Here is a 57,671-nt window from a genome sequence, read left to right on the forward strand (position 1 = left end):
ATGAAACTGCAAATGGTTCCTATTTATTAGGCCACCAGATGTGTAATTTAGCAATGTACCAAGGGATGCAGATTCCTCTGGGTATTGATCAGGTGCGCCTATTGGCCAGGACAAGCCCCACGGACTATAAACTTTACGAACCATGCTGTGCCCAAATCGGAAAACCGCGGCTGCAAACTCAAGCGGGACCAGAAATTCGGCCGCGTCGTCCGGGGCGACAACGCGGCGACCCTCTTTCAAGACGGAATTATAGATGTCGCTGGGAATTAGTCTGGGCAAGTAATCAGTCAGTACGACGGCCTGAATGTGGCGCTTGGTTTCCAACTTTGCGTCCTGCTCAGTCGCCTCTGAAATCTTTGCAAGTTTTTGATGAAAACGAACCAGCAGCACATGCATTTGGGCCAATGCGAGATTGCTGTCAGCACGGGGGTCCACACACCTAGGTTGACCGTTATGAATATCTCGGGGCAGGTCAAATGTGGGTTCGATTTGTGTCGGTATATTTTGGTTTTGCCCCAAACAAGCGCCAGCCTCATTTATCCATTCGGCTGAACTCTGACCTCCGGCATGAAGCGTTCCAAAAAGTGACTCGAAGGTCAGCGCGTGATTGCTTGCATTAACCCAAACAGTCTCGTTTTTGCCGTTTTCCTGCTTCTTCATATGTGTCAGATCGTGAGCCAGAAACTGGCCGAAGTAGGTGTAGGCGGCAGGTAATTCGGAGGCTGGGTCACTGTCATCCAGCATCGCCTCCGCCAGTGCCTTGAGCGTTTCCTCATCCGGCTGCTCTCTTTCACTGGTGTTGCCCGGTATGAGGCAGCTGTAATAGTTAATCTTTTCCGAGGCGGCCTGGCTGAATGTATCTGCGAGATTTTGCGCGCTGAGCAAGTCTGGGTGGTTGCATTTGCATTGTTCCAGGAACTTTTGAAGCTTGTTGAACGTCGTTAATCTGGGCGCCGGGTGTCCGTCTTTGTCAGGAACAAGCGCGAGCTTGTTGCCTCTATCCTCGAGACTTTCGAAGAAACGCCAGGACATGTTTTCTATTTTTTGCGGCGGTTGCTTTTGATCGGGCACATAATGAAACCCACCGCCGTGTGTTTCAACCATGGTACAATCCAATTAACCTACGGCATTATGCTTGCACATATAGCGGCTTTTACAAAGGAGATTCTAGATTCCCATTATTGGTCATTTGTTTGGGGTATCGCGTTCGGTTCGTTTCAACGCGCATTTTACCCAAGGAAAGGCGGTCTGAAGTTGTTGTGGTCCGATCTCCTCCATACCATCTTGGGCGTGCCCGTCCTCGAAGTGAACCGCTATGACCGCGTGTAAGATAAGTGCTCAAACAAGAAGCTTTCTGTCTTCCTGCACAAGAGCGCTGCCCAGAATGTCCGCTGAAATCGTCTGGAGCCGTCAATAGTTCGCCGACGGAAGCCCGGCCTCGTTCAGTTATTTACCAAGTTTTCGGCCAAGTCATATTCCACGTTTGTTGTTCCGACATCTCCCATATGCTTGGCAATTTGCTGTGTCAGCTTCTGTTTGGACATCTCAGCAAGCGCTTTTGGAAAACTCTGAAGCTCTTCTTTTCTGGCGACAACTGTCAGGGTGCGCGAGAGGCCGGAGACCGGAAGCTCTTTCAATCGCAAGCTCATGTTCTCCACCAATCCATCAATCAGCAAAGTTGGTGTCAAAAGGCTGAATCCCTGACCGGCAGAAACACAGGACGTAACCATGCTTGAACGGTCCGCCTGAATGACCTTGTCGGGTTCAAAACGCAAACGGCGCAGGTGTTGTGCAATTTGGCGGCCGGCGTTTGTTGTATCTCCGAACCGAACCAAGGGCAGCCGCGTCTGGATCGCCTCAAGGCTATCTGTCGGGCCATCATATGTTTCGGGCAGAACCAGAAGGTATCTTTCGGTCAGAACGTGGTGGCGCTCAAGGCCATCCATGTCCAGAAAAGGATTTGAGGTGATTGCCAGATCCGCTTGCTTGGTCCTCAGCAAATGCTCGTGGTTGCCGCTTTGCCCGGCATGCAAGGTGATATCTTCGACGTTGAACACACGTTGGGCCAGGTCAATCAATGAAGGCGTCAGGGTCGTGGCGATAGAGGCTTGAATACCGACCCGAAGCAGGGTCAGGGATTTCTGGCCGACGTGGCGCAATTCAGTTTCCATGTCGGAAAACGCATCCAGAATCTTCTGCGCTTTGCTGTGCAGGCGCACGCCCGCGTAGGTCAGCCGGGCCGGACGTGTGCTGCGATCCAGAAGCAAGGTGCCAAAGGCCTTTTCCAACGCGGTGATGTGCTGGGATGCCGCCGGCTGCGAGAGATTGAGCAGTTTCGCGCCCGCCCGCATTTGACCTGTTTCCGCAACGGCGACGAAGATTTCGAGTGAGCGCATCAGGCTTGGCGACAGTTTGCGACGATCCAGCATAGCTCATCCTTAGTATAAATGATGATTATACTGTTGGGATTTTCTTGGTTTCCGTCAAGCGCCGGGTCAACAGTTTTGCCATGACACCTTCGCGCCCATCCCGCCGTCGCAGGGCGACGGAAATTCGCACCTCTGCCGAGATGCGTGCGCCGTTTATTCTGCGAAAGCTCTCGACCTTCAATGTGCTCAGCGAAGCGGGGCTGGAGCAGATCGAGGCCAATGCGGACACCATCCTTGCCGAAACCGGAATGGAGTTTCAGGATGACCCAGAGATTCTGAAGATCTTTGCAGATGCAGGCTGTGACGTAAACGGAACGCGCGTGCGGTTCGCACCCGGCTTTTGTCGAAAAATGATCACTGCAACCGCGCCCGCGCAGTTCACGCAACATGCCCGCAATCCGGCCAACAGCGTTCAGCTTGGCGGAGAAGCCAGTGTGCTTTGTCCGGCTTGGGGGCCGCCTTTTGTGCACGATCTGGATCGCGGTCGTCGCTATGCATCGCATCAGGATTTCATCGATCTGATCAAGCTGCATCATAGCCTGCCGTGGCTTCACCACTCGGGTGGTGTGGTGTGCGAGCCGGTGGACCTGCCAGCCAACAAACGCCACCTCGATATGCTATATGGCCACATTCGCTATTCTGATCGGGCCTTCATGGGGGCCTTTATTGGGGCCGAGCGGGCAGGCCACGCGATCGACATGGCGCGGATCGTTTTCGGTGAGGATTTTGTGGCCGAAAACGCCGTCCTCTATTGCGTGTCAAACACCAACGCGCCCCTGGTGATGGACAGCCATATGTCGGGTGCATTGAAGACCTATGCTCGCGCCGGGCAGCCGGTTGCCTGCACGCCTTGGGTTCTGACCGGGGCCATGTCGCCGTCCACTGTGGCAGGGACGTTGGCTCAGGTGTTGGCTGAAACCATGGCTGCAATGACTTTGACCCAATTGGTAAACCCTGGGGCACCCTGCATGATGGGCAGTTTCGCCTCGACCATGTCGATGAAGTCCGGCGCACCCACCTTTGGCACACCCGAGGCCGGGTTGATGGTATTGGCGGCCGGACAGCTTGCCCGCAGGCTGAATGTACCCTTGCACACGGTTGGTACGCTCAGCGCCTCAAAAGTTCCGGACGCCCAGAGCCAGCAAGAGGCTACCTGGGGTCTGATGATGTCGATGTTCGCGGGCGCAAACCTGATCAACCACGCCACCGGTTGGCTGGAGGGCGGGTTGGTGACCTCGTTCGAAAAAACGATCCTGGATCACGATCTGTGCGGCAAGATCGGGCGTTTCTTCGAAGGCATCGACATGAGCGAGAATGCCCAGGCGATGGAGGCGATCGCGGCGACAGGTCCGGGTCGGCATTTCCTCGGGTCCGAACACACGCAGGCCAATTTCATGTCAGCTCTGTTCCGGCCCTGGACCCCGGATGACAATTCGTTCGAACAATGGCACGCGGCGGGAGCGAAGGATGCCGCAACCCGCGCCAATGCAATTTGGAAAGAGCAGCTTGACGCATATGAAGATCCTGGTCTGGACCCGGACATTGACACGGAATTGCAGGACTATATCGCACGGCGAAAGGCCGAGAAACCCGATCGGGACTATTTCTGATGAGCTTGGGTTTCAGCGATGTCACGCATCTGAGTGTAGTACGGCAGGTGATGCGCCACGTGGTCGGCATATGGCTCGCCAAGCGCATCCAGTTCCGCCCGCACGTCCGTGACCACGGGCGCCTGGATCGCGCCGCTTTGCAGTACTTCGGTATGCCAGCTTTGCACCGATTGCCAGCCGTCCGGTACACTGCTGTCCCAGGAAAACGCATGCGCGAGATAGGGCAGCCCGACATGCGCCCAATAACGGCGCAGCGTCGCTTGCGGATCGCGGCGCAGTTGATCAGCGGTGATGACCAAAGGGTCATGTCCCAGCTCTTTCAGTGCAGTGTACAGTCGGTACTGGGCTTCATGTCCCAGTTCCAATCGGGTGAATTCGGGATCCCGTTTAGCATAAGACAGCGCCGCTTCGGCCGGGTCGCGCAGCAAAAATGCGTGGCTCATCTGATGAGTAAATTCGGGATCCAGCGGCAGGGCTTCGGTGACATAGTAAGCCATATCCTTGAAAAACAAGGGGTTGATTGCAGCCTTTGCGCGGATCATGGCCCGAATATCGTCGTATGTCGCAGGGTGCCCGGGTTCGGGCGTGAAACCCGGAAACAGCCGGTCTTTGGTGGTCAGATAGTGATGGTACATGAACGGCTCGTGCAGCACGGTCAGATCACCGCGCTCGCGCATGACACGTTCAAAAGCGGTCGAAACCGAGCGGGGATGGCACCACAAAGCATGTATCGTCATGCGCCGACCCTAAGTTCGGTGCCTTTGTCGCGTCAATGGAGGGCAGCATGACCCGTATCCTGATCATCGGGGGCGGCGCGATTGGTCTCAGCCTGGCCTACCATCTGGCCAAGCGCGGTGCTGAAGATGTCACCGTCCTGGAGCGAAACCAGCTGACCTCGGGCACGTCGTGGCACGCGGCCGGGATCGTTGGTCCCTTGCGGGCAACTCCAAACATGACGCGGTTGGCGATGGCCGCACTCGAGGTATTTCCAGCCCTTGAGGCCGAAACCGGAATGTCGACCGGCTACCGCCAGACCTCAGGCTACTGGCTGGCACGCAATCCCGCTCGTCTGGACGAGTTGGACCGGATTGCGGATCTGGGTCAGACGCTGGGATTGAGCCCGCGCATGGTCTCGGCCTCGGACGTACCCCTGACGCAGCTTGATCTGAGCAGTCACGTCGGCGCCCTGTTTGTGCCTGAAGATGCCAATGTGAACCCGGTCGATTTGTGCATGGCTTATGCCAAAGGTGCGCGCGACAGTGGTGTAAAGATCCATGAGCACACCGGTGTTCAGGCCCTCCGCAAGTCAGGCACTCGCATCATTGGCGTAACCTTGACCGATGGAACCGAACTGGACGCAGATCAGGTAGTCATTGCCACCGGTGCCTGGTCACGCGAGTTGGCGGCCAGCGTGGGCGTGGCGCTGCCGTTACAGGCGGTCGAACACATGTATGTGGTCACTGAACCCATGAACGGACTGCCAAACCCATTTCCGGTGATCAGGGATCTGGACTGGGGCATCTACATCAAGGGCGACGCGAGCAAGCTGGTGATCGGCGGCTTTGAACCCAACGCCAAATGCTGGGACGCCTATGGCCCCGAAGGCGACCGCCCATTCCTTGAGATGACCGAAGATTGGGACCAGTTCACCCCCTTCATGGAGGCCGCGTTGGAGCTGTGCCCCAGCCTTGAAACCGTGGGCATCCAGCATTTCATGAATGGCCCCGAAAGCTTTACGGCGGACACCCGGCCACTTGTAGGTGAGACCTCGGTTGATGGCCTGTTTGTGGCCGCTGGCATGAATTCGGTCGGGGTGATGTCTTCGGCAGGAATTGGACGGGCACTGGCGGATTGGGTGATCGACGGCCACCCCTCCATGGATATGTGGGAGGTCGATGTGGCCCGGGTCGACCCCGCTACGGCGACTGCCGGGCACATGGCACAACGCATGGAAGAGGCTGTCGCGGATCTCTTTGCCTTGCACTGGCCGTATAAGCAGCCCCAAGCTGGGCGGGGTTTGCGGACCACCCCCTTGCACGACCGCTGGGCCGGGGCAGGAGCACATTTCGGGCTGACAGCAGGTTGGGAACGCGGGCTCTATTACGGCCCGGCACAGGATTATTCCATAGCCGATCAGGGGTGGTGGCCTCTGGCCGAGGCGGAAGCGGCTGTCATGAGTCATGGCACCGCCCTGATCGAGTTGAGCCCGTTTACCAAACTGGAAATCACCGGCCCGGAGGCTCTGGTGGCGCTGAATCGCCTGACCACCGCGCAGATGGACGTTCCTGTCGGTCGGGCTGTCTACACCCAGATACTCAACGCGCGCGGCGGCATCGAGATGGACGTGACCATCACGCGGCTGCGCGAGGATACGTTTCACCTGACCTCGGGCGCGGCCACACGCAGACGCGACCTGACGTTTCTGCGCCGCCACCTTAAGGGCGACGTCATGGTTCAGGACTTGACCGAGGCGCTCTGCACCATCGGTGTGATGGGGGCAGGCAGCCGGTCTGTTCTGCAAAGCCTGGGAGACCTTCCCGAGATACCCTTTGGCCACGCCGCCACCGCCGAATTGGCGGGCACTTCATGCCGTGCGACCCGCGTCAGTTTTGTCGGAGAGCTGGGCTGGGAACTGACAGTGTCCAATGCGCAGGCCCCCAAGCTGTTCGATGCGTTGCGAAACGCAGGCGCAACCCCATTGGGTCACTACGCCGTGGATGCATGCCGATTGGAAAAGGGTTTCAAACATTGGGGGCATGAGCTTGGCCCCGAGATCACTCCGCTTGAAGCCGGTCTGGGGTTCACCATCGATTGGTCCAAGGAGTTTGTGGGTAAAGCGGTGTTGGAACAGCAAAAACACCAGGGGCTGCATCGACGTCTTGTCCTGCTGCAGGTTCAGGGCGCGGCCCTGCTGCTGCATGACGAACCGGTGTTCGAGGACGGCACCTATGTCGGGTTGACAACTTCGGGTGGACGCGGGCTACGAACGGGGCTGAACCTGTGTTTTGCCATGGTATCGGTCCGGCCGGGCGAGACATTGGACGAGACATGCGGCCGAATTTTCACAATTCGGGTCGCAGGGCAGGACTATCCCGCGCAGCCCCTGCGCCGCCCGCCCTTTGATCCCTCAGGCGAAAGGATGCGCGCATGATCAAGGCGCAGGTAACGATCATCGGCGGTGGGGCCATGGGGGTCTCGCTGATGTATCATCTGGTCAAGGCGGGTTGGTCCGACGTTTTGCTGGTCGAGAAGAACGACCTGACCCATGGGTCGACCTGGCATGCGGCCGGGCTTTGCACCCATTTCGCGCACAATCCCACGATTCAGGAACTGCGTGCAACTTCTGTCCGGCTTTACCGGGATATTTTACCGCAGGAAACCGGGCGCGATTGTGGGTTTCATCGCTCGGGTGCGATGCGGATCACGCGCAACCCCGACCGGATGGACGAGTTTCGCCACGTGGCCGGCCTGTCCGAGTTCACCGGCTATCCGCTGGAGGTGCTGACACCGGAACGGGTCGCCGAATTGTTCCCACTGGCAAAACTGGATGGGTTGATCGGCGGGATTTATGAACCCGATGACGGCCACGTAGACCCAACGCTTGCAACCCACGCGATGGCCGAAGTCGCCCGGCGTGGCGGCGCCCGGATCCTGCGCAATTGCGCGGTCATCGCGGTTAAGCGCCAGCAGGATCATTGGTGGATCGAAACCGAGAAAGAGACGATCGAGACTGTCCACGTGGTCAACGCCGCAGGCACTTGGGGCTGGGAGGTTGGCCGCATGATGGGGCTCAACATCCCCTCGGTTCCTGTGCTGCACCAATATCTGGTGACAGACACGGTCGACGCCGTGTCGTCCCGGATAAAGGAGGGCTTGCCCGAGTTGCCGATCATTCGAGACCCCGAGGAAAGCTGGTACGTCAGACAGGAACGCGATGGGTTGATCCTTGGGCCGTATGAAAAGGACGCCAAGGTTTGGTCAGTCGACGGTATACCGCCGGATTTCGGCGCGGACCTGATGCCGCCGGATCTGGACAGTGTCGAACACATCATCATGGCCGCTATGGACCGTATTCCGGCGCTGGAAACGGGTGGCGTGAAATCGGTGATCAACGGCCCCATTACATTCACACCGGACGCCAACCCCCTGATCGGGCCTGCGCATGGCTTGGAGAATGCCTGGCTGCTTACCGGCTCGTCCATGGGCGTGATGGAGGGCGGCGGCGCAGGCTGGTTCCTCGCCCACTGGATGACCCATGGCGCGCCGCCAATGGATGCGCTGGCAGTGGACAGCCGACGCTTTGGCGTCTGGGCGGATCGTGACTATCGCGTGGCCAAGGCCATCGAATGTTTCGGTCTGCAATTCGGTGTGCACTACCCTCACGAGGAACGCCCCGCCGGGCGCGGCCTGCGCCTGTCTCCGCTGCACGACCTGATGGTTCAGCGCGGCGCGGTAATGGGGGCGGCCTATGGGTGGGAGCGTCCGAACTGGTTTTCGGACATGCCCGGGGCTGTGGCCGACGAAACCTTCCGCCGCGCCAATTGGTTCGAACATGTGGCGCGAGAGGTCGACGCCGCGCATAACCGCGTTGCGATGGCAGACTTGTCGGTTTTCTCGAAATTCGATGTCACCGGCCCGGATGTTGTCCCGTTTCTGGAGGCGCTGGGCGCAAACCGCGCACCCGCGCCGGGGCGCATTGGCCTGACCCACGCGGTGACGCCGACAGGTGGTGTATTGTCGGAGTTCACCATCACGCGCCTGACCGAAGACCATGCCTACCTTACCAGTGCCGCGGCGGCCGAGCAGATCGATTTTGATCTGCTGACACATGTCGCCGAAGGTTTTGACGTCATGGTTCGAAACGTCTCCGAGGATCTGGCGGTCATCGGTGTCATGGGACCCAAGTCTACTGACGCTCTACCCGAATTGGTCGATATGCCCTGGCTGACCGCGCGCGAGACCCACGTGGCGGGCATCCCCCTGCGCGCCCTGCGTGTGTCCTATCTGGGCGAATGCGGTTGGGAGTTGCATGTCGCCAATAAGCACGCGGCAAGGCTCTTCGTATTGCTTGAGGAAACTGCGAAACCTCTTGGCCTTGGCTTCTACGGGGCCTATGCCGCAAATTCCATGCGTCTCGAAAAGGGTTATCGTGGCTGGGGCAGTGACCTGACGACCGAGCGCAGCCCTCTTGAGGCTGGGCTGACCCCTTTTGTCCGCAACGACCTGCGCACCAAGCTGGCCCGCGACGACGCGTGGGACATGGTGCTGCTGGATGTCGAAGCCGGTCAGGTCGATCCGTTCTACGCGCACACGATATGGAAAGACGGGGTGCCGGTAGGGATCGCCACCTCGGGGGCCTATGGTCATCGCACCGGCAAGGTTCTTGCCTTGGCCTACCTGCGTGACCCGACCGCGCGCGAGGGGCTGACCATCTCGATCCTGGGTCAGCACCGTGCCGCGACCATCCTGCCGGAAGCCTCCTTTGACCCCAATAACCATCGACTGAAAACCGGAGGTTCCAAATGACTGACCACCCCCTTCACACCGACTGGGACTTCTCGAATACCGCCGCGCGACGGGACCGGTACTATGCCGCTTCGCTGACGCGGTTCACGCCCTTCCGCGAGCCCATTGTGTTCAAAAAAGGCCAGGGCCAATACCTGTGGGACACGGACGGGCGGAAATATACGGACTTGTTGGGGATGAATGTCTGTATCTCGGTCGGGCACTCGCACCCACGCGTGGTGGCAGCAGCAAGCGCGCAGGCGCAGGAACTGACCCACTGCACGACAATGTTCTACCACCCGACACCCGCACATCTGGCCGAGGAACTGGCCGCGACCATGCCCAAGGGCCATGACTGGGTGGTGCATCTGACCAACTCCGGGTCCGAGGCGATTGATCTGGCGATGACCATGGCGCGCACCTATACCGGCAATCTGGACCTGCTGGCGTTGCGCACCGCTTATCACGGCCCCACTGCCGCAGCGCAGTCGATCACAGGTATTGCCGGGTGGCGCCACCCGGGCATGCCCGGCAACGTGGCCTTCGTTCCCGAACCCAACCAGTATCGCGGCATCTTCGGGCCAGGTACCCAGCCGTATCTGGAAGAGATCGACCGCACCATCGCCACAGCGACATCCGGTCAGGTGGCGGGCATCTTTGTGGAAAGCGTGCAGGGCTATGGCGGCATCATCGAAATGCCGCCGGGCTATATGTCCGGCGCAGCAGATCGCGTGCGCGCGGCAGGGGGGCTTTACATTGCCGATGAAGTTCAGTCAGGCTTTGGCCGCACCGGCGAAAACTTCTGGGGGTTCGAGGCAGACGGCGTTGTCCCCGACATCATTGTCATGGCCAAGGGCCTTGGAAACGGCTTTCCGATCGGAGCGGTTGTGGCCAAAAAACAAGTTGCGGCGCCGATGGCCGAAAGGTTCATGTTCCACACTTACGGCGCCAACCCGACCTCGGCCGCCGCAGCCCGTGCCGTTCTGGCCGTTATGCGAGACGAAGGGCTTCAGGAAAACGCCCGTATTGTGGGCGCGGCGCTGTTGGAAAGGCTTAATGACCTGAAAGACAAGTACAAGGCCATCGGTGATGTTCGCGGCAAGGGACTTATGCTGGCGCTGGAATTCGTGAAAGACCGGGACAGCAAAACGCCTGACAAGGAGATGACAACAGAGGTCTTCGAAGCCTGCCGCGCGCAGGGGATCATTCTGTCAAAGTCCGGTCCTTTCCAGCAATGCCTACGGATGGTGCCGCCACTTTGTTTGTCCTTGGAAGATGTGGACCAGGTGGCAAACAGCCTCGACCAGGCGCTCGAAATGGCTGAGGGTACTGCCCATGGATAAAGGATAGCCCTGTGAAACCGCTGAAAGCGGTGGTTTGACGAAGGCCCCTTTTTGAGGGGCCCGACATTGTCGATTGGCTAGATGGAGTTCGAGCCTAGGATGTTGATTGGTTCAGACAAGCTCTGAACGACAAGGATACACATCAGTATCCGGGGTCGGAACCAGCGCAAGGCCACCATCAGATTTGGGAAGCGCCGCTATCAACACAGCAAACGAGTTGAGACGATCTCACGGACCGCTTGGCTCGTCGGCAATTTCCTTGATCAATCGCGTCTCCAACAATTGCCCATAGCGGTACAGGACCGGGTAGGCGACCGAGGCGATGTGACTGTTGAACTCTCGAAACGCACGCAATGTCTCCAGATGCATATCGCTGGTTTCGAAGCTTTCCGTAGTCCCATGTTGCAATCGGCGCAGGTGTCGCTTGCGGCTGTCACGTTCCACCCGTTTTATTTCGGTTTTTTCAAGGCTCAGCAGCCGCGCGCTTTCCAGATCGTCTGAAATAAGCACATTCGAAGCCAGTTTCATGTTCGACAGAATGCTCTCGTGCATGTGGACGAGTTCCGACCAGCCCTCTTGCGAGAAACTTGAACCCTTGGTGCGCATTTCGCCCGCCAAAACAGTCAGGCGCTTGGCAACAACATCCCCGGCCGTTTCAAGCCGAATGGCGAACTCCATCAGATCGCGCGCGGTTTTGGCATCCTGTTCTTCGTATAATTCGGTCGGTATCGCTGCAACAAAGGTTCGAATACCCGAGAGGCACCGGTTCACGTCCTCGTCAATCGCCTGAACAGACCGGATTTGTTCCTTATCACCGTGTCGGTACAGCTCCAGCACCGGGCGGAACATGGTTTCGAGAAGATCGCTCATCCGCAGAAGTTCCCGCTTCAGGCTCGGCAGCGCTTGGTTGGGGTTTGAAACGCATCTGATGTCCAACGCACTGACCGGTCTTGCGGGTTGCGGCTTCTGTTCTTTTTGGGGGTCTGGCAAAAGCGTTTCGAACAGTGTCTGCAAGCGCCCGCAAAATGGAAGCGCCAGAACCAGCAGTGACAGGTTGAATGCAAGATGCACATTGACGAGCATCTGTCCCCCCTGCGGTTCTCCCAAGAGCCCGGTTCGCAGGGCCAGGTTCGCCACAAACAGGGTCACCAAAGCCCAACTGCCCCGTAGCGCCAGGTTTGCGTAGGGGATGCGTCGTGCCGTCACAGGCATTCCCCGGGTCAGCCAGACCGGAATGAAGGCCGAGCCAAAATTCGCGCCAAGAACCAATGACATACCGGCGGCAAAAGGGATTGCGCCGATCTGTACAAGCGTCACGCACATAAGGATGGCCGCGACCGACGAGTGCATGACAAAAGCCAGGGCACCCCCGACAAGGAAGGCCGTGATGTAATCGCGCGCCAGATAATCGGCGACGGCGGGCAGAAATGCACTGTCCCGGATGGGGTCCATCGCCTCGCGTAGGAACCTCAGCGAGATCAGGATAAATGCCACGCCCATCAGAATGCGCCCAAGCTGCCGTGCTTTCTTGGCTTCGGTCTTGACGAACAGATAGCCGCCAATTGCCAGTAACAGCGGCACAAGCCAGTCCAACCGAAAGGACAGGATCTGAATGATCAACGCCGAGCCCAGATCGCCACCCAGTACAATCGCCAGACCGGCTGGAAAGCTCAGCATCCCACTGGCGGCAAACCCGGACGTCAGCAAAGCCACGGCGGCCGAGCTTTGCAACACGACCGCCATCATCAGCCCAACCACCGAGGCATGCAGGTAGCTGCGCTGTTGCGTCATCACCCGTTGGAACGACGCGCCGTAACTGCGTTCGATTCCAGTGCGCACCATGCGTACTGCGTAAAGCAGAAGCATGGTTGCCCCGGCCAAACTGATCAGGAAGGTGACAATTGCCATGCTTCACTCCGGCTTCAAAACAGGTATTTGCACCGCAGTTTGTGTGCGATCCGCTGCAGATGGCTTTTGAGTCGTAGGCGACGGCAAACAAGGACGGGAAATCCGGTCTATTTTGCAGCATCTTATTGGGTTGCGCCAAGTGTGCCCGTTACCGAGCCAATTGGGCGATCTTGCCCGCCGCCATGGCCCGTCGGCTCAGTTTGCCTCTGTGATTGCGGCAGCAACGATGTCGATGGCACGATCCAGTTCAGTTTGCGAAATCGTCAGCGGCGGCGACAGGGTCAGAACGCAACCCTGGCTGATCTTATAGCTCAACCCCGATTCTAGACAGGCATAGTAGATCTGTTCCGCGCGCGCATTTCCGGGCGTCTTGCTGGAACGGTCCTCGACAATCTCGATACCGAACATAAGGCCGCGGCCCCGGATGTCACCGACGATGGGAACATTCTGAAGGGCGTCGACCAGGCGCCCCATCGCGTAGTCGCCCAACTCAGCCGCGCGCTGGACCAAGCCCTCGTCTTCTATGATTTGAAGTGTCGTCAAAGCGGCCCGAGAGGTTACGGGGTTCTTTTCGTGCGTGTAATGCCCAATGGCAAAGTCCCCGCAAACATCCAGTTTTTTCCGGGCGATGCAGGCGGCGATTGGCAGGATACCCCCGCCCAGTGATTTGCCGATGGTGACAATGTCGGGGATGATTTCATCATGCTGGAACGAGAACATCTGCCCGGTCTTGCCCAGCCCGGTCGGAATTTCATCCAGGATCAGCAATGCGCCGTGCCGGTCGCAAATTTCGCGCACCCGCTTCCAGAAACCTGGCGGCGGCACGATGGGTACGGCACGCATCGCCTCGGCCACGACGGCGCAGATGTCGCCTTCGCGTTCCAGCACATAGTCGATCATGTTGGCGCAGGCTTCGGCGCTGGCTTCAAGCGTTGCGTGTCCATAGGGGCATCGGGTGGGGTGGAAGGGTGCTACATGCTCGGTTCCCGGCAAAAGCGGCCCGGCGATGTGGCTGCGGAAAGTGGCCTCGCCACCAACGCTTGCCGCGCCAAAGCCCGCTCCATGGAAGGCGTCCCAGAAGCTCAGAGTCTTGAAACGGCCCGTCGCGGCGCGGGCGATCTTGAGCGCGACTTCATTGGCGTCCGAACCGCCGGTGGTGAACAGTACCTTGCCCAGATCGCCCGGGGTGATGGCCACCAGCTTTTCGGCCAGTTCCACCGCCGGGTCATTGGTGAAACGGCGTGGGGCAAAGGGCAGGTCGTCCAGCTGATCCTTGATCGCCTGCACCAGAAGGGGATGGCCATAGCCAATGTGATGTACCGAATTGCCATGGAAATCCATGTAGCGGCGGCCGTCGAGATCCTCGATCCAGATACCTTCGGCTTTGGCAATCGTGCTGACGCAGGGGCTGGACAGGGACTGATGCAGGAACACATCCGAGTCGCGTTTCAGCAGCGGCGACGACTTGGGCCCGATGGACTTCTTCAGCCAGGCTTTGCGGGCTTCCGAGGTATTCGATTCCCCTTCTGTATGGACAATCTGTGGCATATCCGTTTCTCACTGTCGTTTTGGAAAAGGGGCGGGCCCCGAAGGGTCCGCCAGTTCCGGGGAGAAATTTCCTGGACCCCTCCTGTTTGCAGAAGGGGCAGGGACGTCAGCCAGGCCAGGGCAGCGAATAAGTCTTCACGTTGGTAAAGAACTTCATCGCTTCGATAACGCCTTCCTTCACGCCGTTTCCGCTGTCCTTGATACCGCCGAAGGGCGACATTTCGATCCGGTAACCCGGCTGTTCCCAGATGTTGCATGTGCCCACGTTCAGCCCGTTTATATAGGCTATGGCGCGGTTCAGATCGTTGGTGCATACGCCTGAGGACAGGCCGAACTCGGTCGAGTTCGAGATTGCCATCACCTCTTCGTCGTTGTCGGGCACACGCACAATGGGGACGATCGGGCCAAAGGTTTCCTCCATCACCAGTTCGCTGTCATGGGGCACCTTGTCGACCACGATCGGCGGCAGAAGCGCGCCCTGACGGCCCGGATGATAGAGGATTTCCGCGCCTTCTTTCTCGGCCTGATAAACGCGGTTTTCAAAGACTTCCGCCGCCTTGTCGTGGATCACGCAGCCCAGTTCGGTTTCAGGATCCTGCGGATCGCCGAATTTGATCTTTTTGGCCTTTTCCAGAACCAGCGGCACAAACTTATCCGCGACGCTCTCTTGTACAAGAATGCGCTTGACCGCCGTACAGCGCTGGCCGGAATTGCCGGTGGCACCTGCAACAGCAATCGTGGCAGCCTTGTCCAGATCAGCATCGCTGAGGTCGTTGAGGACGATTAGAGGATCATTGCCGCCAAGTTCCAGAGCCTGACGTTTGTAGACGCCCTTTTCGGCAATCATCTTGCCCACAGGCACGCCGCCGGTGAAGGTGATGATGTCGATATGCTCGTTGGTGATCATCTCGTCACCGATGTCAGCGGGCCAGCCGGTGACAACCTGGAACATCTCGGGCGGCAAGCCCGCCTCGTACAGAATATCCGCCAGGGTCAATGCGGTCAGCGGGGTCAATTCCGTCGGTTTGCAGACCATGCAGTTGTTGGTGGCAATCGACGGCGCGATCTTGTGGCTGACCATGTTAAGCGGGTGGTTGAACGGTGTGATCGCGCTGATCGCCTTTACCGGCTCGCGCATGGTGAAGATTTTGCGGGCCTTGCCGTTATGGGTCAGATCGCACGAGAAAATCTCGCCATCATCCTTCAATGCCTCGGCGGCAGCGAACTGATAGACATCCTGCGCGCGCTTGGTTTCGTAGATCGCGTGCTGGTGGCAGATGCCCAGTTCAAGCGTCAGCCACTTGGCCAGATATTCGCGCTTTTCTCCGATCAGCTCACCCGCGCGCTGCAGGATCTGGCTGCGTTCATATCGGGTGAGCTTTGGTTTGTAGTTTGCCGCAATCTCGAAAGCCTTGCGCGCATGTTCGGCGGTTCCGGCCGGAACGTACCCTACAACTTCGTTGGTATAGGGGTAGTGCACCGGAACGGTTTCTTCAGTGAAGACAATTTCACCGCCGATCCGCATTCCTTCGTTTCGTATTTCGATGTTCGACATGGTCTGATCTTTCATGACTTACTGTGCCGCTGCTGTGGTTGCGTAAAAGAAGGCGTCGAAATTACGCAAAACCGGTTGGTTGGGCAGGTCGATGACGCGGTTCACGATGAACGGAACTTCTTGCTCGGTCAAACCGCCATGGCTGCGCAGGGGTTCCTTCAGGGCCGCCAGATCGTGACGGTGCTCGGACGTGCCAATGCAGATGTTCTCGCCCGAGACCATCACGATGTCGCCAATCCGGTCGCCCGGCAACTCGAACTGCTCGATGGCTTCGGCCTTGGTCAGCACGTGGGTTATACCCTCGGTCGCTTTGAGTTTTGCTATGATGTCATCCTGATCCGCGCCTTCGGGCAAATAGGCGGTCGCGAAAGACCCCAATGCGCCGTGATGCACGACATAAGGATCGGTAATCGGCAGGATGACCCGCGCGGCGTCCTTGCCCAGCCATTCGTCCATCAGATCCTGCGCATAGACAACGGCGGGCGAGCCATCAGGCAAGTGCTTTGGCTTCATGCCGTGGTCGGCGGTCACCACGATGGCGGCACCCAACGCGTCCAGTTCGCCCAGATAGCGATCGAACATCGCGTAGAAATCCAGCGCGCCTTGCTGTTCGGGTGCAAACTTATGCTGAATATAGTCAGTGGTCGACAGATACATTACGTCGGGCTTGAACTCTTTCAACAGCTTGACGCCGGCAGCAAAGACAAACTCGGACAGTTCGGCCGAGTAAACCTCGGGGACGTCCATGCCCAACCATTTGCTGGCATTGTCGATGCCGTGCTCAGCCATGGTCGTCTCGCCCGAACGTTCCGAGGAAAAGGCGACTGCACGGCCTTCGTCGAACTTCAGCCCCGCACCAAGAAGCGCACGCAGTTTGTCCTTGGCGGTGACCATGGCGACGCGGAACCCGGCATCGTAGAATTGCGAGAAGATCGTCGGCGCGCGCAGGAAACGCACGTCATTCATCATGACTTCTTCGCCGCTGTCCGGGTCAATCAAGTAGTTGCCACAGATGCCATGCACGATGGGCGGGCGTCCGGTGGCGATCGACAGGTTATTGGGGTTGGTGAAGGACGGGATCACGGAATGGGCCAGCCGGTCAGTGCCTTCTTCGCGCATCCGCTTGAGGTTGGGCATCAGGCCCTTGGCAATTGCAACCTCCAGATATTCAGGCTCGCACCCATCCAGGCAGATGGCGACTGCGGGGACCTTGGGCGTTGGATAGACGCGTTCGTTTGCTACAACGGGGGTTTGGATGGTCATCTTGTCACGTTCCTTGATAGTTAGGCAGCCAGTTTGGCGCGTTCTTGCAGTGCCCGGAGGGGAGGTGCCGCGTTGGTCACGCCCATCTCCTCCAATGATTCCTTTGCGGCGGTCACGACCATTCGCATGACGTGTTCGTCCATTTGGCCGATGCATCCGACGCGGAAGCTGTCGACCACCGTCAGTTTGCCCGGGTAGATGATGAAGCCCTTGGATTTCATCAGGTTATAGAACTGATCAAACACGAAGTTTTCGTCCGCGGGACAGAAAAAGGTGACGATAATTGGGCTGAGCCAGCGATTGTCCAGCAACGTTTCAAAGCCCAGCTCTCGCATTCCGGCGACCATGACATCGCGATTACGGGTGTAACGCCCGCCACGGCCGGGTACGCCCCCTTCGGCGGCGTGTGCCCTGAGTGCCTCGATAAAAGCGGCAACCACATGTGTTGGCGGTGTGAACCGCCACTGGCCGGTCTTGTTCATGTGCGCCCACTGCGCGTGCACATCCAGAGACAAGGAATGGCTGTTGCCCTTCGCGGCTTCAAGCTCGGATTTGCGGGCGACGATGAAGCCGAAACCGGGCACGCCTTCGATACATTTGTTGGCCGACGACACCATCGCCTCGTAGCGGATTTCGGTGGGTTTGAGTTCCACCGCGCCAAACGCCGACATCGAGTCGATCAGAAGTTTGCGCCCGGCGGCATAGGTGACTTCGGATATCTCCTCGACCGGATTCAGAATTCCCGAGCTGGTTTCGCAGTGAATAGCGACCACATGGGTGATGTCGGGATCCTCGGCAAGAATGCGGGCAACTTCCTCGCCCCTGGGCGGCAGGTAATCCCCTTTGTCCAGAACGACATGATCGCGGCCCAGATATTCCAGGGTCTGCGCAGATCGTTGCCCGTAGGCGCCATTTGCAAGAACCAGCGCCTTGCCATTGGGTGGAATAAACGACGCAAGCATCGCCTCGACCGAGAACGAACCGCTGCCCTGCATGGGGACGCAATCGTAGTCGTCAGCCCCTTCGCCAAGCAACGCCAGAAGGCTAGACCGCACTTCGCGTGTCATGGCGCGAAAGTCGTCATCCCAACTGCCCCAATCTTTCAACATGGCTTCTTTTACAGCATAGGACGTTGTCAAAGGACCGGGTGTCAGAAGATATGGTTCACCGAGGCGAGGAGGTTCGATTTTTGCGTTGGAAGGCGTCATATCCATGCTCCAGAAAAGCGTTTTCAAGAACACAATTGCAGCAACGGTTGCTATATGTGAAATTGCAATTATCGATCTAATTATAAGCTCAGCCTATGTACTGGGAAACGGGGATATGCGATGCGGCACAGTCAGCTCAAAGCCTTTCATTTTGTGGCTAAACACGGTGGGTTTTCGCGTGCAGCAGAAGCCTTGTATCTGACGCAGCCAGCCATTTCCGAGCAGGTGCGAAAGCTGGAACAGGATCACGATTTGTTGTTGTTCCAGCGCGAACGGAAACGTGTGACCCTGACCCGTGAAGGAGAGCAGCTTTACAGATACACCAAACAATACTTCGAGATCGAAGATCAGATCGAGGACTACCTTTCCGAGACCAAGGCCGTGGTTGATGGAGAGCTGCGTATCATCGCCGACTCAGCGCACCACCTGACAGCCTTTTTGGGGGCCTTTCAGAAGAAGAATCCGAACGTCACAATCACCGTGCGCTCGGGCAATACCGAGGAAATCCTGGAGGAACTCCGGTCCTATAATGCGGAGATCGGCGTTGTCGGCAGCCTGTCTCCGGGCAAGGACATGGAAATTCTGAGCCTTGGATCCACAGAGATCGTCGCCTTTGCGGCCCAGGGTTTGCTTTTGGCGTCCAAACCGACCCTGTCCCTGGAAGAGTTGTCAAAGCTGCCGCTTATCTTTCGCGAGACCGGGTCAAAAACGCGCCAGAAACTGGAAGATGAGGCCAAAAAGCACGGGATCATGCTTAAACCGGCGATCGTTGCCGAAGGGCGTGAAGCAATTCGGGAACTTGTGGCCTCCGGCGCCGGCATCGGTTTTGTTTCGCAGGCGGAATACGGGCACGATGACCGGCTGCGGCAGATCAAGTTGCAGGGGATCAACCTGCAAATGGGCGAGAGCATCATTTCGCTTTCGCAACGCCGCGAGGTGAAGATCATCCGCGCTTTCATGGAGTTCGTGCAGCGGACTTTGAAAGAAAACCCCGCCAATAGCTGATCGGCGGGGCAGGGAGTCAAAATGGCCGCTAGCGACTTCGCCAGGCTTGAGTGCGTTTCAGAATGCCCTTGGATGCAATCTGATGAATGATCCGGGCCGCGGCATTTGTATAGAAGATCATCATCCCCATTGCCGCCGCCGGTGCGATGTCTCCGGCATCATCCATATTCAGGACAGCGATTGAGGCGAGCGTGGTCTTGGGTGAGTACAGAAACACCACAGCCGACACGGTAGTCATCGCGTTGACGAACAGATAGATGGATATGTCCAGAACCGCTGGCAGGCAGACCGGAACCGTCACCCGTGCAAACAGCTTCATCGTCGGTTGCTTGAGCGACGCTGACACGGATTCGAACTCGCGGTCCATTTGCTTCAGGGCCGTCACCGCCGTCAGGTGCGATACGGTGTAGAAGTGCGTCACCGTACAGATCACCAAAATCGCCATTGTGCCGTAGATGCCGTTCAGCGGGTTTGACGGGTTGTTGAAGAAAAAGATGTAGGACAGCCCCAGTACCATGCCCGGAATGGCCATCGGCAACATCGCGAACATCTGAAAGATCGATCTGCCGGTGCGGAACCCTTGTGACTTCTCAACCAGGTAGGCCCCGAAGAACACAACCGCCGTGCCGATAATTGCAGTCAGCAGGGCCAGCCGGATCGAATTGAAATAAGACCCCCAGCCGCCGCCATCCATCTTGTCGAACTGATAGTTCCTCAGGCTCAGGCTCAGATCATAGGGCCAGAACTTGATCAGGGCAGCGAACTGGCACACTGCCAGAAGGCCAACGATGAACAGGCCGACCGCGCTGCAATAGGCCAGAAACAGGCGATCAGCTTTCGGGTTCGGAGTTGGCTGATACGGCACCGACCGGGCCGACAGCAGCGCCACCTGTTTGGACTGGACCATGCGGTCGATCGCAAAAGCCAGGATCGCCGGGATCACCAGAACCACGGACACGACCGCGCCCATCTCAAAGTTCTGCTGGCCGATCACCTGCTTGTAGATATCCACCGCAAGCACGTTGAACTGCCCGCCGATGACTTTGGGCAGGCCAAAATCGGTGATTACCAGATTGAACACAACAAAGGCTGCAGAGATCAGGCCGTACCTGGCGCCCGGAACAGTGACCGTCCAGAACGTGCGCCACGGCGTCGATCGCAGGCTTGCCGCAGCCTCGTAAAGCCGTGCATCCGAAATCGCCAGCGCCGTTGAGATGATCAGGAAGGCATGCGGAAAGGTGAAGAAGACCGAGCCTATCACAATGCCGATCGGACCATAGATGCTGGCGCCGAACAGCAGTTCTTTGATCATGCCTTGATTACCAAACAGGTATACCAAGGCGATACCCGGCAGCAGCGACGGAACGAGAATTGGCGCCATTGCGATCAGGCGAAAGACACCTTTGAACCGCATGCAGCTGCGGTTGAGCGCGTAGGCAAACCAGAAGGCCAGCGTCACGGTGACGATCGTGCTGACAACCGAAATCCAAAGCGAATTCTTGATCGAATTGAACAGCGCGGGCGTGGAGAAGTAGTTTACAAAGTTATCCAATCCCCTGGACTGGACGGGCCGAAGTTGAACCCGCCGAAAGGTATTGGAATCCAGCTCGACCCAATCGGTTCCTTCCTGCAAAGTTGATCCGACCAGGAACCGACCGGTATCCGTCGTGTTCCGGATCTGATACATGACCGGGCTGCGGAAACTGAAATCCGGGAAGAAACCTGTAACAGGCAAGCGCCCGTCCGAACCCGTCACAAGATCGGTGTCGGCAAATGCTCCGGTTCCGCGGTTCAGCGCATCGCCCGACAGGATCGTTCCATCAAAACTCCCTGCGTCATCGCTGACCTGAAACTCGTATTGGGACAGTTCCACCCGATAGGTGGAAAACGACTTTGAGAGCATCGTGTAAAGCGGCAGCGCCAGCGTCACGATCAGATACAGCACGATGACCATCATGCTTCCGCGCATCAGGATGTCGTCGCGGCTGAGCTTGGGTTTGATGATTGGGCCGGGGGGCAAAGTGTTACTGTTGGTAGAAGCGGTACTCATGCCCCGGTCTCCGGTACGTCAAAGGCCATCAGGCGGTCTTCGGGAAGCTCGATCATCATCGTCCGCCCTTCTGCCAGCTCAAGGCGGCGTACGGCATTGATCGAGAAATCCGCGATCAGCTCCGAAGTGCCGAACCGCTCATTGCTCAGGCGGCACCGCCAGAACGAACCAAGGAACTCCATCTCGGTGATCAGTACTTCGAAGGCGTTTTCCGGGGTGGTAATTGTATCCGGCGCACCCGGAGACCGCGCACCTTCTCCATGTGGAATGACATCATCAGGTCGGACAGCAGCTATGACGCGGCTTCCTTTCTGATGCGAATGCAGCGTGCATTTCAGCACGGACCCGCCCAGTTCTATCGTCTGAGGGTCACCGGCAACTGCCGACAGCTGGTTCATCTCGCCAATGAAGTCGGCGACAAACAAGTTCCTTGGATGGCGGTATATCTCGGTGGGCGATCCCACCTGTTCAATCACGCCATGGTTCATGACCACGATCCGGTCCGCCATGGCCAGCGCCTCTTCCTGGTCATGCGTCACCATCACGGTGGTCACGCCCAGCTTGCGTTGCAACTCTTTGATTTCATGCCGCAAATGGACGCGTACTTTTGCATCAAGCGCCGAAAGGGGTTCGTCCAGAAGCAGCAGACCGGGCTTGGTTGCGATGGCGCGGGCCAGGGCAATCCTTTGCTGCTGCCCACCCGACAACTGTGCCGGATATTTTTTGCCCTGATCCGGCAGGCCGACGAGATTAAGCAACTCATTCACACGTACAGCGATTTCAGATTTGCTGTGGCCCGAGTTTTCCAGACCAAAGGCAATGTTCTTTTCAATCGTGAGGTTCGGAAACAGCGCATAGGACTGAAACACGATCCCGAAGTCTCGCTCGGACGGGGGCAGGTTGGACACGTCCTTGCCGTCCTGCATGACCGTCCCCTTGGTCTGCAAATCCAGACCGGCGATAGCGCGGAGCAGGGTCGTTTTCCCGCAACCCGACGGGCCCAGAAAACAAACGAATTCACCATCGTTGATTTCCAGCGAAATATCCTTGAGAGCGAGAAAGCTGCCGAACGCCTTCCACAAATTCTGGATGCTGAGATACAGTTCACCGGGAGGTGTTTTCTGAAGCACGGGAGAGGTCCTCACATCTGCACCTCGGGCATGGCTGATCCGGGCCGGGCATTGCCAGGTGCGCAGGTCACGTTTTTGGGAAAAAAAGAAGGGCGCGCAGGAGAGGCAAAAGCACCCCTCCTGCTATCGTTTTTATTTCGCTTCCGACTTTCCGTCATAGCGAGACTGCCATTCCTTCAGGATTGCCGCACGGTTATTCGCGGCAAACTCAAAATCATTGTCAATCATGGCATCCAGAAGACCGTCTGGGAAGTGCTCAACCGGTTTTGCGACGCCGGGATAGGCCACAACCGCATAGCCGGTGTTGTACATTTCGTTGGCTTCCTTGGTGACTGTGAAATCAACCAGTTTCTGAGCGGCTTCCAGATTTGCCGTTCCGGCGACAATTGCGGTGGCTTCCATGTCCCAGCCTACGCCTTCGGACGGGACGATAATCTCAAGCGGTGCGCCATCCGCCTTGGACTTGGCACCGCGGAAGGCAAACGAGATACCGATCGGGATTTCGCCCGCTGCCGCCAGCTTGCAGGGTTTGGACCCTGAATGCGTATAGCGCGCAATATTTTCGTGCAGCGCGTCCATGTACTCCCAGCCGCCTTCTTCACCGAACATTTGCAGCCAGCTTGAAACGTCAAGGAACCCGGTGCCGGACGAGTTCGGGTTCGGCATGATAACCTGATCCTTGTACATCGGGTCAGTGAGGTCTTTCCACGAGGTGGGTGGCTTCAGCCCGGCCTTTTCGGCCTCGACCGTGTTGTAGCAGACGGATGCAACCCAGGCATCCATGCCAACCCATGCGGGTGGATTGTCGCCATCGACAAACTTGGGATCCAGGTTCTCGACGCCGGCGGGCGCGTAGGGTTCCAGCATGCCTTCCGATTTGAGCAGTAGCAGCGACGTAGCCGCCAGCCCCCATACGACGTCTGCCTGGGGGTTGTCCCGCTCTGCCAGCAGTTTGGCGGTGATGATCCCGGTCGAGTCGCGAACCCAGTTGATCTTGATGTCAGGATTGCTTTGGTTGAACGTCTCGGCATAGCGGGCCAGATCTTCCGCCTCGACGGCGGTGTACACTGTCAATTCTGTTTCCGATGCCGCAACCGTCGCGGTCATTGCGCTGACGGCCAGAGCGGCAAGAAATGATGTCGTGTGTTTCATTGTTATCCTCTGTTGGTGATTTCTTGACGGGTTCGCCATTCTTGCGCAGCGTTCTATTCAGATTTGTATCAACAGTTTGACAGATAAAAACTTCAAGAAAAATCGATTATATCTTCAACATCATAAGTGCACCCTATGGAAAAGCAGCTATGGATTGCCGACGGTTGCGATCAATTCCGGCAACGGAGCGGCAGGGGCTAACCGTTTGAAGCCGCTTATTTTGCATACTTTTGGTGCCGTCCAGTATTGTCGCCCCCGGCGCGGACCAGAGCCTGAACGCAGGCGGGATCGGTATTGTTCCTGCGGCGGTCCGACATCCAGCCGGATCTATGATGAAGATCAGTACTTCTTTCATGCGTGTTTCCGGGTTCCGCGTCCGAAATCTGCCCTCAGATTTCGTTATCTCGCCATTGCCAAAACCAAAATGCCAAGCGCCACGATTGTCGCCGCAAGAAGCCTGTTGGATTTGGGCCCTTCGCCAAACCACATGACGCCAATAATCGACGCAAAGATCACGGAACTTTCTCTGAGTGCCGACACCACACCCAAGGGCGCAATCGTCTTGGCATACAGCACCAGTCCGTAGGCCAGGCCGGAAATGACGCCGCCCGCCAGACCTGCCCAGACAAAGCGACTGGGCAGTGCCACAAGGCGCTGCCATCGGGTCGTGAAGATGAACCCAGCAACAATAATTTCGGCGACGAACAAGGCCGCGATGTATCCCAATGCGTTCTCGGACAGCCGAATGCCGATACCATCCACAATCGAATAGGACGCAATCATCAGGCCCGTGCCAAGGGCTGCCGCTATGGCGATCCAGTTCGTTTGTCTGCCCAACCCAGCAAGTGACAGGCACCCTATACCTGCCGAGATGCAGAGTATGCCGATCCATGCGACCGTCGAAAGAAGCTCTCCCGCAAACAAAATTGCGCCAAGCGCGACCAGAACAGGCGTGATCCCGCGCGAGATGGGGTAAACCATCGACAGGTCGCCATGTTTATATGCGGTGTTCAGAAACCAGTAATACCCCCAGTGGATCAGGGTCGAACCAACGATAAAGGGAAAAGCCGCCCAAACCGGTAACCCGAAGAACGGCAACGCAAACAGCGCAGGGATTGCGTGGCCAAGTGATACCAGCCCCAAAACGATTGCTTTGTCGAGCGCCCCTTTGACAACCGCATTCCAGAGCGCATGCAAAAAGGCAGCGGTCAAAACGATAAGAAGCGCCGAGGTCGTCATTGCGAGCCGAAGGAATGGTTTGGTTTGTTGGCGTGCATCAGAACTCCGACCTCAATGCGCTGATACGCGCGCGCGTTTGGTTTGCCGGCGCAAGTGCGTGGCACGCGACCGACAGAACCGAACCGGAGGTCTGTTCGTCAAGGACAAGCTGGTCCAATGGCAAACTATCGCAACGCAGAAAACCGAATTTGGAGGTTTGGTTCGCTTCGGACCCGATAACCGAACGGTGTTTCATCCAGGTCCATTTCAGCAGGTTGTCATCCAAGATTAGCCGTCCACCTTCGGCCGCTCGCTTTTGGTATCGTACGGGGCTCGCATATAGGCTGTTGCCGACAACCGGGTTCCGGCAAGGTCGATTTCAAAGGTCCCGTCGCGGATAAAGTCGGCCGTTACCGGCCGGGGCGCGTCCAACCGGCAAAGTGCAACGGCCGCGCCCAGCGTATGGCCATAAGCGGCCGAGCGGACCTCGCCGATTTCGACGCCGTCATACAACACGGCCTCACCACCCCACAGTTGTGCCGAGCCATCATCAAGCACCAGTTGCACGATGCGTGTTTTCAGGTGATCGGGGTCCTCTTTTGCCGCCAGCAGAGCGTCTTTCCCGATAAAGCCGCCGGGCTTTTCGAAATCGACCGCAAAACTCAACCCTGCCTGCAACGGTGTGATATCGGGCGTCAACTCTCGGCTCCAGGCGCGGAAACCCTTTTCCAGGCGCAGCCCTTCCAGCGCGTAGTATCCCGCATCGCGGATGCCGAACTCGGCCCCGGCGCGCATCAGATCCTCGTATACGCCAACGGTGAATTCGACCGGCACCACCAGTTCCCATCCCAATTCACCCACATAGGTCATGCGGTTGGCCAGAACCGTGGCATAGCCTAGATCGATTTCCTGATGGGTGGCAAACGGGAAGGCCGCGTTGGACAGATCGGCCTTGGTCAGTTTGTTCAGAACCGCGCGGGCCTTCGGCCCCATGACCGCCAGAACCGACCATGCGGCCGTGACATCGGTCAGGAACACGTGGGCATCCGCGTCGAAATTCTTGCGAATCCAGTCCGCGTCATGCACCGCCTGGGCCGAGCCGGTGATCAGAAGGAACTCCTGCGCTTTCAGGCGCAGCACTGTCAGGTCGGATTCGTACCCGCCGCGTTCGTTCAGCAGACCTGTGTAGACCGTGCATCCCACCGGGACGTCGACATTTGCCGCGCAAATGCGGTTCAACTGTGCACAGGCATCCCGGCCCTGAACCAGCAGCTTCGCGAACGAGCTTTGATCGAAGATCGACACGCCCTCGCGGGTGTTCCTATGCTCGGCCGCAACTGCGTCATGCCAGTTCTGGCGGCCAAAACTGTATTGAATCTGGGGTGCTTCGCCTTCCGCCGCAAAGAAATTCACCCGCTCCCAGCCCATCTTTGATCCGAACACAGCATTTTTTGCCGCCAGGCGGTCGTAAAGGGCCGAGCGGCGGAACGGGCGCGCGGTGTCCAGTTCGCGATTGGGCCAGGGCATGGCATAGTGAAGCCCCAGCGTTTCCGTGACCCGATCGTGCAGCCACGTCGGGTTGTTGTTGAAGTTTGCGAACCGCCGGATATCGACAGCAAACAAATCCGAAGTCGGAGCCCCCTCGACAATCCATTCAGCCAAAGCACGCCCCGCCCCACCGGCGCTGGCAATTCCCATCGAGTTGAACCCGGCCCCCACAAAGAAGTTCTTCAGTTCGGGTGCCTCGCCCAGAAGGTAGTTGTTGTCGGGGGTGAAGCTTTCAGGCCCGTTGTAGAATTTGCGCACACCGGCGTCGGCCATCTGCGGAACCCGGATCAGCGCATTTTCCAGCAGGATTTCAAACTGGTCCCAGTCATCCGGCAGTAGCTGGAAGAAGAACTTGTCGGGGATGCCGTCCATTGCCCATGGCTTGGCTTCTGGCTCGAACCCGCCCATCACCAGGCCGCCGGTTTCCTCTTTGAAATAGATATAGCCGTCCGGGTCGCGCAGCACAGGCAGGCCAGGCTTCACGCCTTTGATCTGTTCGGTCACGATGTACATATGCTCGGCCGAATGCAGCGGTACGTTGACGCCGCACATTTTGCCCAGTTGGCGCGCCCACTGACCGCCGCAGTTCACCACAATCTCGGCTTTGATGGTACCATGGTCGGTCACGACACCGCTGACTGCCCCGTCTTTGGTCAGAATATCGGTAACCTCGATACCTTCTATGACTTTGGCGCCGCCCATGCGCGCGCCCTTGGCCAGAGATTGTGTCAGATCGGTCGGGTTGGCCTTGCCGTCGCCGGGCATCCACAGCCCACCCTTGACGTCACCCACCTGCATCACAGGCCATTTATCCTGCGCCTCCTGCGGGGTGATGACCTGTACCTCGACCCCCTGCGCGCGGGCTGCGGCCGCCGTGCGCAGCAGCATTGTCATACGGTCCTCCGTGCGTGCCACGGTAACGGAACCGCATTCCATCCAGCCTGTGGCCAGCCCGGTCTCGGCCTCAAGCTGAGAATACAGTTCGGTCGAATAGCGGATCAGATTGGTCATCGCAGGCTGACTGCGCAACTGACCAACCAGACCCGCCGCGTGCCAGGTAGTGCCGCAGCTCAGCTGTCCCTGTTCCAACAGCACCACATCACGATGCCCCATCTTCGTCAGGTGATACGCGACCGAGCAGCCAACAATGCCGCCCCCCACAATGACAGTTTGCGCGCTGTGCGGAAGTTGGGTGCTGGCCATTGCCTTGCTCCGTGCAGAAGGAATCGGATCTGCACACACCTTATCGCTAGTTTGCAAAACTTGGCAAATATTTTCTTTTATTTGCGTTATGCCCGCACAATATCCATTGGGTGGGTTTCCAGCGCTTCGGAAATGTCCTTGGGCAGTTCACCGTCAACAACAAGGGTCACGTCAAAGGGCAAAGCTTTCATGGCGATCTGCCCAACCACCCCGAACTTGCTGCTGTCCGCCAAAAGGAAAGGGTGCTGTGCCCGTTCCATCATCATGTGGCGCAAGTTGGCGCCTTCCAGCGAGAAATAGGTGAGCAAGGCCCGCGCGCTGATCCCGCCAACCCCGACCAGCGCGTATTCCGCGTTGTATCTGGAAAGGTGTTCCAGCGTATCCAGACCCATTGTTGCATTCTCGGAAAAATCCAGCCGTCCGCCCAGCAATGTGATCTCTGCCGCTGCCGGTGTCAGAACCGAGGCAATTGTTAAGTCATTCGTGTATATCGTTAATTCACGGCGGGTGGCCGCCAGAGCCTGAGCTGCGGCAAGCGTCGTCGACCCATTGTCAATGATCACGCTGGCCCCGTCCGGGATCGCGCTGGCGACATAGGCTCCAATACGCTCCTTGCCCGCACGGTTGGTTTGGGTGCGGTCTGTCATAGGAGGCTCATGCCTGCGCACTCTGGTTGCCCCGCCACGCACCTGGTTGAGCTTGTTTTCCTGGGCCAACTGCTCGATATCCTTGCGCACGGTTTCCCGTGATACGCCAAGACGTTCAGTCAGAGAACGAATAGAAACCGCAGGCTGGCGCGACACTTCTTCGAGAATGATTGCATGACGTTCGGATGGCAGCACGAGAGACTCTCAATGATCGCATGGGGCTACAGAATGCCAAATTTCGCAAAAAAATCCAGCCGGGAGTTGCAAAAGCGACTGCGCGATTTGTCAAAGGGCTTCGGGGCGCGGCGTTCGTGGATCCCGGATAGCTCTCTGCTGTTCATCGAAACGTGTCGCGATAAGCCAAACGTTCTTTCGCTGTCACAGCAGTGCCCAGCCAGCCGCGCGGCCGCAAGAGCGGACGGTCCCCGCCAATACGCTTCGTGCGCAATTGGGCGGTCTGACTTTCCTCAATTCAGGGAAAGCGTGCTGTTCAGGTGTTTCAAATACCCGAAATCAATGCGCTCGCTGCTCCAACAAATCCAGCGCCGGCCACGACGCTTGCGAGTACAATACAAAAAACTTCTAATGCGCTGAGTTTCATTTTTCTGCCCTGCCCAAATGCCCCGCTCGACTTAAAGCATCTCATGAGTTTCAAAAAGAGAGCCGTGGTTGACGTGGCGGAATGCTGCTACAAGCGCGGCGTGTTTTCGCTCAGCAGTGAGTTTTGGTCGTTCGGATCGGATACCGTTGGGGGTGTCAGAAGCTTGATCTGTAGGGGCGCGCATCACGGCCGTTCGCCCGAGTTGACGGATTCCGGCGCAATTTTGTGACGCAATTTGCCCCCTGAAATCATGGTCCGGAGCGACGGGCTGGCTCAACCTTGATGCAAGTGATTGATTTTAGTGGTAGCGGAGGTCCGTCTTGGACACAAACCCCACACATTAACCCTCTGTAAAATACGGGTGCCGCAACCTTCGAGGGGCAAGCTGAAAGGTCAATTGTCGTAGCGGTACCTTGACTGGCGAATTCGATCAAAAGAATGTGGCCTTCACCGCGTTGTCCTACGTTGAAGGCCGTCGCAATTGCGGCACGGCGGAATGGCCTACATAGCCTCCAAGGTATGCTCGAGGCCATTTCGTATGTGATCTTCCAACAACTTCTTGGCTATATCCGCGTCTCTGGCCAATGCGGCATCGAACATGTGTTTGTGTTCTTTGGCTGCTACCTCACCTCGATAGGTCAATACGAGCATCTGGTAGCGAAGATATTTGTCATAGATGATTGAGTGAAGGGATAGAAGATTCTTGGAGTTGCAGGCTGCTATCATCGCTTGATGAAACTCCGAGTCGTACCTCTTCCAGGTTTCTTTCTCAGAGTCATCTCCTTTGAGAAGCCGTTGCTCCATCAAATGCAGCTTATGATGAGCGGCGACGAGGTTCCCCTCCCAATCCGTGTCACCATTCTCGATGGATAACTCCAACGCGTGGCATTCCAACAGGACACGCAGCTCTGATATCTCGATCAGGTCTTCACGGGAGACCGGTGTAACCAGGAACCCCCGTTGCTCAGGAGCTTCGACAAATCCGTCGCTGGCGAGCCTGTTCAGGGTCTCACGAAGTGTGGAAAGGCTTGCCGAGTAGCGTTCCTTCAAGGCGTCCAGCTTCAGTTTGGAGCCGGGCTGCAGCTCCCCGAAGATGATGTCCCGCTTGATGCGCTGATAGGTGCTTGCACCTATCGTAGACGGCTGTTTCGCCATGCGTTTCACCCGATATTATCAGTTTCCTCGTTCAATTAGCATTTTTCAGAGACATCAGCAATCCAAACTGATGTATGGTAAAAATAAAAATACCATACATTATTGCGGAATCGCGAAAACCCCAATACGATCGTGGCCAAGTTGGGCAAAGCGGCCCGATCGCAATCATCGGATTCGGGATTTTCCGGACCCTCCGGAAGGAAGCAAAGTGTCTAAGAATTTTCGCATTGCCATTGTCGGCATTGGTCTTGTTGGGCGCCGCCACGCAGACGCTATACGAGCGTTGCGCCATGTTGATCTCGTCGCGGTGGTCGACCCCAGCGATGAAGGTCGTGCCTACGCCGTTGAGCACGGGGTCGCATGTTACGCGACCCTCGAGGAAATGTTTGCAAATCAGACGCCGGACGGAGCTGTTCTTGCGACCCCGACCACGCTTCATGTCGAACAAGGCCTCACGTGTGTTCGACATGGTTGTCCCCTTCTTGTCGAAAAACCGATCGCCGTGGAAGCCACCGCTGCACTTGAGCTTGTTCAAGCAGCGGAGAAGGCCAATGTGCCACTGATGGTCGGACATCATCGTCGACACAATCCTCTGATCCGGTCGGCTAAGGAAGCCATTGTCGATGGGAGGATTGGAGATGTGCGTGCTGTCCATGCGAATTGCTGGTTTTATAAGCCAGACGAGTATTTTGATGCTGCGCCCTGGAGAAAGAAACCCGGTGCAGGGCCCATCTCGGTCAATCTTGTCCACGATGTTGATCTGCTGCGGTACCTGGCCGGAGAAGTTATGACCGTACAGGCTCAGTCGGCTGCTTCGCAGCGGGGTTACGACAACGAAGATGTTGCTGGTGCTCTGTTGACGTTCGAAAGCGGGGCGATAGGAACCATAAGTGTGTCCGACAGCATCGTTGCTCCATGGAGCTGGGAGATGACGTCTCAGGAATATCCAATTTATCCTTCGACCACTGAGAGTAGCTACATGATAGGTGGCTCTCATGGTTCGTTGTCCGTTCCCGATCTTCGATTGTGGAGTTATCAGAGTGAACAAAGGGACTGGTGGACACCTATTTCATCGACCGCGCTGAAGAAGGGTGCGTCTGACCCCTTGGTCAATCAGCTCAGGCACTTTGTTGAAGTAGCTCGGCACGAAGCAGAACCGATTGTGTCTGGATGGGAGGGTTTCAGAACGCTTCAAGTTATTGAAGCTATTCAGAATTCCTGCAGAACAGGCGAGACTGTCAGGATAGGAACACTTCTGGAAACGCAGCAACAGAAATTGCAGGTAACGCAAAATATCAGATATTTTGTAAAAAATCTTGCAAAATGTCCAAAATAGGTCAAAACTCTGAATCGCAAAAAAGAAGCATCATGATGTCTCAGGGAGGAGCAAAGTGATTACCAAACTTACTCGCCGGGCTGCTGTATCAGCCTTGGTCGCAACCGGTGTTCTGTTCAGCGCAACAAGTGGTGCGCTGGCGGAAGACAAAGTGCAACTGCGGCTCGCAACATCAGGATCGGAGACCGACCAGCGCTCGGTCGCTATGGCCGAGGTTTTCGCACCCATGGTCGCTGAATTTGCGACGTATGAGCCCAGCTATAACGGCACAATCTTCGCCCAAGGCACCGAGTTGGACGCCATCAGCCGGGGTAACCTGGAAATGTCGATTACCTCGGCGCAGGAACTGGCACAGTTCTTCCCCGAGTTTTCGATCTTTACCGCAGGCTATGTCCACCAGGACGCCGCGCATCAGGTGGCTGTCTTCAACGATCCCTTGATGGATGCCTTTAAGCAAAAGGCCGAAGAAGAACTGGGCGTCAAACTGCTGTCGGTCATGTATCTGGGCCGTCGTCAGGTGAACCTGCGCCAACCAAAGGAGGAACTGACTGTCAGCACCCCGGCTGATCTGGAGGGTGTGAACCTGCGGATGCCGGGCACAGATGCGTGGCAATTCCTTGGCAAAGCGCTGGGTGCCGCCCCGACACCAATGGCGTTCTCAGAGGTTTACACAGCTCTGTCGACCGGTGCCGTTGACGGTCAGGACAACCCATTGCCGACCGTGGTTGATGCCAAGTTTTACGAAGTGACCAATCAGATCATCCTGACATCGCACTTGGTCGACTTGAACTATATCGCCATCGGCAAAGAGGTTTGGGACGGGCTGACACCGGAACAGCAAGCCAAGGTTCAGGAAGCTGCGGACGCAGCAGCTGAATCAGGCCGTCAGAAGCAGCTTCAGAAAGAAGAAGATCTTGTCAGTTTTCTGAAAGAGCAAGGAATGGAGATCTACGAACCCGATCTCGCCGCGTTCCGCGATCAGGTACAGTCTATGTATCTGGACAGCGAATTCGCTGGCTCATGGCCCGAAGGCGTTCTGGATCAGATCAACGCTTTGGGCAACTGAGCCCAGTAAGACAAGGGAGGGAGAACCATAATGAAAGCCTTCATAAAGGGGTTCTCCCGACTGACCGAAGCGATTGCCGGCGGGATGCTGGCGGCAATCTTCCTAATCTTCCTTCTGCAAATTCTTCTGCGGTACTTCTTTACACCCGCCGGTTGGACGCTTGAACTTATCGGTATTCTGTGGGTCTGGGTGATCTTCTTCAGTTGCGCATTCATCGTGCGCGAGAGGGATCATGTAAAGTTCGACATCATCTACCTTTCCGTGCCGATGCGCGTGCGGCAGGTCTTTGCGATGCTGGCGGCCGCAGCGATCGTGGTCGGTATGCTCTACAGCTTCCTTCCAACGTGGGACTACATTGATTGGATGAAAATCCGAAAGACATCGACTGTCCGCAATCCGTTTTCCGGCGAGAAGATACCTTTGCGCACAGTATTCTCGATTTACGCGGTATTCATGCTGGTCGTAGCAGCGCGCTACGCGTGGCTATTCTTCGACGTCATGCGCAATGGCCCCCCAAAGACAGAGTTGGAACTGGTTGTTGGGTACAACGTGGTTGACGACCATCCCCGTGTCGACGTCGAAGAGGACGAGGAAGTTAAGAAATGAGTTTTGAACTTCTTTCCTGCCTGCTCGCTCTCTTTCTTCTGGCAGGCATCGGGACACCTATCGGCTATTCCATCCTCTTGGCCTCATTGGTGTATCTGGGCACAGCCGGACTGGACGTAGCACTCGCAGGCGAGAAGATCCTGCAAGGCTTCTACAAAAGCACGATCCTGCTTGCCGTGCCTTTGTTCATCGTCGCCGCGAATATCATGAACGCTGGTTCGATCACGGACCGTCTGCTGAACTTCTGCGTTGCAGCTGTCGGTCGTTTCAAGGGCGGCCTCGGGCACGTAAACGTGGTAGCGTCTCTGATCTTTTCCGGTATGTCCGGCTCGGCTGTCGCGGATGCCGCGGGGATCGGCAAGATTATCATTGAAATGATGACTAAAGATGGCCGCTACAGCCGAGGTTACGCAGCCGCGATCACGGCGGCGTCGGCGACGATTGGCCCGATCATTCCGCCCTCGATCCCGATGGTTTTGTACGCGCTCGTTTCCAAGGCCTCTATCGGGTCGCTGTTCCTGGCCGGTATTCTTCCGGGCCTGATCATGGGCGTCGTCCTCATGGCGATGAACTATTATCTGGCCGGAAAGCGGAACTTTGCATTGGAAGAACCTGTTCCACTGCGCGAATTGCCGGCTAAAACCGCCAACGCGTTTCCGGCACTGCTGATGCCCGCAATCCTGCTGTACGGCATATATGGCGGCGTCACCACTCCGACCGAGGCTGCAGCCGTGGCTGCGTTCTACGCCCTGCTACTTGCAGCGTTGTTCTACCGCGCACTGACCTTCCGTGGCCTTTATCAAGTGTTCGTCGACAGCGCGCGCTCTTCCGCAGCGGTCGGGGTGGTCATTGGTGGCGCGTTCATTCTGAACTTCATCGTCATTCAGGAGCAAATTCCTCAGTCGATCTCGGCACTGCTGGAGGGTTCTGATGTAAGCCCGATTGTGTTCCTGATCCTGGTTAACCTGCTGATCCTTGCGCTGGGATGCGTGTTAGACGCAACAACGATCATCCTGGTGATTGTGCCCCTGTTCATTCCAACCTGCGAAGCGCTTGGGATTGATCTGGTGCATTTCGGGGTGCTGGTCGTCGTGAACTCGATGATCGGTTTGATCACGCCGCCCTATGGCATTCTACTCTTTGTGATCAACGCCGTTACGGACATTCCGCTGCGTGAAATCATCTCGGAAATCTGGGCGTTCCTCGCGGTTCTCATCTTCGCCTTGGTGATCATGATGCTGATGCCGGATCTGGTCCTGTGGTTGCCTCGTATGTTTGGGTATCAGGGATAATGTGCCTCTCAGTTTCGACAACGTCGATTCCCGGTGATCTGGCCGAAAAACTGAGTGCTATCGCTGACGCGGGATTCGGGGGTGTCGAATTACACGAACCGGATTTGACCGCTTTTGACAAACCGCCATCGCAAGTTCGGAACATTGCATCAGATCTCGGCCTCAAGATTTGCCTGCTACAACCCTTCCATAACCTTGAAGGCCAGCCCGATGCCGGACGTGAGCGCGCCTTTGATTGGCTGAAGCGCAAACTCGACCTGATGAGCGAGTTGGGAACGGAATTGCTGCTAATTGGGTCCGCGTTTGAGGTCGATGCCGCTGCGACCGAAGAACAGGTAATCGCAGATCTTGGCGAAGCGGCCGAGATCGCAAAAGAGATGGGGTTGCGTCTGGCCTATATGGGCTTGCCATGGTCAAATCTTATTCACTCGGATGAACAGGCGTTAGGCGTCGTTGAAGCTGTCGACAGCCCTCATCTGGGGTTGGCTTTGAATTCCTTCTTCTCGCTTGCCGACGGGTCCAAACCAGCCCGCCTTCGGGACATTCCTGGAGAGCGGCTGTTTCATGTGCAACTGTCCGATGCACCGCGACTTGAGATGGATATTCGCAGGCTCAAACGGCACTTTGGGCTTCTTCCAGGGCTTGGGTCGCTGAACCTTGCGGGCTTTGTGCGGGTGTTGTCCCGCGCCGGATACAAGGGGCCTTGGTCCATTGCGCGCGTCAACGAAGCAGCGCCTCAACCAGGTGGCCGGACACTGGCCCGAGACAGCTACAGGTCGCTGGTGAACCTGTTAGATGAGGTTTCCCGGACCGAGCCGGGAACCGATTTTGGCATCCCGGACCTGCCGGAACGCGTCTATGCGTCAGGCTTCGAATTCGTCGAATTTACAGCCGACGAAACAAGCGGCGCGCAGCTGGCAGATATGCTGTCAGCAATGTGTTTTCGAATGGAGCGAAAACACGTAACCAAGTCCGTCGAGCTGTGGCGGCAGGGCGCGATAAACATCGTCGTGAATACCGAAAAGGAAGGATTTGCCTACTCTGCGTTCCTGGGTCACGGCCCCTCCGTTTGTGATATGGGGTTGCGTGTCAAAGATGCGGATCAGACGGTTCAGCGAGCGACAGCGTTGGGCGCGCCGAATTTCTCACAGCCGGTAGGGACCGGGGAACTGGACATCCCGGCCATCCGAGGTGTTGGTGGCAATGTTGTCCATTTCATAGATGAGAAATCCGATCTGCATCGGGTTTGGGACATCGAGTTCGAGCCAGTCGCCAAGACCAAAGCGATCCAGCCTGCTGGCCTGCGCCGCATCGACCATCTGGCACAGACGATGCGTAACGATGAGATGCAAAGCTGGCTGCTCTATTACATTTCGACTTTTGAGATGGCTAAATCCCCGATCGTGAACGTTGCCGACCCGTCGGGTGTTGTGCAAAGCCAAGCCATCGAAAGCCCCGAGGGCGAAGTGCGTTTAAACCTGAATGGTGCAGTTGGGCGTCGAACACTGGCGGCTTCATTCCTTGAAGACGGTTTTGGCGCTGGTGTTCAGCACATCGCCTTCCAGTCGGACGACATATTTGAAACCTCGGCCCAATTGCGGAAGTCCGGCTTTCCCAGCCTGTCCATCCCAGAAAACTACTACGCTGATCTGCAAGCGACATTCGGGTTAAGTGAAGACCTGATCGCCCGAATGCGCAGGGATAACATACTCTACGACCAGGCGGCGGGTGCCGAGTATTTTCAGATCTACAGTCGTCCTATCTTTAACGGCTTTTTCTTTGAAATTGTTGAGCGCCGAACTGGTTACGCCGGTTTTGGCGCGCGTAACGCTGCGTTTCGATTAGCGGCGCAAACGCGACACCACGTGGTGGAAGGAACAACCTAATATGAAGGCCGCACTAATCGGACAAGGGATTTCTGGCTCCATGACGCCTGAGATGCACGAGGCGGAGGGCCGGGCGCAGGGCATCGATCTGAGCTACGGTAGGATCGACACTGCAAAAGAGCCATTTCGTGGAATGTCGGTCGCTGATTTACTGCATTATTCAGTTGAATTAGGCTGCGCGGCGGTCAACGTGACACACCCCTACAAAGCATCAGTCATTGATCATCTCGATGAGCTTTCCAAAACCGCTGAGGAGCTTCAAGCTGTCAACGCGGTGGTTTTTTGTGACGACCGAATGGTTGGCCACAACACCGATTACATAGGTTTCCACAGTGCCTTCGGAGATTATTTGGGATCATCGAAGACTGAAACGGTTCTCATGTTTGGTGCTGGAGGCGCGGGCAGTGCAGTCTCTTTGGCTTTGCTTGATTCAGGTGTTCGAGACCTGGAGATCATCGATCCTGACTTCCACCGAGCGCAGGCGCTGGTCAGTCGACTAAAGGTCTTGCGCCCTTGTGCAAAGCTTCAGGGTTCCCCCTCGATTTCGTTGGAACGGGTCAAATTTGTGGACGGAGTGGTCAATGCAACACCGCTCGGGATGGATAAGTACCCCGGGTCGGTAATTGATCCATCATTGTTGCGGCCGGATGCTTGGGTGGCAGATATCGTATATTTCCCGCTCGAGACACACCTTCTGAGAAGCGCCCGCACAACTGGGTTAAAAGTGATGAATGGTGCTGGAATGGCAGTTCATCAGGCTGCAGCGTCTTTTGAAATCTTCACCGGCTGCACCGCCTCAATCAGTCGTCTTCAAAGCGTTTTCGATTCACTTCGTCAGCAGCGCATGCGCGAGTTTAGAGGTGCAACGGTATGACAAACGACGAGCAAGCTATCCGCCAATGGTGGCGTACCTCCATCATCGACATGAAGCCCGGTCAGATCGCTTTTCGTGGCAACGCCATAGAGGACCTGATCGGGAACGTTTCTTTCGCGCAGATGATCTGGCTGATGGTGCGGGGTGATCTGCCCAGCGACGCACAAGCGCGCTTGTTCGAGGCTGCTTTGGTCGCAGGCGTGGATCACGGTCCGCAGGCCCCCTCGATTGCGGCTGCGCGTATGGCCGCCACCTGCGGGGTAGGTCTCAATAATGCGATGGCGACTGCGGTGAACATGCTGGGCGACGTGCACGGTGGGGCAGGAGAGCAGTGTGCAGAGCTGTACTATAATATCGCAGTCCGCATGGATGCGGGAGCTTCGCTGAATGACGCTGTTCGGGATGGCTTGGACAGTTGGCGCGAGACCTACGGCAAGATCGTATCGGGCTTTGGTCACAGGTTTCACAAGCCTGTCGACCCACGCGCACCACGATTGATGCAACTTGTTCGTGATGCGGCGGCAGTAGGCACAGTATCTGGCCGGTTTACCGATATCGGAGAAGAGGTTCAAGCCGAACTCGGTCGTCAACGCGGCGGTCGGCCAATTGCCATGAATATCGACGGCGCGACAGCTGTGATCTTCTGTGAACTTGGCTTTCCTGCGCCCTTGTCACGAGGGCTGTTCTGCCTGTCCCGCTCGGTCGGAATACTCGCCCACGCCTGGGAGCAAATGGGGCAGGGCGGTCGGAACAAAGGGCCGATGCCCCCGAATTACTTACCCCTCTACGAAGACAGGAATGATGACACGTGAGACATCGAAATCCTTCCGGGTCGGCCTTATTGGCTGTGGTCGTATCAGTGATATTTATCTAAAGACACTATCCAAATTTTCGAGCGTCGAAGTCGTGGCTTGTGCAAGCCTTGATCCTTCGGAAAGCCGCGCCAAAGCGGATCAATACGGTGTCGCCCAGGCCTGCACGACAGATGAAGTGTTTGACGATCCGACGATTGACTGCGTTCTGAATCTGACAATACCGGCGGCGCATGCCGAAATCAGCCTGCGCGCGATAGAGGCGGGCAAGCACGTATATTCCGAAAAGCCACTGGTCATGAACCGATCGGATGGAAAAGCGATCCTGTATACGGCCACTGAAAAGGGGCTACTGGTCGGTTGCGCACCCGACACGTTTCTGGGCGGTCGTTGGCAAACCGTTCGGCGCTTGATCGATGAAGGCGCTATCGGGAAACCAACAGGGGTTTTTGCCCATGTCGGGACCCACGGGACGGAGCGCCACCATCCCAACCCGGATTTCTACTACCAGGCCGGTGGCGGGCCCTTGCTGGACCTTGGCCCCTATTACCTGACCGCCATGATTTTTTGCCTTGGGCAAATTGACCGCGTCGCCGGAATGGCTCGGCGCACGTTCGACAAAAGGATGATCGAAAACGGCCCTCGCAACGGCGAATGGATGGATGTCGAGGTCGACACGCACTCCCTAAGCCTGCTTCAGTTCTCATCCGGAGCTATAGGGTCAATGACCATGAGCTTCGACGTCTGGGACAGCGAAACTCCGCGGTTCGAGATCTACGGTGAAAACGGCACCATCAGCATCCCTGACCCTGACCCGGTTCATGGTGCCAATATCTTTCAGGGGGATGTCTGGTTGAAGACACGGGACACCTCGCGCTGGTCTCATCAGCCCCGTCCAACTGGTCGCGAGGACTGGCAGGTGGTCGAAAACAAACATGGATTCAATGAGGACAGCCGCGGGCTCGGCCTTTTGGATCTGGCCCTGGCGGCACAAGAAGGACGCCAACCCCGTGCAAGTGGAGCGCTTGCCTACCACGTTTTCGAGGTCATGGACGCGATCGAACGGGCACCGAAATTTGGCGCCTATCAGACGATAGAAAGCCGTTGCGCGGCTCCGGAGCTTTTGCCGGTCGATTTCCTTAACGATGAAAGAAAGGAATTGGTTCATGCCGATTGAGACACTCGACTTTGTTCAGCCATTCTTTCGCGTCCAGCACATAACTGACGAGCGCAGAATTTCCATCGAGGGTCGCGCCATCGTCCTTAACCTTGGGGGGCGAAATCTCTCTGTCGAGGATCAGACCATTGCACCGCTTTCCTCTGTGATCGTGCAAGACAGCACGCTTAGCGGCGTGGAACGTGCAGTCATTGTCCACGATTTCGACGCCCATGCCGATGACAACGAGTTGTTCGCATGGGTGAAAGATACATGGCCATCTGCTTTTGATGTTCGCCAAGAGGAGCGTCTGCGCGGTGTCAGCCACTACATGTCGCCAAAGGTCTTCGTGGGTAACGTTGGACTGACCATGTACCATTCCGGTTCGGTCCCATTGAATGTCGGATTGCACAAGGATCATCCGTTCTGCCCGGTACCGGGGTTTCGCGAAGTGCATACGCAAATCGTAGGCTTTGGCAAAATGCAGCAATGCCGTGAGCGGGATGTTGAAACCCTTTACCTTGAAGAATTCATGGCCCCCGGCACGACGCACAAACCGATGTATGACGCTGAAGGCAACTATCCCTGGCATCAGTACGAGACGATTACCCCCAGCATTTTCATGGCGGTGGAAATGCTGCCGGAAGGCGTACGGGTCTCGGAAATGGAGATTCAGAATGGCTGAGAGACTTTTACCCCAAGACCTGAACTTCGACCGCCCTTTCCCTCGGTTGTCTCGCCGTTTGCGGCTGGGTGTTGTTGGCGGAGGACGGATCTCCGTTACGCAAGCAACGGCTGCGCGGATGACCGACCGGTGGGAGGTCGTCGCAGGAGCGCTCAGTTCTGACGCCATGCGAAGCAAGGCGCGCGGGGCCGAGTGGTTCCTGTCGACCGACCGGTGCTATGCGTCCTTCGACGCGATGGCAAAGGCCGAGGCGGCGCGCCTGGATGGCGTGGATGCCGTAATGATCACTACCCCGAACCACGTTCATTTCGAAGCGGCCAAAGCGTTTCTGGAGGCGGGTATTGACGTGCTGTGCGACAAGCCGCTGACCAACGAAGTCGACGAGGCCGAGGGGCTTGAGGAGATTACCGCGCGCACGGGACACATCTTTGCTGTCGGCTATGCGATGTCGTGTTTTCCAGTAATCCGTCAGGCCAAACAAATCGTGGCGGAAGGCGGCATCGGTAAAATCAACCAAATCCACGTCGAGTTCATGCAAGACTGGATGACGCCTGATGATGTTGCTGATGCGCCCCACGTCAAATGGCGGCTGGACCCAAAGATTTCTGGTCCAACCAGCTGTGTCGGCGATATCGGCACCCATGCCGCGCATCTCGCCAGCTTTGTCTCGGGTCTGCCCTTGACCGACCTGAGGGCCGAGTTCCATGTTTGCGGCGCGCCAAAGCCTTTGGAAGACACGGTGTTCATGTTCACCCGCTACCAAAATGAAATTCCGGGAACCTTGATGGCAACACGCCTTGCCCCGGGAAATCGGGGTGGGTTGAGGTTGCGGATATTTGGGAGCGAAGGCGGCCTCGAGTGGGATTTAGAGAATTCGGAGCAGCTGAAGTTCAATCGGTTTGGTGAACCGGATAATATCATAAGCCGAGGTCACGGGCATGGCATCGGCCCCGGCGCAGAACGTCTGATCCGTACCGCGCGCGGCTTCCCCGAAGGGATTATCGAAGCCTGGGCCAACCTCTATACGGAATTTGCCATGGCCGTAGCCGCGCGCCGGGATGGCGTCGCGATTCCGGCCGATTGGCTGACCTATCCCAGTGTCAATCAAGGCGCAGACGGTGTCCGATTCATTGATGCCTCCGTGCGCTCTCACCAGTCTGGAGGGGACTGGGTCACTCTCTAAGGCTCTGCCAACACGATTGAAAAACACGCCCAGGCCGTTGCTTGGGCGCTTTCATTTCCGGCTAACTATTAGAAGTTGATATTTTTAAAAATATCAGATATTTTTTACTACGTGTGATGAATTTTAGATTCGCAGACACGTGGAGCTGTCATTCATGGTGAAACCTGAAGAGGCTGGCGCAAGCCCCTCTCTCTATTCCTTGGCGCATTTGACGCTGATTGGCTGTACGCCGCCCGAGTTGGTCTATATCGCCGCGCGGGCCGGTTACGATGCCGTCAGCCCCCGATTCATTCCGATGCATGTGCCCGGTGAATTCACTCAATCCCCAATCGACAGGGCACAGGTGCAGGCCACCAAAACTGCTCTCTCTACCACTGGCTTGAAAGTCCTCGATGTCGAACTTGCGCGCATCACGGAAGACGTCGATCCGCGCAGTTTTGAACCTTCTCTTGAGATCGGTGGGGAATTGGGCGCTAAACGCATGATCATGAGCGCGTGGACCAATACCCGCGATGATCGTGACTTCCTGATCGACGTCTATTCTGAAACCTGCGAACTGGCGGCGCCCTACGGGCTAACAGTGGACCTGGAGTTCCCAAGCTTCTCTCGCTTGCGCACTCTGGATGAGGCCCTGGATATTGTCCGCGCCTCTGATCAACCGAATGGCGGTATTCTGGTCGATACGCTTTATCTGCACCTCAGTCGCGTTGATCTGGGAGAGTTGCTACACGTCCCCTCGGACCTGTTTCACTTCCTGCATATCTCTGATTGCCTGCCCGGCATCGCCGATACGCGCGAGGGCATGATCCAGCTGGCGCGCGATGCGCGGCTCTATCCCGGCGAAGGCTGGATTGACTTCACCGGCATCATCGAACGGATGCCGCCCGTCGACTATTCCATCGAACTGCCCAACCAAAGCCGCGTTGCCGAGTTGGGATATGAAGAACACGCGCGTCGCTGTCTCAGCCACGCCAAGCGAACATTTGGCGACGCGCGGTCACAGCGTCGTGTGCCCGATGCTGCAATTCTAAAACACCAAGAGGATCATCATGGGCAAAGAGCTCACTGAAAACGACCGCAACATGGCCGCCGATATGCTGGCACGCGCTCGCGCTGCCATGGCCGAGATCGAGGATTGGGATCAGGACAGGTTGGACCGCCTTTCTCAGGCCATTGCGTGGTATGCGGGTAATGAGAAAACCTTCACGCGTTTGGCTCAACAAGGCGTGGACGAGAGCGGCATCGGAGATCGCGCAGGGCGCCCTGCGAAGCGTTTCAAGATTCACATGGTGCTGCGAGACGTCTTGCGTACGCCCTCGACGGGGATCGTCGAAGTCGACGAAGAAAAGGGGCTCGTGAAATATGCCAAACCTGCCGGTGTGATCGCCTCCCTGATCCCGATGACCAACCCGGCGATGACGCCACCGGTGACCGGCGTGTCCGCCGCAAACGCCCGGAATGCGGTCATCTTCAGCCCGCACCCGCGAACCGCCCATACCACCTTCGAAATGGTCGAGGTTATGCGAGCAGCTTGTCGTGCTGCCGGTGCCCCCGAGGACTTGTTCCAATCCATTCGCAAACCGTCGATCCCATTGACGCAACATCTGATGGAGATCTGCGACCTGACTTTGGCGACGGGTGGCAAACCCATGGTCAAAGCGGCGTACAGTTCTGGGCGCCCGGCCTATGGCGTCGGCGCGGGCAATTCGTCCATCGTCATCGATGAAACCGCCGATCTGGACATCGCCGCGCAGAATACGCGTATTTCAAAGACCTCTGATTTTGGGTCCGGTTGCTCAGCCGATGGCAACATCATCATCCAGCGCTCAGTTTACGATGATATGGTCAAGGCACTTCAAGCCGAGGGCGGCTACCTGTGTTCGGATGAAGAGAAGGCCTTGCTCGAAGCGGCCATGTGGGACGAAAAGGGCAACCGTACGTTTCCGACCATCGCTTGTCCGCCGCAGCAAACGGCCAAGGTCGCCGGTTTTAGCATCCCCGAAGATCGCAAGTTTCTGATGGTTGAAAATCAGGGGAAAATCGGCCCGCAGCACAAGTTCTCCAAGGAAAAACTGACCACTCTGATGGCGCTTTATCACTTCGACACGTTCGATGACGCGCTGGAAACGGTCAGCCAGATCTACAACACCGGGGGCAAAGGTCACTCCTGCGGCATCTACAGCCACAACGACGATCACATCGATCGGTTAGCGCGCTTGGCCCCGGTTAGCCGCATGATGGTGCGACAGCCACAATCGAAGGCCAACGCAGGTGCCTGGACCAACGGCATGCCTATGACCAGCAGCCTGGGCTGCGGCATCTGGGGCGGCAACATCACCAATGAAAACGTCACCATGAAACACATGATGAACTACACTTGGGTCAGCCGTCCCATCCCCGAGGATCGCCCCTCGGAGCCGGACTTGTTCGGTGAGTTCTACGGACAGGAGGTCGCGTGATGGACGGAGCTAAATTGGAAGGCAAAACCGTTGCTGAGCACATCGTCGATTTCCTTGAGCGTCGTGAGGTCAAACATGTGTTCGGTCTATGCGGTCACACGAATATAGCGGTTCTGGCCGCGCTGGCGGAAAGCCCCATCGATTTCGTCACCGTACGGCACGAACAAATAGCCAGCCACGCGGCGGACGCTTATGCCCGCGTGACGGGCAAGGCCTCGGTGGTGTTGTCCCATCTCTCCCCTGGTCTGACCAATTGCGCCACCGGGGTCGCCAACGCCGCACTGGACTGTATCCCGATGGTCGTGATCGCGGGCGATATTCCTACGCACTACTACGGCAAACATCCACATCAGGAAGTGAACCTCCATGCCGACGCCGCCCAGTGGGAGATCTATCGACCCTTCATAAAACGCGCCTGGCGGGTCGACCGTGCAGATTTAATGGCCGAGATTCTTGAAAAGGCGTTCCATCTGGCTGAAAGCGGCCAGCCCGGGCCGGTACTGGTCAATGTTCCCATGGACATCTTTTCAGAGGTGATCCCCTCGGACAGTTTCGACCGTATTCGCGAGAACACGCGCGCTCTCAAGAAACCGTCAATTGACGACGAGACAGCGGGCGAGATTGTCGAAGCGTTGGCTAAAGCCGAAAGCCCAGTCGCTTATGTCGGAGGCGGTATTCTTCTGGCACAGGCCAGCGAGGAGTTGCGAGAATTTGTTGAACATATGGGCCTTCCAGTCGCGCATTCCCTGATGGGTAAAGGCGCGTTGCGAGACGACCACCCGCTTGTGCTGGGAATGACCGGGTTTTGGGGCACCGAGTTGGTCAACCAGTCCTGCTTGAATGCGGACTACATCTTTGCCGTGGGCACTCGGTTCAAAGAGGCTGATTGTTCAAGTTGGTACCCTGGCTACACGTTCAACATTCCCGGATCGAAGGTCATTCATATCGACATTGAGCCGCAGGAGATCGGTCGGAACTATCCCACTGAGATCGGAGCCGTTGCTGACGCCAAGACCGCTTTGCGCGTCCTCAACCGGGTCGCCCGCGAGATGTATCCGGACGGCTTCAAGCGCCCCACGCTGGAGCAGAAGATCGCTGGCTTCCGGACGGACTTCAAAGCGCGCAACGAGGAAATGGCGACCTCATCGGCCTTTCCGATGATGCCCGAGCGTATTCTGGCAGATACCCGCAAGGCACTGCCCGAGGATGCCATCATCACCACGGACGTTGGGTGGAACAAGAACGGTGTCGGGCAACAGTTCGACATTTTGACGCCGGGTTCAATCCTGACCCCGGGCGGGTTCGCGACGATGGGATTCGGCCCTCCGGGCGCGATCGGCGCGAAACTGGCGGCACCTGATCGCGTTGTCCTCAGTCTGGTCGGTGATGGTGGCTTCGGTCAAAACCCGTCGATGCTTGCGACTGCGGTCGAACTTGATCTGGGCATTATCTGGCTGGTCATGAACAACAACGCCTTCGGCACCATCGCAGGTCTGCAAAAGGCGCACTATGGTCTGACTTACGGAACGACCTTCCCCGGATCAGCCGCAGCTCCCGCAAACGGGCCGGGTTATGCAGACATTGCAAGAGCTTATGGCGCGGAAGGCCACAGGCTCAGCGCTGCTGACGAGTTGTTGCCCGCACTGGAAGCTGCAATCGCAAGCGGCAAACCAACTGTCCTTGATGTCGCAATGATTAACAACCCGACGCCAACTACCGGACATTGGAACATCCTGGACATTTATTCGCCGGACAAGGACGTTTCTCACGTCGCGACCTGACGATACTGAGCGCGGTAAGCCGCGCCAGTCTTTTACTATCAATAGGCCCAAGTCAGCCAACCCTTCTGAGAGCCTTCGGTGCCGCAAGAAGATCTAACTGGGTTTACAGCCCTAACAGCTCTCGATCTGAGTCGCGTGAGATACGTTCGTGCAGAAGCTTGAGCAACCGATCAGCTTTGTCTCTTTCAATTTCCTCGAGAAGCTTCAAAACAGCAGCGCCATAGATAATCTTTTTGCGCGTTTCATTACGTCGTCGTTATTTGCCCGCCCTGGCCTGAAGGTCCCTGAGTCTCGCGCGCGCATGTTCGATTTGTTGATCCGGGTCCGCCATTTCGTTCTCCATTGATTGAGGTGGTCGAACAGGAAATGCGGTCTGTATCCCGGCTTCGCCACCCGGGCGCGAAAATGTGGCTCCGCCAGGCCGCCGTGTGAGCGGCCGTCCGCATGCCCGATGGGCAATGCGCGCAGTTACGCAAACTTGGGGTTTGCCTGCGCGCATGCCGCGGGCTTTTTTGTGCGGAGATCGGGTTGGGGCCCGATGTCCTTTACATGATACACCCCGCCAGCAGACTCGAAGTCATCCTGCATTCTCGTGCCAACGGTCGCTCCGCCGTCAAATCCGCCGCATACACCGCGCGTACCACCTTCCGGGATGCGCGGGTTGGGCGACGGTTTTCGTCGGGCAGAAAGGGTGGTCTCCTGTCGCATGAATTGATCAACTGGAAAGGAAGCGCCGAGGAGCTCTGTAACGCTGCCGAGCGTTCGGAACGCCGTAAGAATGCAAGAGTCATCCGCGAACTGCGCCCATCCCTGCCACGCGAGCTACCGCTTCCCGAGCAGATCCGGCTTGTCCGCAGCTTCTGCCTCTGGCTTCGCGATGAATACGGCGTCGCCGCTCAAGCCGACATTCACGCGCCGCGTTTTTTGTGTCTTGAGGAAGAGAAACTTCACAGTGCGGGCAAACTTGAACTGACGCGAGAAGACTACGAGCAGAGGCTCTTCGATCCATCGAAGACCAACCTGAATTTCCACGCCCACATCCTGATGACGACGCGGAAGGTTGATAGGATCACGGGCGATTTTGGCGAGAAGACGCGTGTTCTTGACGACAGAACCTCAGGCCCTGGAGAAATCAAGCGTATCCGCGGAGAATGGGAAAAACGGACCAACGCGGCCCTGCGCAAGATTGGCTCTCCAGAGCGGGTTGATCTTCGTTCGTATGCCGAGATGGTCAAGACAGGCGATGCACCGCAAGGCCTGGCAAGACAAGATCATGTCGGGCCACGCAGATCCGCCCGGTCGCGCCGCAGACTGCAAGAAAGCGGAAGCGACGATACAGTTGCCGGAGTACGGCGCCAGGCTGTCCAAGAACACAATTCAACACTCTGGCACTCTTGGTTGCAGCTGCGCGCCCTGGAGCGTCAGAGAGACGACCTCGAAGCGGAGCGTATGGCTCGGGAGAGAGAGGCTGCCCGCAAGAAAACGGCCAGCGATGAGAAACGTCGAATGCTGGAGGCGAGATCCGAGCGCGAAGTGAAAGCTGCGCTGGAAGCTTCGTCGCAAATAGAATGTCTAAGAACTGAGACAGCATACCAGAAAGCGGTTCGATGGGCGACAGAAGGCATAAACGTCGAGCCATTAGACATCCTCGATGAGGAATTCTCCTCTGATGTGGACCTTGAGGCGTATCACCCACCTCAGCTCCAGCAGAATGATCGGGATTCCAGTACACGGCGTGTAAGAACACGCAAGTCGCGTCAGCGTACGCGATGACGCCGAAGCCAGTTTTTGCAGGGCACAACACTGGATGCGATCTACATTATTTGGACTCGTGCCGTTGATCGGTTGATAGGCATGGGGCGTTACCCGGGCCATACCTTTCTTTGCTTGGATTTTTCTGTGTCGAAGACCGCAGAGCCAATTCCCGCGGATGAAGCACACCGATCCGCGCGACTTTGCCCCACATTCAGATGACGTCCACATCGTTTCGCCAGAGGAGTATGTTCAACTCCTCCATCCCTTCGGCGCATTCGGTAAGCCAGCCGTTCTGATCAAGAATTCCGAGAAGCCAAGCCAACAATTTACATGCTCTCCGGATGGGATTGTAGCGTGTCTTCATGCGCTGCTGGATCGGACATCGTTTATCTCGCTGAACCGGTTTAAGGGCACACGCTGCAATTCAGAATTGGTCAGCCTGAATTCGCTATATGTCGATCTGGACTATCACAAAGATCCCGGCTGGCGCGCTGAGGGTGAAGAAGACGTTCAGGCAGCCGTCGCGGGCCATCTTCTGATGCGCGGTGTCTTTGAGCCATCATTCTATTTGCGAACGGGACGAGGACTGGCCGCAATCTAGTTGATCCATTCGATGCCACCGGCTGCACTATCCCGCTGGCAAGCGGCAATCCGGGCATTGATGGATCTGCTTGCTCCCTTTGGTTTGGATCGTTCTTGCAACGACCCAGCTCGCGTCTTTCGCATTCCCGGCACTCGAAATGAGAAATCGGGACGGACTGTTCGGGTGTCTGGAGGGAATTTCCAACGCCAGTATTTTGATGTTCTTGCCGATCAGATTTTTGCCGCCGTCGGGCGGCCCACCCGTTCCGAGCTTTCGGAGCACTGCAAGCAGCGTCAGGATCGGGAGTCGGGTAATCAGACAATGCCGCGGGGATTGACCCAAGCTGAGCGCTTTGAACAAATACGGAAAGATCTCGAGGCTTACCGGATTCACCATGGTGGGGTGATCCCGGTGGGGTACCGAAACACGTGGCTGCATTTCTATGCCACCTGCCTGACCCATCAGTCTGATACCCAGGGCATCGAAGGTCACATTCAACGAGCGGCAGACGCGGCAACGCCCGGGCTACGCCAGGTCGAAACAAACGCAATCATCAAGCAGGCTCTTGCGAAGTCAAAGCTGCAAGCTTGCGACAATGCACGCGAGAGCGAGAGATATTGTTACCGCGGCTCGACTGTTGCGGAGCGTCTCGACGTATCAGCGGATATGGCGCGTCAGTTGAGCATGCGTCAGGTGATGCCAGTGGAAGAGCGCCACCGCAGAAAAGCTGAACGGGAACGAGCAAGGCGTGCTGTTCAGGGGAGTGTCTCTCGAGACCAGTACCTGCTGGAAAACAGCGCGACGAAGAATAAGCCTTGGACGAACTACGGCCTGGGCAGGTCTCAGTATTACGCGCGCAAGAAGGCAGGAACACTCCCAGAGCTGCCCGTCGTTCCGGATCGGACAGGTCCGTGCCCGCTACAGGGGAACCATTCTGGACACAGAGAACTCTGTGGCCCTCCAACAGAGGCACAGCAGTCCGAAACACCCGTCAACCGACCCATTGGAAACACTTCGAACACGCTGGCGACAAATCGGAAAGCTGCAACAGACCATACAACAGCGCACGGACGAGAACCGAAACAGCGGAAAAGGCAGGTCGCCCACCTTCGACCGCGCAGTCCGGATGTCGCGCAGCCGAAAGTGGGAACCAGCCCAGACACGGCGGAAGACGCGGCTCCTTTCAACTTCGATGAAGGATGTCTCATGACACTTCAAACTGAAATCGCGCTGCCCTCCGAGAGCTGGAAATTCCGTTTGAAAGTTGGCGATGTCGTCGCGTTTCGCTTTCCCCATGAAACGATGGGAGAGGATGATCCCAAGGTTCGGCCGTCGCTGGTCATTGATGTCGAGGAAATGGCGGGTGAGCGCTTTGCGGTTCTGGCCTACGGCACGACGAACCCGTGTCCACGCAAACAGGCCTACTGCGTCGATGTGCGGTCGGAAGAGGAGCGCGAACAGGCATCATTGCGGGCGCCGACACGCTTCAATGCCGCTCGACGCGTGTCTGTCTCTGTCGAAAACAGTGGCTTCGATAGAAACTCCGAAGGGACGCCAGTTCTGGGTGAACTCGCCGACGCAGCGCTGGATCGACTTCATCGCGTTCGAGCACGAATTCATGCAGAACGCGATATCCGGCGCTCCCGCAGGTTCGGACGCAGAGGCTCGGGTCGTAAGATACGCGCCGTCACGGTTGAAACGCGTCGCAAGGGACGGCCGGATACGCGGGAGGTTCGCTATGTATGATAGCTTCGCACAGCAGCTATTGCCGGTCGAAGCAGCTATCCTCGAAGCGCTCAACATGGTGCCCTCGGCGTCGAAGGCGCTCGACATGCTGATCGACAGTCTGGAGCCCAGTGGCGCGCGCATAGCTTATCGTTTTGGCTCACGCCTTCGTGCGGGCGAAATGTTCGGTGATCGCGATCTCGACGATCTCGAATCTCTGCTTCAGCCTGTCGTGGCTGAGATAGAAAGCGGATGGGTAAGCGAAGTGATCGCTGACGAGCATTGCCCTGACGGCGCCTGGATAAACAAGCGGCTGACAAATCGGGCTGCCGAACTGAACCGGACGGTTGAACCTCTGGTAACGCTTCGCAGGTGTCTTCAACTCATCCAGAACCTGCGTCGTGCCGACCGCATATCACGTCGAGTGATCGCAGAAGCGCAGACTTAGCCTGCCGCTTTCGGAGAGCGTTTCGCGCTCTCCGAACCGTTCGGATCAAACTGCGTTTCTAAATTTTCTAAAGGAGACCGATCTCACGCTCGTTGAAACATAAAGCGAGCACCATGACAGTTCAAAAACCGATCCAAACCGATTTTTCGATTTGTGAAGAGATCACCAAGTCCCCAGCAGCAAAGCAAAAACCGACGCCAGATGTTGGTTTGCTTGAGCTCGTCCGGGAATTGGCCCGGGCGGCAGCACAACAAGACGCGAGGAACTCGAGAGAATGCAACGCCGCGCTGCGATCTACGCCCGCTATTCGACCACGCTCCAGTCGGAGCGCTCCATTGAAGATCAGGTGGAGCTCTGCCGACGCTACCTGACAAGTGAAGGCTATAGGGAGGTCCGGACATTCGAAGACAGGGCCAAAACCTCTGAGACTCTGATTGGGCGAGTTGGTTTTGCTAATCTTCTCGAAGCGGCGAGTGCGGGGGAAATTGATGCACTGGTCGTGGAGTGTGTTGATCGGATCAGCCGGGACGCAGGTGATCTTCATAAGGTGCATAAACTGCTTAGCTACGCTGGCGTCGAAATCATTTCAGCCAGCGAGGGGGTACAGTCGGAACTCCAGATTGGCCTTCGCGGCTTCGTCGGTACGGTTTTCCTCAAAGATCTGCGTGAAAAAGTGCATCGCGGAATGTCAGGCAACATAGCCAAAGGTTTGAGTGCCGGCGGTAAGGCTTATGGTTACTCACCTATTGCGGGAAAACCCGGGGAGCTCCAGGTCAAGGCACACGAACGGAAGTTATTTGCCAAATCTATAAGGCCTACGCAGAAGGAGCCTCCCCGCGAGATATTGCTCATGATCTCAACGCTCGCGGTGAGTTACCGCCTCGTGGGACGAAGTGGAACGCGTCAACGCTGAATGGAAACGGCAAGCGCGGCTACGGTATTCTCAGAAATTCCCTTTATGCTGGCATACTCGTTTGGGATCGCGTCAAAATGGTACGAAACCCGACAACAGGCAAAAGGGTCAGCCGTGAAAAGCCGGTCAAAGACTGGAAATTTGCGGAAGTTCCGCACCTTCGTATTGTCGAAGAGGAACTTTGGGACGCAGTTCAGCGGCGTTTGGCCACGCAGTCTGCGGCCAAGCGATCGGGAAAATCGACCCGAAACCCTGTGCGCCCGTTCTCGGGGCTGATCAAATGCGGGTGCTGCGGTGGCGGCATGTCGATTCATGACAGAAACGGCAATACCATCCGCATCCGTTGCTCAACGGCCAAAGAGAGTGGCTCCTGCAACAATAACGGGAAGGTTCGCCTCGACAAGATCGAGAGTGCTCTGCTGACCGAATTGCGAAAGGAGTTGTCTGAGCCAACCTACATCGATGAGTTCATCCGCACCTACAATGAAGAACGTCGCGAACTCAAAGCAGCGGACAAACCGGACAGGAAGAAGCTCGAACGCGCGGTAGCCGAGGCTAACAAGCTGCTATCGCGCCGTATTGAACTTTTCGAGATGGGAATTCTTGAAGGCATCGAAGGCGAGGCAAAGTTGACTGAGGCCAAAGAACGCGCTTCGGTTGCCATGGATGTGTTGGCCAGCTTTGACGAGAAGGAGCAGCCGTTCGAGTTCAATCCAGCGACAGCTTCCAAGTATGTCACGGCCCTGGATGAAATGATCTCTTCTATGCAGGCGCACGACGGCAATCCGAATCCAAAAGCACGTGATGCGGTGCGCGGCTTGATTTCGGAGATCGTTGTGTCTCCGACCGAGGAAGACGGCGTGCCGGTCGAGGTGAAGGGCCGCCTTAGCGCCTTGGTTTCAAACCGTTCCAAAAAGGTGGGCGGTTTGGTGGTAGCGGAGGAGGGACTTGAACCCCCGACACGCGGATTATGATTCCGCTGCTCTAACCAACTGAGCTACTCCGCCACGAGTGAGAGGCGATTTAAGGGAGGGGTCCGGCAGGGTCAAGAGGGAAATGGCGGTCCGTGGCGGAATCTTTCACTCTTTGGTCTGACCTGCCGATTCCAATCGGGATGAGCGGCAATTATCGGCAATCTTTCGGATGAACGATGCGCAAATTTCCGGGATGGTGATGAGGATCATATGGCCGTGCTTGCCAGTTTCCTCGTAGGTCAGGCCGAATTCTGTCATCGGAGGGCCGTGCTGCGCGGCTGAGAGGATAGCGTCCTGAGCGCCGTAAAGAATACCGCCCGGCACTTGCAGTTCCGGGTAGCGGCGGCATTGGTCCCCGATGCTGGCATCCACTCCGACCACGTCCTGCGACGCTGTGATGAAGGCCGATGGGCGCAGCCCCAGGGCGCCGCCCGCCCGGTCCAGGAAATCCGCCGGGGCGGGCTCGGGCTCAAAAACGGCGCTCAGAACATGGGGCGCTGTCTTTGCCGCCAGCGGCACGGCGATCGTATTTCCGATCAGGTTGCGCAACCAGGCAGTCCGGATTTCCAGCGGTTTGAATACCTGTGGCGGCGCGGGCATTTGCTGTGTCAGCGGGGCCAGCAACGCGAGCCCCGCAATCCGGTCGGGATATTCAAGGGCCATCGCCAGCGACACCGCCCCGCCCAGAGAATGCCCGACCAGAATGACGTCGGTGACCGATTTTTGGTCCAAAAACTCCTGTATCATCCGGGCCTGCTCCGGAAGGGTGCCCGACGACGGGTCGTCCCGGGTGGAATACCCGCAGCCAGGGCGATCAATGGCAATGACGTGGAAATCGTCCGTCAATTCGTCCATCAGCGCATAGGTGTAATGCTGTAGCTGCCCCGACAGACCGTGGATCATCACGATGGTCTGGTTGGCGGAATCTCCACGCTCGACATAGTGGATGCTGCCGCCATCAACCGCGACCACCTGACCCGGTTGAGGCACCCTTTCGAAACCCTTTTTGGTCAGCCGCCGCGTCCAAAGGTTCATGGCCAGCAGAAAGAGGCCCAGTGCGCCCAGCAGAATCAGGATTGTCGTCATCTACAATTCTCCATTCGGCGTGGGCACTGGCCGGTATTGTTCCAAACCCGCCTGCGCCATCCTCTTTTTGTACTCCGCCACGGTGCCGGGCCACAGCGTGGTGTTGCGCCCTTGCACATCCTGATACCACGATGTGCAGCCGCCAGTCTGCCAGATGCTGTCGGTGTGCCGTTCGCGCATCTCGCGTGTGAACTCATCCTGTTTCGCGGCATCCGGCATGATGGCCTTCAGCCCTTTTTTCTTCATCTGCGCCAGAACGCGGCCAATGTGTTTCACCTGGGCTTCAATCATCAGAACAACCGAGTTGTGCCCCAGCCCGGTATGCGGCCCCAGCAATATGAAGAAGTTCGGGAAACCGGCGATTGCGGTGCCCAGATTGGCCTGCATTCCGTCGGCCCAGGCTTTGTGCAGTGTAATTTCGTTGACGCCCGAGATGTCCAGTCGTTGCACCACATCCGTGACGTGAAAGCCGGTCCCCCAGATTAGAATGTCAGCCTGAACCGTGCTGCCATCTGTTGCGATGATCTGGTCGGACTCAATGGATGCCACCCCTTGCGCAACAAGATGGACGTTGTCGCGGGCCAGTGCCGGGTACCAGTCGTTCGAGCTCAGGATACGTTTGCACCCGATCCGATAACCGGGCGTCAGCATCTTCTGCTTGGTAGGATCCGGGATCGCGCCAGTCAGTGATTTACGCCACATTTTCATTGCGAAATTCACCATGCGCGCCTCGCCGCGAAATACTTTGTGGCGGTACTCAAAAATCATGTAGATCAGCTTGCGCCGCAGGCGTGGCAGCAGGGGGACGTGACGGTAGAGGCGACGTACCCATGGTGCAATTGGGCCGTCAGGGCGCGGCAGGACATAAGGCGGGCTGCGCTGGAAAACGGTGACATCCGCCGCGGATTTGGCGATCTCGGGCACGAACTGAACCGCGGATGCGCCAGTGCCCACGACCGCGACACGTTTGCCCGCCAAGTCGACGTCGTGCTTCCATTCGGCGGAATGAAAGCACGGGCCGGGAAAACTCTCGGCGCCGGGGATATCCGGAATGTTCGGCACATGCAGCGCACCAATTGCCGAGACCAGAAGCCTTGCGGTCCAGTGTTGACCTTCATGTGTTTCGACCTGCCAGCTTGTGCCGTCCCATCTGGCAGATTTCAGGCTTTGGTGAAAATGGCACAGATCGTACAGGCCCTCGGCGCGAGCGATCTTCTGCAGATAGGACTGAATCTCGGCACCGCCCGCATAGGCCCGGCTCCAGTCCGGGTTCGGGTGGGTGGCCATTGAATAGAGATGCGAGGGGATATCACACGCAACGCCGGGATAAGTATTCTCGCGCCAGGTCCCGCCGATATCGCCTGCTTTTTCAAGGATGGCGATGTTGGCAACGCCGCGCTTTCGCGCCTCCAGCGCCATGGTCAGCCCGGAAAACCCGGCGCCGACGATCAGCATGTCAGTCACGTTTTCCAACGTTTGCCCCTCCCGTGACGATCCGATTGAAGCCCCGGGCAGGATAGAAGTTTTAGCGCGTGTGTGAACAGGGCGACGTTAGGGCAGTGTAACGGCGAGGCACGTCACCGTCGACCGCTGGCTCAGAACTTCAGCCGTTCCGTGCGCCCATGTTCAAACAGCCGGTAGTTCAGAACATCGGCCTCGGGCACGCCGGCTTCCAGCGCAAAGACAAAGGCATGGGTCAGATAGAAGCAGGCCGCGTCCAGGTCGCGAACGGCTTCACGCTCGTCCGCGGCCTGTGTGTAATAGCGGACAAGGTCTATGTGGTCGCCTCGGGAATGTGCATCCAGCAGCAGCCGATCCAGCGTAGCCCGTTGATCTTGATCTGTCCGATCCTTCACCTGGCCGTTCCTCAGACTGTCCGGCCGTTTTCGATCTGCGTGGCCACCCAGTGGTGGAAGCAATGGGTCGGTCCGTCCATCGCCGGCGAAAACCGCCCACCGTCAAACAGAACGCCGTGCCGGCCTTTCTGCATACCTTCCACGACGAAAACATCCTCTTCAAAAACGGTTTTCCAGAGCTGCGCGTTCGAGGCGCGCAACCCGTCATGCTCGGGCGTTTCGGCTTCGCTCTTGGCGTAATACAGCTCGATATGTTCCACCGTGTTCTCCTGATCGACAGGCTCGAGAACGATGGCAAAGCTGTGGTCGCGCTGGACGCCCAACAGCACGTTGGGATACAGCGCGACATATTCCGCGCCCTCATCCCACTTGTCGCTCAGGCCGGCAAAATCCTGCAGCGTGGCACCGTCCTGATCTGTCAGTTGACGATAAACCAACGTTCCCTGGCCCGAGTAGTGGTTGCGCGCTTCGATGTTGTAGTGATCTTCCAGGCGGGAATAGCTGTTCAGACCGGGATGCACCCACGGCAGATGATAGCTTTCGCAGTAGTTCTCGACTGCCAGCTTCCAGTTGGACTTGACCTCAAGCTTGAAGGACGATGTCTCGCCGCCGTGAAAGATCGGCTGTTCAAATTCGCCCCAGCGTTCCATCAGTGGGCCGTGGACCTCTTCGAAATCGGGTGCGTTGCCGCTGACATTGACGAAGATCACGTCACGCCAGACGTAAGACCGAATCCGAACCAGCCCCAGATCGTCCTTGTCGATGTCTTCATGCTTGTTCTGTCCCGGCCCCCCCACATGAGGCGTCGCGTGGAGCTTGCCTTTCAGGCTGTAGCACCAGCTGTGATAGGGACAGCGGATGGCACCGCCGATTTTTCTGGGCGTATCCACCAGGATCATTCCGCGATGCCGGCAAGTGTTCTGAAACACGCCGATCTCGCCGTCGCGGTCGCGCACGATCAACAGGGGCATACCCAGAAAGTCCACTGGTTTGGCGTCTCCTTCCTCGGGGACGTCCTTGCCAAACCCGATACCAGACCAATTCGAAAACAAGACCGACTGTTTTTCTTCGGCAAAAACCACCGGGTCGATATAATGTTCGTTCGGCAGGCCGTTTGCGATATTCACTTCGTTCAGAACGGATGACAGAACACTATGCTTGTTCATCGGGCTCTCCTGACTCTTGGCTGGATGCATTTCAATCGTTTTGACGGAACCGCTGCCCCCGCTTCAATATCAGAAATCCTCATCACAGCTTGACCTGATCTAATCCGAATTCTGACGCACCTCCTGAATGATCCAGTTCTTGAGCGCGCGAGCATTCTCGGTCAGTTCCTCTTCCGGTCGGCCGACCAGGTAGAACTGGTTGGGGGCCGTCAGGCGATGCGGGCCGATCGGAACCAGTTTCCCGGATTGCAACATAGGCCTGATCAGGCGTTGCCATCCAAGCGCCAGTCCTGCGCCCTTGCGCGCAAGCTGCAAGGCCACCGAGTAGCTGTTGACGCGTGTTTCTACCGGGATGTTTCCTGAATAACCCAGAATTTGAAACCAGTCCGGCCATGTCGTCCAGGTCTGATCCTCTGAATCCAGATGAATAAGCCGCTGGGCGGCCAATTGTTCCAAATCCGCACCCGCAAGTCTTTCGGCCATGTCCGGGCTGCCGACCGCGATCAGCTGATCTCGGTACAGCGGGGTATGCGACAGCGTAGGGTCATTGTCCTTGCCGTATCGGATGAAGAAATCAATCTCGGGCCGGTTCCTGAAAGGACGATCCTGCGAGATCTGATCGACATTGACTTCAGGCGTTTCCCGCCAGAACCGGATGATGGAGGGTGACAGCCACAATGCGGCGACGGCCGTTGTCGATCCGACGGTCACCTTGCCGCCCGACGTGCGGTCGCGGATCGTCGCCAGCGTCTTTGAGATGCGCCCGAAGGACGTGGACAATGCCTCGTACAATGCCCTTCCGTCCTCGGTCAGGTCCACACCGCGATGCTTGCGTTGAAAAAGCGCTGTATCCAGATCGCCTTCCAGCGCCTTGATCTGATGGCTGACTGCGCCGGGTGTGACTGACAATTCCTCGGCGGCGTTCTTGAAGCTCAGATGCCGTGCTGCTGCCTCGAAGGCGGAAAGGGTGGTCAAAGGCGGCAGTTTATAATGGCGTCTGGACATGCGTAATCAGTACTCGGTTTAGGATCATTCAAGTGAATAATAGATTTTTCTCGGTTGTAGAACTGATTTTGCTAAATAATAGATGCATCTGTCAGTCACAAATGGCGGCTGGGGTCGGCAATGGGTCGGATAGTGTCGGTAAACGCCGAATACGACCGAAATCGACCTTGTATGCAGACGAACCAATGAGGGTCGAGTACAATGGGCTGCAAAAAACGCCGTTGAACAGGTCCGCAGACAGTTTCGGGTTCCGTGCCAATTCTGGGCGTCACCCGTATGAAAAAAACTGGAAGGCCAGGGCGCAGCACGTGTTTTCGGACCAGGTTGCGCTGAAATCTGTGCGTATGGGAGCGCGCGTTGGCACTTCCCGGGGTTGAAAGGGTTTCATGTGTACCCCGGCCGCATGCCCGGCCGTCAGCAACGGCAGGACGTCGGCGCGAAGGCGCATACGCAACCACGCAGACCCCCAAAATAATGACATCGCCATGGAGGAGAGAATATGTCAGTACCCGAACCGTTCACGGATCTCGAGATAGAAACGGCGGATGCCGGTTTCTACGAGAACTACAGCGTCCCGATCGCCCTGATCAGCAAAGGGATCATGGTCGCGCTTGTACTTTGGGCGCTGGTGTTCCCGGCCAATGCGAACAGCACGCTCGGCAGCTGGAACGGCAGGCTGCTTGAAGTATTCAACAGCTTCTACGTTATCATCGTCGGGCTGTTCTTCTTCTTCCTTGCCATCGTTGCGATCCTGCCATCCACCGGCCGGCGGATCATGGGCACACCGGGTGAGAAGCCCGAATTCTCGAATTTCTCGTGGTTCTCGATGATGTTCGGCGCGGGTCTGGGTGTTGGCCTGATGGTGTTTGCCACCGCCGAACCTCTGGGCCTATGGGGCTCGAACCCAGTTGTGGTCTCGGGCGCGGTCGAGGGCAACTCGCCTGAG

At 57.2% G+C, this 57,671-nt stretch carries 46 protein-coding genes and 1 tRNA gene (2 of these 47 cut by a window edge); 26 read left to right on the forward strand and 21 right to left on the reverse strand.

Features of this window, described 5'->3' with window-relative positions; translation table 11 throughout:
* Both ACR0J2_RS09680 and ACR0J2_RS09685 read right to left on the reverse strand, forming a co-directional pair.
* Nucleotides 1–1,104, reverse strand: partial view of a peroxidase family protein gene (locus ACR0J2_RS09680; protein ID WP_480812428.1) — the 5' portion only. Its footprint begins 567 nt before the window's first position; 1,104 of the gene's 1,671 nt are visible here — the first part of the coding sequence; its start codon is at nt 1,102–1,104; the stop codon falls past the left edge of the window.
* A gap of 338 nt (nt 1,105–1,442) precedes the next feature.
* Nucleotides 1,443–2,429, reverse strand: coding sequence for a LysR family transcriptional regulator (locus ACR0J2_RS09685; protein WP_480440550.1), 987 nt, complete (start codon nt 2,427–2,429; stop codon nt 1,443–1,445).
* Nucleotides 2,430–2,509: 80 nt separating this feature from the next.
* Here ACR0J2_RS09685 and ACR0J2_RS09690 point away from each other — a divergent pair, with 80 nt between their 5' ends.
* Nucleotides 2,510–4,039: a trimethylamine methyltransferase family protein gene (locus tag ACR0J2_RS09690; RefSeq protein ID WP_480812429.1), complete on the forward strand. Its 1,530-nt coding sequence runs from the start codon at nt 2,510–2,512 to the stop codon at nt 4,037–4,039.
* On the opposite strand, the gene ACR0J2_RS09695 is transcribed toward ACR0J2_RS09690, so the two are convergent.
* A complete protein-coding gene (locus tag ACR0J2_RS09695; protein ID WP_480812430.1) occupies nt 4,030–4,776 on the reverse strand; it encodes a sulfotransferase-like domain-containing protein in 747 nt (248 codons plus the stop codon). The genes ACR0J2_RS09690 and ACR0J2_RS09695 overlap by 10 nt on opposite strands.
* A 47-nt stretch (nt 4,777–4,823) precedes the next feature.
* Between ACR0J2_RS09695 and ACR0J2_RS09700 the strand changes: the two genes are divergently transcribed.
* From ACR0J2_RS09700 to ACR0J2_RS09710, 3 genes are read left to right on the forward strand one after another with little or no spacing between them, the layout of a single operon-like run.
* The gene (locus ACR0J2_RS09700; protein ID WP_480812431.1) at nt 4,824–7,190 is read left to right on the forward strand and encodes a GcvT family protein; all 2,367 of its coding nucleotides are present in this window, start codon (nt 4,824–4,826) and stop codon (nt 7,188–7,190) included.
* The gene (locus tag ACR0J2_RS09705; protein ID WP_480812432.1) at nt 7,187–9,565 is read left to right on the forward strand and encodes a GcvT family protein; all 2,379 of its coding nucleotides are present in this window, start codon (nt 7,187–7,189) and stop codon (nt 9,563–9,565) included. Before ACR0J2_RS09700 ends, ACR0J2_RS09705 begins: the two co-directional genes overlap by 4 nt.
* Entirely contained in the window at nt 9,562–10,887 is a 1,326-nt protein-coding gene (locus ACR0J2_RS09710; RefSeq protein WP_480812433.1) for an aspartate aminotransferase family protein, read from the forward strand. Before ACR0J2_RS09705 ends, ACR0J2_RS09710 begins: the two co-directional genes overlap by 4 nt.
* A gap of 228 nt (nt 10,888–11,115) precedes the next feature.
* Here the strand turns inward: ACR0J2_RS09710 and ACR0J2_RS09715 are convergent, their stop codons facing one another.
* The 5 genes from ACR0J2_RS09715 to ACR0J2_RS09735 all read right to left on the reverse strand — a co-directional run bounded on the left by ACR0J2_RS09715 (nt 11,116) and on the right by ACR0J2_RS09735 (nt 18,375).
* On the reverse strand, nt 11,116–12,795 hold the full coding sequence (locus ACR0J2_RS09715) for a Na/Pi cotransporter family protein (RefSeq protein ID WP_480812434.1): 1,680 nt from the start codon (nt 12,793–12,795) through the stop codon (nt 11,116–11,118).
* A gap of 195 nt (nt 12,796–12,990) precedes the next feature.
* Nucleotides 12,991–14,343 (reverse strand): (R)-1-hydroxy-2-aminoethylphosphonate ammonia-lyase, encoded by a 1,353-nt coding sequence (gene pbfA, locus ACR0J2_RS09720; RefSeq protein WP_480812435.1) that lies wholly within the window; start codon nt 14,341–14,343, stop codon nt 12,991–12,993.
* A gap of 106 nt (nt 14,344–14,449) precedes the next feature.
* A complete protein-coding gene (gene phnY / locus ACR0J2_RS09725) occupies nt 14,450–15,913 on the reverse strand; it encodes a phosphonoacetaldehyde dehydrogenase (protein ID WP_480812436.1) in 1,464 nt (487 codons plus the stop codon).
* Between the two features lie 3 nt (nt 15,914–15,916).
* Entirely contained in the window at nt 15,917–17,161 is a 1,245-nt protein-coding gene (gene phnA / locus ACR0J2_RS09730) for a phosphonoacetate hydrolase (RefSeq protein ID WP_480812437.1), read from the reverse strand.
* A 20-nt stretch (nt 17,162–17,181) separates the two neighbouring features.
* Nucleotides 17,182–18,375 carry a 2-aminoethylphosphonate--pyruvate transaminase gene (locus ACR0J2_RS09735; RefSeq protein WP_480812438.1) on the reverse strand — a complete coding sequence of 398 codons (1,194 nt, stop codon included), beginning with the start codon at nt 18,373–18,375 and terminating at the stop codon, nt 17,182–17,184.
* Between the two features lie 114 nt (nt 18,376–18,489).
* Here ACR0J2_RS09735 and ACR0J2_RS09740 point away from each other — a divergent pair, with 114 nt between their 5' ends.
* On the forward strand, nt 18,490–19,374 hold the full coding sequence (locus ACR0J2_RS09740; RefSeq protein WP_480812439.1) for a LysR substrate-binding domain-containing protein: 885 nt from the start codon (nt 18,490–18,492) through the stop codon (nt 19,372–19,374).
* A 28-nt stretch (nt 19,375–19,402) separates the two neighbouring features.
* Here the strand turns inward: ACR0J2_RS09740 and ACR0J2_RS09745 are convergent, their stop codons facing one another.
* The 7 genes from ACR0J2_RS09745 to ACR0J2_RS09775 form a co-directional block, all read right to left on the reverse strand.
* A complete protein-coding gene (locus ACR0J2_RS09745; protein WP_480812440.1) occupies nt 19,403–21,424 on the reverse strand; it encodes a putative 2-aminoethylphosphonate ABC transporter permease subunit in 2,022 nt (673 codons plus the stop codon).
* Nucleotides 21,421–22,554: a putative 2-aminoethylphosphonate ABC transporter ATP-binding protein gene (locus ACR0J2_RS09750; RefSeq protein WP_480812441.1), complete on the reverse strand. Its 1,134-nt coding sequence runs from the start codon at nt 22,552–22,554 to the stop codon at nt 21,421–21,423. Before ACR0J2_RS09750 ends, ACR0J2_RS09745 begins: the two co-directional genes overlap by 4 nt.
* A gap of 132 nt (nt 22,555–22,686) precedes the next feature.
* The gene (locus ACR0J2_RS09755; protein WP_170825226.1) at nt 22,687–23,706 is read right to left on the reverse strand and encodes a putative 2-aminoethylphosphonate ABC transporter substrate-binding protein; all 1,020 of its coding nucleotides are present in this window, start codon (nt 23,704–23,706) and stop codon (nt 22,687–22,689) included.
* 399 nt (nt 23,707–24,105) lie between these two features.
* Entirely contained in the window at nt 24,106–24,945 is an 840-nt protein-coding gene (locus ACR0J2_RS09760) for an EamA family transporter (RefSeq protein ID WP_480812442.1), read from the reverse strand.
* A 267-nt stretch (nt 24,946–25,212) separates the two neighbouring features.
* Nucleotides 25,213–27,675: a GcvT family protein gene (locus ACR0J2_RS09765; protein WP_480812443.1), complete on the reverse strand. Its 2,463-nt coding sequence runs from the start codon at nt 27,673–27,675 to the stop codon at nt 25,213–25,215.
* Nucleotides 27,676–27,761: 86 nt separating this feature from the next.
* The gene (locus ACR0J2_RS09770; protein ID WP_480812444.1) at nt 27,762–28,517 is read right to left on the reverse strand and encodes a DeoR/GlpR family DNA-binding transcription regulator; all 756 of its coding nucleotides are present in this window, start codon (nt 28,515–28,517) and stop codon (nt 27,762–27,764) included.
* A gap of 907 nt (nt 28,518–29,424) precedes the next feature.
* Nucleotides 29,425–30,078: a GntR family transcriptional regulator gene (locus ACR0J2_RS09775; protein WP_480812445.1), complete on the reverse strand. Its 654-nt coding sequence runs from the start codon at nt 30,076–30,078 to the stop codon at nt 29,425–29,427.
* Between ACR0J2_RS09775 and ACR0J2_RS09780 the strand changes: the two genes are divergently transcribed.
* From ACR0J2_RS09780 to ACR0J2_RS09875, 20 genes are all read left to right on the forward strand, one after another.
* Nucleotides 30,077–31,414 (forward strand): Gfo/Idh/MocA family protein, encoded by a 1,338-nt coding sequence (locus ACR0J2_RS09780; RefSeq protein WP_480812446.1) that lies wholly within the window; start codon nt 30,077–30,079, stop codon nt 31,412–31,414. The two genes, ACR0J2_RS09775 and ACR0J2_RS09780, sit on opposite strands and share 2 nt — an antisense overlap.
* Nucleotides 31,415–31,469: 55 nt before the next feature.
* Nucleotides 31,470–32,480, forward strand: a complete 1,011-nt coding sequence (locus tag ACR0J2_RS09785) for a sialic acid TRAP transporter substrate-binding protein SiaP (RefSeq protein WP_480812447.1) — start codon at nt 31,470–31,472, stop codon at nt 32,478–32,480.
* Between the two features lie 30 nt (nt 32,481–32,510).
* Nucleotides 32,511–33,086, forward strand: coding sequence for a TRAP transporter small permease (locus tag ACR0J2_RS09790; RefSeq protein ID WP_170460347.1), 576 nt, complete (start codon nt 32,511–32,513; stop codon nt 33,084–33,086).
* Nucleotides 33,083–34,378: a TRAP transporter large permease gene (locus tag ACR0J2_RS09795; RefSeq protein WP_170328647.1), complete on the forward strand. Its 1,296-nt coding sequence runs from the start codon at nt 33,083–33,085 to the stop codon at nt 34,376–34,378. Before ACR0J2_RS09790 ends, ACR0J2_RS09795 begins: the two co-directional genes overlap by 4 nt.
* Complete coding sequence (locus ACR0J2_RS09800; RefSeq protein WP_480812448.1) at nt 34,378–36,264, forward strand: bifunctional sugar phosphate isomerase/epimerase/4-hydroxyphenylpyruvate dioxygenase family protein; 1,887 nt, start codon at nt 34,378–34,380, stop codon at nt 36,262–36,264. Before ACR0J2_RS09795 ends, ACR0J2_RS09800 begins: the two co-directional genes overlap by 1 nt.
* A 1-nt stretch (nt 36,265) precedes the next feature.
* Nucleotides 36,266–37,138 carry a shikimate dehydrogenase gene (locus ACR0J2_RS09805; RefSeq protein ID WP_480812449.1) on the forward strand — a complete coding sequence of 291 codons (873 nt, stop codon included), beginning with the start codon at nt 36,266–36,268 and terminating at the stop codon, nt 37,136–37,138.
* The gene (locus ACR0J2_RS09810; RefSeq protein ID WP_480812450.1) at nt 37,135–37,950 is read left to right on the forward strand and encodes a citryl-CoA lyase; all 816 of its coding nucleotides are present in this window, start codon (nt 37,135–37,137) and stop codon (nt 37,948–37,950) included. Before ACR0J2_RS09805 ends, ACR0J2_RS09810 begins: the two co-directional genes overlap by 4 nt.
* Complete coding sequence (locus ACR0J2_RS09815) at nt 37,940–39,127, forward strand: Gfo/Idh/MocA family protein (protein ID WP_480812451.1); 1,188 nt, start codon at nt 37,940–37,942, stop codon at nt 39,125–39,127. Before ACR0J2_RS09810 ends, ACR0J2_RS09815 begins: the two co-directional genes overlap by 11 nt.
* The gene (locus tag ACR0J2_RS09820) at nt 39,117–39,791 is read left to right on the forward strand and encodes a hypothetical protein (protein ID WP_480812452.1); all 675 of its coding nucleotides are present in this window, start codon (nt 39,117–39,119) and stop codon (nt 39,789–39,791) included. The genes ACR0J2_RS09815 and ACR0J2_RS09820 overlap by 11 nt, the downstream gene beginning before the upstream one ends.
* Nucleotides 39,784–40,974 (forward strand): Gfo/Idh/MocA family protein, encoded by a 1,191-nt coding sequence (locus ACR0J2_RS09825; protein WP_480812453.1) that lies wholly within the window; start codon nt 39,784–39,786, stop codon nt 40,972–40,974. The genes ACR0J2_RS09820 and ACR0J2_RS09825 overlap by 8 nt, the downstream gene beginning before the upstream one ends.
* Nucleotides 40,975–41,128: 154 nt before the next feature.
* A complete protein-coding gene (locus ACR0J2_RS09830; RefSeq protein WP_480812454.1) occupies nt 41,129–42,043 on the forward strand; it encodes a sugar phosphate isomerase/epimerase family protein in 915 nt (304 codons plus the stop codon).
* Nucleotides 42,024–43,433 carry an aldehyde dehydrogenase family protein gene (locus ACR0J2_RS09835; protein ID WP_480812455.1) on the forward strand — a complete coding sequence of 470 codons (1,410 nt, stop codon included), beginning with the start codon at nt 42,024–42,026 and terminating at the stop codon, nt 43,431–43,433. Before ACR0J2_RS09830 ends, ACR0J2_RS09835 begins: the two co-directional genes overlap by 20 nt.
* Nucleotides 43,433–45,214, forward strand: a complete 1,782-nt coding sequence (locus ACR0J2_RS09840) for a thiamine pyrophosphate-binding protein (protein WP_480812456.1) — start codon at nt 43,433–43,435, stop codon at nt 45,212–45,214. The genes ACR0J2_RS09835 and ACR0J2_RS09840 overlap by 1 nt, the downstream gene beginning before the upstream one ends.
* A 148-nt stretch (nt 45,215–45,362) precedes the next feature.
* Entirely contained in the window at nt 45,363–45,560 is a 198-nt protein-coding gene (locus tag ACR0J2_RS09845; protein ID WP_480812457.1) for a hypothetical protein, read from the forward strand.
* Nucleotides 45,561–45,763: 203 nt separating this feature from the next.
* The gene (locus ACR0J2_RS09850) at nt 45,764–46,987 is read left to right on the forward strand and encodes a MobA/MobL family protein (protein WP_480812458.1); all 1,224 of its coding nucleotides are present in this window, start codon (nt 45,764–45,766) and stop codon (nt 46,985–46,987) included.
* 157 nt (nt 46,988–47,144) lie between these two features.
* The gene (locus ACR0J2_RS09855; protein ID WP_480812459.1) at nt 47,145–47,570 is read left to right on the forward strand and encodes a hypothetical protein; all 426 of its coding nucleotides are present in this window, start codon (nt 47,145–47,147) and stop codon (nt 47,568–47,570) included.
* Between the two features lie 57 nt (nt 47,571–47,627).
* Nucleotides 47,628–49,298 (forward strand): hypothetical protein, encoded by a 1,671-nt coding sequence (locus tag ACR0J2_RS09860; RefSeq protein WP_480812460.1) that lies wholly within the window; start codon nt 47,628–47,630, stop codon nt 49,296–49,298.
* Nucleotides 49,291–49,725, forward strand: coding sequence for a hypothetical protein (locus ACR0J2_RS09865; protein WP_480812461.1), 435 nt, complete (start codon nt 49,291–49,293; stop codon nt 49,723–49,725). Before ACR0J2_RS09860 ends, ACR0J2_RS09865 begins: the two co-directional genes overlap by 8 nt.
* Before the next feature lie 274 nt (nt 49,726–49,999).
* Nucleotides 50,000–50,638: a recombinase family protein gene (locus ACR0J2_RS09870; RefSeq protein WP_480812462.1), complete on the forward strand. Its 639-nt coding sequence runs from the start codon at nt 50,000–50,002 to the stop codon at nt 50,636–50,638.
* A complete protein-coding gene (locus ACR0J2_RS09875) occupies nt 50,569–51,612 on the forward strand; it encodes a recombinase family protein (protein WP_480812723.1) in 1,044 nt (347 codons plus the stop codon). The genes ACR0J2_RS09870 and ACR0J2_RS09875 overlap by 70 nt, the downstream gene beginning before the upstream one ends.
* Here ACR0J2_RS09875 and ACR0J2_RS09880 read toward each other — a convergent pair.
* The 6 genes from ACR0J2_RS09880 to ACR0J2_RS09905 all read right to left on the reverse strand — a co-directional run bounded on the left by ACR0J2_RS09880 (nt 51,569) and on the right by ACR0J2_RS09905 (nt 56,725).
* Nucleotides 51,569–51,645 (reverse strand) — tRNA-Met (locus ACR0J2_RS09880). The genes ACR0J2_RS09875 and ACR0J2_RS09880 overlap by 44 nt on opposite strands.
* A gap of 72 nt (nt 51,646–51,717) precedes the next feature.
* The gene (locus ACR0J2_RS09885) at nt 51,718–52,698 is read right to left on the reverse strand and encodes an alpha/beta fold hydrolase (protein ID WP_480812463.1); all 981 of its coding nucleotides are present in this window, start codon (nt 52,696–52,698) and stop codon (nt 51,718–51,720) included.
* Nucleotides 52,699–54,162 carry a flavin-containing monooxygenase gene (locus tag ACR0J2_RS09890; RefSeq protein WP_480812724.1) on the reverse strand — a complete coding sequence of 488 codons (1,464 nt, stop codon included), beginning with the start codon at nt 54,160–54,162 and terminating at the stop codon, nt 52,699–52,701.
* Between the two features lie 131 nt (nt 54,163–54,293).
* Nucleotides 54,294–54,554 carry a hypothetical protein gene (locus tag ACR0J2_RS09895; RefSeq protein ID WP_480812464.1) on the reverse strand — a complete coding sequence of 87 codons (261 nt, stop codon included), beginning with the start codon at nt 54,552–54,554 and terminating at the stop codon, nt 54,294–54,296.
* An 11-nt stretch (nt 54,555–54,565) separates the two neighbouring features.
* Nucleotides 54,566–55,720 (reverse strand): aromatic ring-hydroxylating oxygenase subunit alpha, encoded by a 1,155-nt coding sequence (locus ACR0J2_RS09900; protein WP_480812465.1) that lies wholly within the window; start codon nt 55,718–55,720, stop codon nt 54,566–54,568.
* A 99-nt stretch (nt 55,721–55,819) separates the two neighbouring features.
* Nucleotides 55,820–56,725: a LysR substrate-binding domain-containing protein gene (locus ACR0J2_RS09905; protein ID WP_170805922.1), complete on the reverse strand. Its 906-nt coding sequence runs from the start codon at nt 56,723–56,725 to the stop codon at nt 55,820–55,822.
* Nucleotides 56,726–57,224: 499 nt separating this feature from the next.
* On the opposite strand from ACR0J2_RS09905, the gene ACR0J2_RS09910 reads away from it, so the two are divergent.
* On the forward strand, nt 57,225–57,671 hold the 5' portion of the coding sequence (locus ACR0J2_RS09910; RefSeq protein WP_480812466.1) for a BCCT family transporter. 1,377 nt of this gene lie beyond the right edge of the window; the window shows 447 of its 1,824 coding nt (coding positions 1–447); it begins with the start codon at nt 57,225–57,227; the stop codon falls past the right edge of the window.

The sequence above is a fragment of the Ruegeria sp. CG4 genome (assembly GCF_056537185.1).

Bases quoted from the DNA above. Each gene is read 5' to 3' on its own strand.
- ACR0J2_RS09685 (WP_480440550.1), bottom strand. From the start codon at position 2,429: ATGCTGGATCGTCGCAAACTGTCGCCAAGCCTGATGCGCTCACTCGAA.
- ACR0J2_RS09690 (WP_480812429.1), top strand. From the start codon at position 2,510: ATGACACCTTCGCGCCCATCCCGCCGTCGCAGGGCGACGGAAATTCGC.
- ACR0J2_RS09695 (WP_480812430.1), bottom strand. From the start codon at position 4,776: ATGACGATACATGCTTTGTGGTGCCATCCCCGCTCGGTTTCGACCGCT.
- ACR0J2_RS09700 (WP_480812431.1), top strand. From the start codon at position 4,824: ATGACCCGTATCCTGATCATCGGGGGCGGCGCGATTGGTCTCAGCCTG.
- ACR0J2_RS09705 (WP_480812432.1), top strand. From the start codon at position 7,187: ATGATCAAGGCGCAGGTAACGATCATCGGCGGTGGGGCCATGGGGGTC.
- ACR0J2_RS09710 (WP_480812433.1), top strand. From the start codon at position 9,562: ATGACTGACCACCCCCTTCACACCGACTGGGACTTCTCGAATACCGCC.
- ACR0J2_RS09715 (WP_480812434.1), bottom strand. From the start codon at position 12,795: ATGGCAATTGTCACCTTCCTGATCAGTTTGGCCGGGGCAACCATGCTT.
- pbfA (WP_480812435.1), bottom strand. From the start codon at position 14,343: ATGCCACAGATTGTCCATACAGAAGGGGAATCGAATACCTCGGAAGCC.
- phnY (WP_480812436.1), bottom strand. From the start codon at position 15,913: ATGAAAGATCAGACCATGTCGAACATCGAAATACGAAACGAAGGAATG.
- phnA (WP_480812437.1), bottom strand. From the start codon at position 17,161: ATGACCATCCAAACCCCCGTTGTAGCAAACGAACGCGTCTATCCAACG.
- ACR0J2_RS09735 (WP_480812438.1), bottom strand. From the start codon at position 18,375: ATGGATATGACGCCTTCCAACGCAAAAATCGAACCTCCTCGCCTCGGT.
- ACR0J2_RS09740 (WP_480812439.1), top strand. From the start codon at position 18,490: ATGCGGCACAGTCAGCTCAAAGCCTTTCATTTTGTGGCTAAACACGGT.
- ACR0J2_RS09745 (WP_480812440.1), bottom strand. From the start codon at position 21,424: ATGAGTACCGCTTCTACCAACAGTAACACTTTGCCCCCCGGCCCAATC.
- ACR0J2_RS09755 (WP_170825226.1), bottom strand. From the start codon at position 23,706: ATGAAACACACGACATCATTTCTTGCCGCTCTGGCCGTCAGCGCAATG.
- ACR0J2_RS09760 (WP_480812442.1), bottom strand. From the start codon at position 24,945: ATGACGACCTCGGCGCTTCTTATCGTTTTGACCGCTGCCTTTTTGCAT.
- ACR0J2_RS09765 (WP_480812443.1), bottom strand. From the start codon at position 27,675: ATGGCCAGCACCCAACTTCCGCACAGCGCGCAAACTGTCATTGTGGGG.
- ACR0J2_RS09780 (WP_480812446.1), top strand. From the start codon at position 30,077: ATGCGTTTCACCCGATATTATCAGTTTCCTCGTTCAATTAGCATTTTT.
- ACR0J2_RS09775 (WP_480812445.1), bottom strand. From the start codon at position 30,078: ATGGCGAAACAGCCGTCTACGATAGGTGCAAGCACCTATCAGCGCATC.
- ACR0J2_RS09790 (WP_170460347.1), top strand. From the start codon at position 32,511: ATGAAAGCCTTCATAAAGGGGTTCTCCCGACTGACCGAAGCGATTGCC.
- ACR0J2_RS09795 (WP_170328647.1), top strand. From the start codon at position 33,083: ATGAGTTTTGAACTTCTTTCCTGCCTGCTCGCTCTCTTTCTTCTGGCA.
- ACR0J2_RS09800 (WP_480812448.1), top strand. From the start codon at position 34,378: ATGTGCCTCTCAGTTTCGACAACGTCGATTCCCGGTGATCTGGCCGAA.
- ACR0J2_RS09805 (WP_480812449.1), top strand. From the start codon at position 36,266: ATGAAGGCCGCACTAATCGGACAAGGGATTTCTGGCTCCATGACGCCT.
- ACR0J2_RS09810 (WP_480812450.1), top strand. From the start codon at position 37,135: ATGACAAACGACGAGCAAGCTATCCGCCAATGGTGGCGTACCTCCATC.
- ACR0J2_RS09815 (WP_480812451.1), top strand. From the start codon at position 37,940: ATGACACGTGAGACATCGAAATCCTTCCGGGTCGGCCTTATTGGCTGT.
- ACR0J2_RS09820 (WP_480812452.1), top strand. From the start codon at position 39,117: ATGCCGATTGAGACACTCGACTTTGTTCAGCCATTCTTTCGCGTCCAG.
- ACR0J2_RS09825 (WP_480812453.1), top strand. From the start codon at position 39,784: ATGGCTGAGAGACTTTTACCCCAAGACCTGAACTTCGACCGCCCTTTC.
- ACR0J2_RS09830 (WP_480812454.1), top strand. From the start codon at position 41,129: ATGGTGAAACCTGAAGAGGCTGGCGCAAGCCCCTCTCTCTATTCCTTG.
- ACR0J2_RS09835 (WP_480812455.1), top strand. From the start codon at position 42,024: ATGGGCAAAGAGCTCACTGAAAACGACCGCAACATGGCCGCCGATATG.
- ACR0J2_RS09840 (WP_480812456.1), top strand. From the start codon at position 43,433: ATGGACGGAGCTAAATTGGAAGGCAAAACCGTTGCTGAGCACATCGTC.
- ACR0J2_RS09850 (WP_480812458.1), top strand. From the start codon at position 45,764: ATGATACACCCCGCCAGCAGACTCGAAGTCATCCTGCATTCTCGTGCC.
- ACR0J2_RS09855 (WP_480812459.1), top strand. From the start codon at position 47,145: ATGAAGCACACCGATCCGCGCGACTTTGCCCCACATTCAGATGACGTC.
- ACR0J2_RS09865 (WP_480812461.1), top strand. From the start codon at position 49,291: ATGTATGATAGCTTCGCACAGCAGCTATTGCCGGTCGAAGCAGCTATC.
- ACR0J2_RS09870 (WP_480812462.1), top strand. From the start codon at position 50,000: ATGCAACGCCGCGCTGCGATCTACGCCCGCTATTCGACCACGCTCCAG.
- ACR0J2_RS09885 (WP_480812463.1), bottom strand. From the start codon at position 52,698: ATGACGACAATCCTGATTCTGCTGGGCGCACTGGGCCTCTTTCTGCTG.
- ACR0J2_RS09900 (WP_480812465.1), bottom strand. From the start codon at position 55,720: ATGAACAAGCATAGTGTTCTGTCATCCGTTCTGAACGAAGTGAATATC.
- ACR0J2_RS09905 (WP_170805922.1), bottom strand. From the start codon at position 56,725: ATGTCCAGACGCCATTATAAACTGCCGCCTTTGACCACCCTTTCCGCC.